The organism is Hamadaea sp. NPDC050747, from assembly GCF_040654195.1.
Lineage (GTDB): Bacteria > Actinomycetota > Actinomycetes > Mycobacteriales > Micromonosporaceae > Hamadaea.
This window is the reverse complement of record NZ_JBFAHM010000003.1, coordinates 241,772-298,780: the sequence shown is the minus strand read 5'-3', so window position 1 is coordinate 298,780 and position 57,009 is coordinate 241,772. Positions and strand designations below refer to the sequence as shown.

Below are 57,009 nucleotides of genomic sequence, written 5' to 3'. Positions count from 1 at the left end.
ATGGCCGTGCCGAAGAACGGGCAGAACCGGGTGCAGGTGTCGATCACCCCGCCCCAGGCGTGGCTGAACGTCACCGAACCGGCCAGCTGCGGGAAGGTCTCGAAGAAGTGCGCGGCCAACGTCTCGAACGTGGCGGTCCGGCGTTCCAGGGACACGGAGATGCGATTGCCGAAGTGGTAGATCGCGTCGTATCCGCCGAAGAGGATCCGGCCGTCCGGGGTGATCCGGTAGTAGTGGAACTGGTTCGCCAGGTCGCCCAGCCCCTGCCGGTTACGCCAGCCGATCGACTCCAGTTGCCCGGCGGTCAACGGCGCCGTCATCAGCGCGTAGTCGTAGACCGGAACCAGATACCGTCTTAACCGCCGGAGCAGCGGAAACGCGTTGGTCGCCAGAGCGGCGTGCTGTGCGCGTACCACTCCCAGCGGCGTGTAGACCGCGACGCCGGAGCCGGCACCGGGCGAGCCGTCGCGCGACAGCTTCACCGCCGGAGAGTCCTCATAGATCCGGACCCCGGCGGACAACGCGGCCGCGCGGAGACCCCAGGCCAGCTTGGCCGGGTCCACCATGGCCACCCGATCGCGATCCCACAACCCCGCGAGGTAGGTCGGCGAATGCACCTCGGCCTGCACCTCGTCCTGGTCCAGATAGGCCACGTCGTGGCCGTAGTCCAGGGCGTCCTCGGCCGCCGAGCGAAGCTCGGCCACCTGATAGGGCTCGACGGCCACGGAGAGTTCACCGGTGCGCTCCCAGTCGCACTCGATGCCGTACCGCCGAATCGTCTGCTCGATCTCGTCGAGGTTCTGCCGGCCCAGTCGCTCCAGCCGGGCCACCTCGGCCCCGAAGCGCTCGGCGCCGTTGGCCAGCCCGTGGGTCAGGCTCGCCGCGCAGAATCCACCGTTGCGGCCGGAGGCGGCGTCGCCGCAGAGTCCGGCCTCGACCAGCACCACGTCGCGGTGCGGGTCACGTTCCTTGGCCAGCAGGGCCGTCCACAGCCCGCTGTACCCACCGCCGATGACCACCAGGTCGGTGGTCTCCACCCCGCTCAGCGGCTCGCGGGCGACGGGCCGGTCCGGCCGGTCCGTCCAGTACGGCGTCGGTGCTGCGTCTCGCAGGGCCGACGCCCACAGATCTGATCCTTTGGCTCGCATGAGCCGATCACCTTCTCCTTCTCTCGCACACGCCCGCGCGTGTGGTTCTTGTACGTGCCGGTCGAGCCCCTCGATCGGCGTCTCCCGCAGTGCGGCTACCTGCGGGTCCGCGGTGGTTCCCCGTCCGGCGCGCCCTCGGGCGTTCGGCGGCGGGGCCGCGAAGTCATATATGGGTACGCCGAAAGCGGCGCACGAAATAGGTAAGCCAGTACCGCCGCACGGAACACGCGGCGGTACTGGCTGAGAAGAAGACTTAGGAAGTGGCGGCGCGACGCGACCGGCGGGCGTTGCGAAGCTGCCCGACGGCGACGATGACGAACGCGATCAGGAACATGCCCGTCGCGATCGCGTTGACCTGCGGCGGAATGCCGCGCTGGTTGGCGCCCCAGACGAACAGCGGGAAGGTGCGTACGCCGCCGCTGTTGAACGTGGTGATGATGTAGTCGTCGAACGAGAGCGAGAAGCTCAGCAGGGCGGCGCTGACGATGCCCGGCATGACCAGTGGCAGCGTGACCCGGCGGAAGGTGGCGAACGGCGTGGCATAGAGGTCCATCGCCGCCTCCTGAAGCCGGGGGTCGAGCCCCGCCAGCCGCGCCTTCACCGTCACCACCACGAACGAGATACAGAACATCACATGTGCGATCACGATGGTAGCGAATCCGAGGTCGACCTGCGCGGAGACGAACAGGGTCAGCAGTGACGAGCCCATCACGATCTCGGGCGTCGCCATCGGCAGGAAGATCAGCACGTTCATCGCCGACCGGCCGAAGAACCGGTGCCGGACCAGGGCGAACGCGATGAGCGTACCGAGGATCGTGGCGATCACGGTGGCGATGAACCCGACCCGGAGGCTGACCCAGAGCGAGCCGCACATGTCGTCGGCGCCACTACAGATGTTCGCCCAGTTGTTCAGGGTCCAGTTCACCCCGGAGTCGTCGAGCAGGTACGTCGTCTTGTTGGATTCGGGCTGATTGAAGGAGAGCAGCGCGATGACGGCGATCGGCAACGCCATGTACGCCAGGACGACCAGCCCGACGCCCATGATCCAGTGGTCGGCGACCCATCTCCGGAAGCGGCGCATCTAGACCACCTCGTCGGTGCCGGAGATCGCGACGTAGATCGCGACCAGGATCAGAATGCCCGCCATCAGGGTGAACGACAGGGCCGCCGCGACCGGGATGTCGCCGACCCTCAGGTACTGCGACTGGATGACGTTGCCGATCATCGTGGTCGCCGGGCTGCCCAGCAGCTCGGCGTTGATGTAGTCGCCGGTAGCCGGGATGAACGTCATCAGCGTCCCGCCGACGACCCCCGGCATCGACAGCGGCAGGGTCACCCGGAAGAAGGACTTGATCGGGTGGGCGTACAGGTCGCCGGCCGCTTCGAGGAGCCGGGGATCCAGCTTGCCGAGAGAGGCGTACAGGGGCAGGACCATGAACGGCAGGAAGTTGTAGGTCAGCCCGGCGATGACCGCGAACGGGGTCGCCAGCAGCCGATCGTCCGGGCCGAAGAACGGCGTCGTCCGCAGCACGTCCATCACCCAGCCGTGATCGGACAGGATCGTCTTCCAGGCGAGCGTACGCACGAGGAAGCTGGTGAAGAACGGGGCGATGACGCCGACGAGCATCAGGTTCCGCCAGCGGCCCGCCTTCAGCGCGATCGCGTACGCCAACGGGTAGCCGATGATCAGGCACAGGATCGTGGCGACCAGGGCGTACCCGAGCGACCGCAGGAACTGGTCGGAGTAGGTCGAGATGCCGTCGGTGAAGTTCTGCCACCGCCAGGTCAGCTCGTAGCCCTCTTCGAGGCTGCCGGCCGGATCCCACAGGGTCGACTGGGCCAACAGGGCCACCGGCAGGGCGAAGAAGAGGACCAGCCAGAGCCAGCCCGGGAACAGCTGAAGGTAAGGCACCCACGAGCGTCGCTTCGCGCCCGCGACCGGCTCCGGCGGCGGCTCGTAGACGTCGCCGCCCGCCGGCCCGCCCGACGGGGTGGTGATGACCGCGCTCACGCCGGCTCCACACCGGACTCGGCGCTGGATTCGGGCGCGAGCAGGAACGAGTGGGCGGGATGCCAGTGCACCGTCACCTCGGTGCCCGGATGCAGTGGGCCGCCGGTCCCCGAGTTGGGGGCGAAGACCGCCAGTTCGTCGCCCCACGGTGCGCGGACCAGGTACTGCGTCGACACTCCGACGTAGGAGGAGTCGGTGATGACCCCGGGCACGGCGTTGTGACCGTCGGGCGCTACTTCGGTGGTCACGTGCAGCTTCTCTGGGCGTACCCCTAGATGAGCGGGACCAGAGGTGACCCGCGACCGGGCCGCGGGCACCGCGAACCGCGAGCCGTACGCCTCCACCGCGACGTCGTCGCCCGACGGACCGTGCGCGTTCGCGGTGAGCAGGTTGGACTGCCCGAGGAAGTTCGCGACGAAGGTGCTGGCCGGGAATTCGTAGATCTCGGTCGGCGCGCCGAGCTGCTCGATCCGCCCGGCGTTCATCACGGCGACGGTGTCGGCCATCGTCATGGCCTCCTCCTGGTCGTGCGTGACGTGCACGAAGGTCAGGCCGACCTCGGTCTGGATCCGCTTCAGCTCGATCTGCATCTGGCGGCGGAGCTTGAGGTCGAGGGCGCCGAGCGGCTCGTCGAGCAGCAGCACCTGGGGGTGGTTCACGAGCGCGCGGGCCAGTGCGACCCGCTGCTGTTGCCCACCGGAGAGCTGAGCCGGGCGGCGGTGGCCGTAGTCGGCCAGCTGGACCAGCTCCAGCATCGCCCGGACGGCCGGCTTGATCTCGGCCCGCTTGACCTTGCGCTGCTGGAGGCCGAACGCCACGTTCTGCTCGACCGTCATGTGCGGGAAGAGGGCGTAGCTCTGGAAGACCGTGTTGACCGGCCGCTGATGCGGCCGCATGCGGGTGATGTCCTTACCGCCCAGGGTGATGGAGCCGGCGGTCGGCTCCTCCAGCCCGGCGACCATGCGCAGCGTCGTGGTCTTCCCGCAGCCCGAAGCGCCGAGCAGGGCGAAGAACGAGCCCTCCGGAATATGCAGGCCCAGGTCGTCGACCGCGACGAACGCGCCGAAGCGCTTCGTCACGCCGGCGAGAGTCAGGCCGCCGGTGGGCGCGACGCCGGTCGCGGCGGGCGAGGCCGCGACCGGGGTGGGGGCGACAGACATGGGACGTCAGGCCCCGATCACGGCGCGGAACTTGCGCTCGTAGTCCTTGCGGACGTCGTCGGCCAGCGTCATGAACGCGTGCGCCTTCGACAGCTCGGTGTCGGTCGGGAAGATGAAGCTGTCCTCGACCAGATCGGGGTCGATGTCCTTCATCGCCGCCTGGGCGCCGGCCACCGGGCAGATGTAGTTGACCCACGCGGCCAGCTCCGCGGCCACCTTGGGGTCGTAGTAGTAGTCGATGAGCGCCATCGCATTGGACGCGTGCGTCGAGGTGATCGGGATCAGCATGTTGTCCGACCAGTACATCTGCCCCTCCTCGGGGATGACGTACTTGACGTTCTCGTCGTCCGCGCCGGTCGCGATCACGTCGCCGGACCAGCCGATGCAGGCCCCGACGTCGCCCTTGGCCAGGTCGGTCAGGTAGTCGTTGCCCGCGACCCGGCGGATCTGGCCGGAGTCGACCGCCTTCTTCAGCTTGTCGATCGCCGCGTCGTAGTCGGCCGCGGTGAAGTTGGCGGGGTCCTTGCCGATCGACAGCAGGATCAGGCCCATCGTGTCGTTCAGCTCGGTCATGACCGAGACCTTGCCCTTGAGGTCGGCCCGGGTCAGCAGCTCGTCGATGCTCTTGACCGGCGTCTTGACGACCTTGGCGTTGTAGCCGATGCCGGTGAAGCCGGACTGCCACGGGGCGGCGTACACCATCTCCGGGTCGAACGCGCGGCCCTTGAGCGACGGGGCCAGGTTCTTCTGGAAGTTGGCCACCTTGGTCGGCTCGAACTTCGCGACCTGGTTGGCCTTGATCAGCTTCGCGGCCATCCAGTCGGTGAAGACCACCACGTCGGGCTCGATCGCCTGACACTCGGTGAGCTGCGTCCGGATCTTGCCGTAGAACTCGTCGTTGTCGTTGATGTCCTCGCGGTAGGTCACCTCGATGCCGGTCTTGGCCTTGAACGCGTCCAGCGTCGGGTGCTTGCTCGCGTTCTTCTCGTCGGTGTCCATGTACTCGACCCAGTTCGAGAAGATCAGTTTGCGCTCGGTGGCCGAGACGTCGGGCGTCGCGCAGACCTTGGCGGCGCTGCTCGTCGCGGCGGTCGGGTTCTTGCCCTTGGTGCCACAGGCGGCCAACGCGCCGCCGGTCAGGGCCAGGGCGCCGCCGGCGGCCACGCCGCGGAGCAGACCGCGTCGCGTCGGCATGGCGTCGAGCAGCGCTTTCGCCTCCGGGGACAGAGGCTTACGGGAAGACGAGCGCATCTGAGGGTCCTTGTCTTCAGGCGGGGGCTGGTACCGGTTGGGGGCTTGGTCGGGCCGCGTGTCAACGCGGGCGGGGCTAACGAAATATAGTGCTCTGCCACGGCTTGGCGGCAACCCCGGTGACCTCCAGCATCACGTGCTTGACCTGCGTGTACTCCTCGAAGGCGTACGCCGACATGTCTTTGCCGAAGCCGGAGCGCCGGAAGCCGCCGTGCGGCATCTCGCTGATGATCGGAATGTGGTCGTTGACCCACACGCAGCCGGCTCGCAGCTCCCGGGAGCCGCGCAGCGCGCGGTGCACGTCGCGGGTCCAGACGCTCGCCGCCAGGCCGTACGGGGTGTCGTTGGCCAAGGCGAGCGCCTCGTCGTCGGTGTCGAACGGCAGGACCGTGAGAACCGGCCCGAAGACCTCGTCCTGCACGATCTCGCTGTCCTGAGCCGCCCCCACGATCAGAGTCGGCTGGTAGTACGCACCCTTCGCCAGGTTCTCCGTCGTGGGCGCGCCGCCGCCGGTCACGGCTTTCGCCCCGCTCTCCAGGGCACGTTCCACGAACCCGGCGACCCGGTCACGCTGGGCGAAGGAGACCAAGGGGCCGAGATCGGTCGCCGGATCGGTCGGGTCGCCCAGGCGTACGCCGGCCATCAGCTCGGCGACCCGGTCCACGAATGCCCCGAAGAGCGGCCGGGCCACGTACGCCCGAGTCGCCGCCGTGCAGTCCTGACCGGTGTTGATCAGCGACGCGGCGACGGCCCCACGGGCGGCTGCCTCCAGGTCGGCGTCGCCGAAGACGACGAACGGCGCCTTGCCCCCGAGTTCGAGGTGTACGCGTTTGACCGCGCCGGCTGCGGCCGCCCCGACTCGGCGGCCGACCGCCGTCGACCCGGTGAAGCTGACCATGTCGATGTCGGGATGCTCGACCAGGGCGGTTCCCGCGACCGGGCCGCGCCCGGCCACGACGTTCACGACACCGGCCGGAATCCCCGCGTCCACTGCCGCCTGCTCGAACAGGAGGCTCGTGAGCGGGGTGATCTCGGCGGGCTTGAGGACGATCGTGTTGCCCGCCGCGATGGCCGGCAGGATCTTCCAAGCCGCCATCTGCAGCGGATAGTTCCACGGCGCGATCGAGCCGACGACACCGATCGGCTCCCGGCGGATCAGGCTGGTGTGGTCGGCGGAGTACTCCGCGGCCGCCTTGCCCTCCAGGTGCCGGGCGGCCCCGGCGAAGAACGCGGTGTTGTCGATCGTGCCGGGGACGTCGAACTCGGTGGCGAGCCGGATGGGCTTGCCCGTCTGGCTCACCTCGACCTGGGCGAACTCGTCGGCCCGGTCGGTGAGGACCCCGGCCAGCCGGGTCAACGCCGCCGACCGCTCGGCCGGAGTGGTGCGCGACCATTCGGCGTACGCCGCGCGGGCCGCGGCCACCGCCGCGTCCACCTCGGCCGGTCCGGCGGGTTCGTACTCCGTGACGACGGAACCGTCGGCCGGATTGACGACCTGAAAGCCCATGGACCGCCTCCCAGCAGCGCCGACGGTATCGTGTGCGCCTGATACTGGCATGACGTGGCGCAGTTCACAAGTGATTCCGTTGCAGTTATCGACTTAGACAACGGATTACGCGAGAATTGCGGTTCAAGATTGCGGTTTCGTTACGGCGACCGCCGGACGTGACACGGACGACGCGATCCGCGACACGGTTCCGACGCATCACAGGAGGATCGATGGCGGCACGGCAGCACCTCGACAACGCCCAGCACGCGCTGCTCGACGACGTCGCCAAACAGATCATCGCCCAGCTCCAGGAGGACGGCCGCCGCCCGTACGCGACGATCGGTCGTGCGATCGGGCTGTCGGAGGCCGCCGTCCGCCAGCGGGTCCAGCGCCTCATCGACGCGGGCGTCATGCAGATCGTCGCCGTCACCGATCCGCTGCAACTCGGGCTCGGCCGCCAGGCGATGGTCGGGGTGAAGACGAGCGGCAACCTCGAGTCGATCGCCGATCAGATCGCCGCCATCGACGAGGTGGACTACGTGGTGATCACGGGCGGCTCGTTCGACATCCTGCTGGAGGTCGTGGCCGGCAGCGACGACCACCTGCTGCAGATCATGCAGCAGGTACGCGCGGTCGACGGGGTCAACAGCGCCGAGATCTTCGTCTACCTCAAGCTGCGCAAGCAGACCTACTCCTGGGGCGCGTGAGTTCTCCCTGCAGATCAGGGTTGCCCCAGGCTTCCCGGGCCGCCGGAAGCGTGCATAACCGTGATCTGCATCCGAAAAACGACGGAGCGGTTGCGGATTTCGTCGTGATAGCGAGATATCACGACGGTTCTGGTTGCCAACTGCTCCTTACCTGTGCGATAACCGTGGCATGGGAAACCCGACTGACCATCTCTGGATGCACTTCACCCGGATGGGCGCGTACGCCGAAACCGACGTGCCGACCATCGTCCGCGGCGACGGCTGCTACGTCTGGGACGCGAACGGCAAGCGCTACCTCGACGGGCTGGCGGGACTGTTCGTCGTCAACGCCGGACACGGCCGGCAGGAGCTCGCCGACGCCGCGGCCAAGCAGGCGAGCGAGCTGGCCTACTTCCCGCTGTGGTCGTACGCGCATCCCAAGGCGGTCGAGCTCGCCGACCGGATCGCCGGCCTGACGCCGGGCGACCTGAACCGCGTCTTCTTCACCACCGGCGGTTCCGAGGCGGTGGAGAGCGCCTGGAAACTGGCCCGGGCGTACTTCAAGCGCGTCGGCGAACCGCTCCGGCACAAGGTGGTCAGCCGCTACGTCGCGTACCACGGCACCTCCATGGGCGCGTTGAGCATCACCGGCGTACCGCCGTTCAAGGTGGACTTCGAGCCGCTGGTGCCCGGTGGCGTCAAGGTGCCCAACGCCAACTTCTACCGCGCCCCCGAGTTCTGTAAGGACGACGAGGCGGCGTTCGGCGTGTGGGCCGCCGACGAGATCGAGCGCGCGATCCTGCGCGAGGGCCCGGAGACGGTCTGCGCCGTGTTCCTGGAGCCGGTGCAGAACGCGGGCGGCTGTCTGCCCCCGCCGGCCGGCTACTTCCAGCGCGTACGCGAAATCTGCGACCGCTACGGCGTGCTGCTCGTCTCCGACGAGGTCATCTGCGCCTGGGGTCGGCTGGGCACCTACTTCGGCGCCGAGCGGTACGGCTACCAGCCCGACATCATCACCACCGCGAAGGGCCTGACGTCGGGGTACTCCCCGCTCGGCGCGATGATCGCGACGGACCGGCTGATCGAGCCGTTCCTGGGCGAAAAGCAGATGTTCGCCCACGGCATCACCTTCGGCGGGCACCCGGTCAGCTGCGCGGTCGCCCTGGCGAACCTCGACATCTTCGAGCGCGAGGACCTGGTCGGCCACGTCGCGAAGACCAGCGACGCGTTCCGGGCCACCCTGAACAAGCTGCACGACCTGCCCATCGTGGGCGACGTGCGGGGCGACGGCTTCTTCTTCGGCATCGAGCTGGTCAAGGACAAGGCGACCCGGGAGACGTTCACCGACGCGGAGTCCGAGCGCATCCTGCGCGGATTCCTGTCCCACGCGCTGTTCGACGCCGGGCTCTACTGCCGCGCCGACGACCGCGGCGACCCGGTCGTCCAGCTGTCCCCGCCGCTGATCGCCGAGCAGCAGCAGTTCGACGAGATGGAGCAGATCCTGCGCCAGGTGCTGACCGAGGCCTGGACCCTGCTGTGATCGGGTCCTACTGGGAGGCGACGGGCGGTCCGGTCACGGACCGCCCGTTCCTTTCCGGCGACCTGGAGGTCGACGTCGCCATCGTCGGGGCCGGCTACACCGGGCTCTGGACCGCGTACTACCTCAGTCTCGCCGCGCCTTCCCTGAGGATCGCGGTGGTCGAGGCGGAGCACGTCGGCTTCGGGGCGAGCGGACGCAACGGCGGCTGGTGCTCGGCCTTACTGCCGATGTCCGCGCCGACCATGCAGGCCGCGATGGAGGCGACCGTCGACGAAGTGGGCCGGGTCGCCGCAGCCGAAGGCATCGACTGCGACTTCGCCAAAGGCGGCACGATCGTCTTCGCGCGTACCGCGGTGCAGGCGCGGCGCGCGGCCGGCGACGATTGGCTCGACGCCCGGGAAGCGCGAGCCCGATGTGACGCGGCCGGACTGCTGGGAGCCACCTACACGCCGCACTGCGCCGCCATCCACCCGTTGCGCCTCGTCCGTGGGCTCGCAGCCGCCGTGGAGCGACGCGGGGTCACGATCTACGAGCACACCCCGGCGATCCAGATCCACGCGGATCGAGTGCTCACGACGCACGGCACGGTCCGTGCGCATTCAGTGGTACGCGCGACGGAGGCGTACACCTCACGGCTACCGGGGCACCGTCGCACGGTCGCGCCGGTGTACTCGCTGATGGTGGCGACCCCGGTCCTGCCGGCCTACGTCTGGGACACGATCGGCCTGCGCGAGCGGGAGACGTTCTCCGAACATCGGCACCTCGTCATCTACGGCCAGCGCACGGCCGACGACCGGCTCGTCTTCGGCGGACGCGGCGCGCCTTACCACTACGGCTCGGCGATCCGGCCGTCGTTCGACCGGGACGACCGCGTCTTCGCCATGCTCCGGCAGACACTGGGCGAACTCTTCCCCGTCCTCGGCGACGTGCCGATCGAGTACGCCTGGGGCGGCCCGCTCGGCATCGCCCGCGACTGGCACGCCTCCGTCGGCGTCACCGAAGGCGTCTACCACGCCGGTGGCTACGTCGGCGACGGCGTCGCGTTGTCCAACCTCGCCGGGCGTACGCTCACCGCCCTCCTCACAGGCGCGACCTCGCCTTTGCTGGAGCTGCCCTGGGTCGGGCACCGATCGCGGCGCTGGGAACCGGAGCCGCTGCGCTGGCTCGGCGTGAACGCCGGACTGCGCTTGATGAGCGCCGCCGACGCCGAAGAAACCCGAACGGGACAGCCGTCGCGGCGGGCCGCCCTCTTCACCCGCCTAGCCCCCCACTGACCCCTACGCGGCCCTCCCGCCCTCTGCTCTCGCCCGGGGTGGAGCGAGGGGGTTATTGGATGTCGTCGGGGCTCATGCCGAGGAGGTTCGCGACCTGTTCGACGACGACGTCGCGGACCAGTTCGGCGAGGTCGTCCCGGTCTCCCGCACGGAATTCCAGCGGCCGCCGGTAGACGACGATCCGGGGCGGTACGCCGTGCCGCCCGGGCCGGCCGGGCAACAGCCGGGCCAGTGGCACCGAGCCGTCCTCCAGCACGTCGGAGTCGTAGACGTTGAGGTCGGGCGGCACGTCCTCGACGGCGAACTCGACGCCGGCCAGCTCTTTGGCATATCGGCGTTCGAGACCTTCGACGGTGTCGAGGACCAGGTCGTCGAAGACTTCCGCCTTGGTCCGGGACATCGGCACGCTGGCCGGAACGAGCCGGCCCCGCAGGCCACGGCCGTGCCGATCGCGTCGCGCCCGCGAGCGGCGGGCACGGGGATGGCGGGGATCGGTCACGCAGCTACCCTAGCTTGACCGGTCGGCCGACCGAGAGCGAGTTCACCCACAGCGTTCTCCGCGTGTCGGGGCTATGACGGAGTGCGAGAAGCGCTAACGTCAGCGGCCGTGAGGTCACCGCGACGCTGTTCTCGCAACGGATGCCCCAGGCAGGCAGTTGCGACGCTGACCTATGTCTATTCGGACTCTACGGCAGTTGTCGGTCCTCTCGCCATAAATCCGGAACCGCACACATACGACCTCTGTGAGACGCACGCGCGCAACTTGACGGCGCCCCGCGGCTGGCAGCTCGTCCGGCACGACGGTGAGTTCGAGACCCCGCCCCCGACGACGGATGACCTGGTCGCCCTGGCCGAGGCGGTACGCGAGGCGGCCCGCCCGGCACCGCGGATCGCCGAGGACGGCACCCCCCTGCCGCCGACGCCGGGCCGGCGCGGCCACCTCCGGGCCGTGCCACCACCTACCTGAAAGGCCGCCACATGAAGCCCGTCGGGAAGCCGCCCACCTGAAGCCCGTCGGCAACCCGCCACATGAAGCCGTGAAGCCGCGAAGCCGCCCGCCGGAACGCCGCCACGTGCGGACCGACGAGGACCGGCTGGAACGCGACCGGGCGCCCACCATCACGGCGGACGCCCGGTCGGACGAGAATCAAGCGGCGCGGCGCTTCAGCTTCCGACGCTCGCGTTCGGACAGTCCACCCCAGATGCCGAAACGCTCGTCGTGACCCAGCGCGTACTCCAGGCACTCCGACTTGACCTCACAGCGTGAGCAGATCCTCTTCGCCTCGCGCGTAGACCCGCCCTTCTCCGGGAAGAAAGCCTCCGGATCGGTCTGCGAGCACAGTGCACGCTCCTGCCACTCCGGCGCATTGCCGAGCAGATCGGCGACGACGGGACGGCCGTCCATCGCACCAGCCTCCTTCACCTGCGCCGGACCGGCCGGCGCATCCCCCCTCTTGCCCTGTTGCGGTGATCCACACGTACCACGAACATCAAGCCGCGGTCTGGTGGTCGCCCCAGAACAACCCCTGAGAATTACACGCAGCTCGCGTCGGCATCGTCAAGGAAAACGGTCCGTTCAGGGCCGTTCGTACCGGGGCATCCCGCCACTGCCCTATCGGTTCGCCGACCCGATTGGTTACGCCCTCTCGGCGTGTCGTACCAAGAAATTCTGATTCCGCAGCGCAAACTGGCGCACCTTACATTGGAGTCAACGAATAAGTGGTGTTCCGCTGACGCGCGGGACGCCCGGCTGCGGCCGCGATCGCGTGCAGTTGCTCGACCGTACGCGCGGACCCGTGCTCGGAGCCGGCCATCCGGGAGATGGTCTCCTCCATCAACGTGCCGCCCAAATCGTTGCAGCCGCCTCGAAGCATCGCCACGGTGCCCTCGTCGCCGAGCTTCACCCAGGAGCACTGGATGTTGGGTATCCGACCGTGCAACAGGATCCGCGCCATCGCGTGGACCGCCCGGTTCTCCCGCCAGGAGGCGCCCGCGCGGGCGATGCCGGCGAGGTAGATCGGGGCGTTGGTGTGGACGAACGGCAACGCCACGAACTCCGTGAAGCCGCCGGTGTCGTCCTGGATCCCGGCCAGCACCCGGAAATGGCCCAGCCAGTGTCCAGGGTGGTCGACGTGGCCGAACATCATCGTGGCCGAGCTGCGGATGCCCAGCCGATGTGCGGTGGAGACGACGTCGATCCAGGCCGCCGCGGGCAGCTTGCCCTTGGTCAGCACCCATCGGACCTCGTCGTCGAGGATTTCGGCGGCGGTGCCGGGAATGGTGTCGAGTCCGGCCTCCCGCAACCGGGACAGCCATTCGTGGACGGAAACACCCGCCTTGGCGGCGCCGGTGACGATCTCCATCGGGGAGAAGGCGTGGACATGGAGCCCCGGTACCCGTTCCTTGATCGAACGAATCAGGTTCGGGTAGATCTCGACCGGAAGTCTGGGGTCGATGCCACCTTGGAGACAGACTTCGGTCGCGCCGAGTCGCGCCGCCTCCTCCGCCCGTCCGGCCACCTCCCCCACGCTGAGCCGGTAGGCGTCGGCATCGCGTTCCCGTTGGGCGAACGCGCAGAACCGGCATCCGACGTAACAGACGTTGGAGAAGTTGATGTTCCGGTTGACCACATAGGTCACGTCGTCGCCGGCGGCTTCGCGTCGCCAGCCGTCCGCGATCGCCGCCAGCTCGTCGAGCGGCTCGCCGTCCGCGGCGAACAAAGCCAAGGCCTCGCTCTGATGCCGTGGATCCAGCAGGCTCGCCGGGTCGCTCGCGGCCCGCTTCAGTCCCGCCGCCATCTCGGGATACGCCGAAAGCAGCGGCACTGGCCGGACGTCGCTGCGCAGTAGCTCCCAGTCGCCGTACACGTCGTCGAAGTCGGACCGGCGGTCGCCGGTGCGGCCCTCGTCGTCGACGGCGGCGTACAGGTCGGTGCGTCCGGCCGAGAAGACCTCCTCGGGTTCCTGCCACGGCCGCCCGACCGGCCGGGCCTCCTCGCGGGCGAGCCCGGTCCCGGGATCGGCCAACGCGGCGACATGACCGTGCAGGCGCGGATCCAGCCACGGTTCGCCGGCCAACCCTCGTTGTGCGTACCCGGGGTAGATGGTCAGCCGCTCACGGAGCCGGAAGCCCGCCGCGGCCGTATGCCGCGCGAGCGTGTCGATGAGCGGCCACGGGCGTTCCGGGTTGACGTGGTCGGCGGTGACGGGCGAGACGCCGCCCCAGTCGTCGATCCCCGCACGCAGCAGCAACTCGAAGTCGCCGGCCCCTTCGACCAGGTTGGGCGGGGCCTGGATACGCGCCTTCGGGCCGCAGACCAGCCGCGTGACAGCGATCGTGGCGGCGAGGTCGAGCATCTCGGCGTCGGGCGCCGACCGCATGGCGGTGTCCGGCTTCGCCCGGAAGTTCTGGACGATGATCTCCTGGATGTGGCCGTACTCGCGGGCAACGCGGCGCATCGCGAAGATCGCGTCGACGCGCTCCGCGAGCGTCTCGCCGATCCCGATGAGGATGCCGGTGGTGAACGGCACGCCGACGCGGCCCGCGTCCTCCAGGACCCGCAGACGGACCGCCGGTTCCTTGTCGGGCGAACCGTAGTGGGGACTGCCGGGCTCGGACCACAACCGCGTCGCGGTCGTCTCCAGCATCATCCCCATGCTCGGCGCGACCGGCTTGAGCCGCTGAAGATCGGCCCAGCTCAGGACGCCCGGATTGAGATGCGGCAGCAGGCCGGTCTCCTCCAGCACCGCGATCGCCGACGCACGTACGTAGTCCAGTGTGGAGTCGTAGCCCCGCTCGTGCAGCCAGTCCCGCGCCGCCTCCCAGCGGTCCTCGGGGCGGTCGCCCAACGTGAACAGCGCTTCCTTGCAGCCCTGCTCGGCCCCTTTCCGGGCGATCTCCAGGACCTCGTCGCGCTCCAGGAACGGGCTCGGCACCCGATGCGGCACAGTGGCGAAGGTGCAGTAGTGGCAACGATCACGGCAGAGCCGGGTCAGCGGGATGAACACCTTCTTCGAGAACGTGACGACTCCCGGGCGGCCCGCCTCGGCCAGCCCGGCGTCGCGTACGCCGCCGGCCGCCGCCAGCAGCGCGTCGAGGTCCTCGCCCCGGGCGCTGAGCAGGACTTCGGCCTCCGTCGCGTCGAGCTGCCTCCCCTCACGCGCCCGATGGAGCGCGCGCCGGATGCCCGAGGATCCCCCTGAAGATTGCGCCACGAGGGGCAGCCTACTGCCGTTGGACACACGGCACCCCTGCTGGTCGTTACGCGGCTGTGAGAGAGGATGGCACCATGCGCATGACGGTGATCGCCGGTGGCATCGGCGGAGCCCGCTTCCTTCAGGGCGTGCGGGCGTACGCCCGGACGATCGGCGGCGAGGTGACCGCGATCGTCAACGTCGGCGACGACGTGACCCTGCACGGCCTGCGGATCTGTCCCGACCTCGACTCGGTGATGTACACCCTGGGCGGCGGGAACGACGCCGAACGCGGGTGGGGCCGGGCGAAGGAGACCTGGACCGTCAAGGAGGAGCTGGCGGCGTACGGGCTCGGCCCGGAGTGGTTCGGGCTCGGCGACCGGGACATCGCCACGCATCTGACCCGGAGCGTCATGCTCACGGCGGGCTACCCGTTGTCCCAGGTCACCGAGGCGCTCAACCGACGCTGGCAGCCGGGCGTACGGATGATCCCCGCGACCGACGACAAGGTCGAGACGCACGTCGTGATCTCCGCCGCCGACGCCGCCGACCAGGGGCTGGTGACCTCGGAGACGGCCACGGCCGCACTGGAGGGCGGCGAGTACGCCATGCACTTCCAGGAGTGGTGGGTCCGCTATCGGGCGGGAATCCCGGCGAAGAAGTTCGTCTTCGTGGGCTCGGAGCAGGCCGCGCCCGCGCCCGGCGTGGTCGACTCGCTGACCGACACCGACGTCGTCCTCATCGCGCCGTCCAACCCGGTGGTCTCGGTCGCACCCGTGCTCGCCATTCCCGGCGTACGCTCGGCGCTGCTGGCCAGCCGCGGTCCGGTCGTCGGCGTGTCGCCGATCATCGCCGGGGCGCCCGTCCGGGGCATGGCCGACAAGTGCCTGGCGGCGATCGGAGTCGACTGCACCGCGCAGGCGGTCGGGCAGGCGTACGGCGCCCGGGGCTCCGGCGGCATCCTCGACGCCTGGCTCGTCGACACGAGCGACGCCGGCATCGTCGTCCCGGGCGTGACGGTCCGGTCGACTCCACTGTGGATGACGGATGAGGACGCGACCGCCGCGATGGTTCGCGCCGCCCTGACAGCCGGAGGTGTCGTGTGACGCTCCCCGACGGCGGTTTCGCCGTTCTCCCGGTTCGCGGCATTCCCGAGGTACGCCCCGGCGACGACCTGGCCGAGCTGATCACGCAGGCCGCGCCGTGGCTGCAGGACAACGACGTGCTGGTCGTGACCAGCAAGATCGTCTCGAAGGCGGAGGGCGCGCTCGTCCCCGTCCCGACGGAAGGCCCGGATCGGGAAGCCGCCCGGGAGCAGGCGCTGCGGTCACAGACCGCCCGCGTCGTCGCCACCCGCGGACACACTCGGATCGTGCAGACCCACCACGGCTTCGTCATGGCGAGTGCCGGCATCGACGCTTCCAATGTGGAGCGATCGCAGCTCGTCCTGCTGCCCAAGGATCCGGACGCGTCGGCCCGGTCGCTCCGGACCGACCTGCTCGCCCGGGGGCTCGACGTCGCCGTGATCGTCTCCGACACGATGGGCCGGCCGTGGCGCAACGGTCTCACCGACGTCGCCCTCGGCTCGGCCGGCCTCGAGCCACTGCGTGACCACCGGGGCGAGACCGACCCACACGGCAACGAGCTGCACATCACTCAGATGGCCGTGGTGGACGAACTAGCGGCCGCGGCCGAACTGGTCAAGGGCAAGATCGACCAGGTGCCCGTCGCGGTGATCCGGGGCTACCTCAGCGCCACGGTGGCGGACGGTTCGCCGGTCGTGCCGACGCTGGTCCGGGACGCGGCCAACGACCTCTTCTCGCTCGGCACCGCCGAGGCGATCGAACTCGGCCGCACCAACCCCTCCCCCTGACCGCCACCTCCGTCAGCGCTGGATCAGGGTTCTCGGTCGAATCTTGGTCCAAGATTCGACCCGGATCCCTGATCCAGCGCGGACAAAACGGGCACGGGCGGAGCGGTGCACGGGCGGGGCGGGCACCGGCGGGGCGGGGCGGAGCGGGCGGGTCAGGCGGCGAGGAGGCTGCGGCCGAGCACGGTCGGCAGATGCCGGACGCGGTTGCCCTCGCGGACGCTCATCACGAGGCCCGAATCACGCAGAACGGTGAGGTGCTGGCTGGCCGAGGCGGGTGAGACGCCCAGCTTCTTGGCGACTTCGCCCGTCGTCGAACCGTGCACGATCGCCTCGAGCACGGCGGCTCGCGTACGCCCGATCAGCTCGCTCAGCGCCTTCGGCCGGCTGAGCTCGTCGGCCGTCCGATCGATCGGGTAGACGAGCACGGGCGGGAGGTCCTCGTCGACGAGGGTGATCGGGCGGCCGGGCGTCTTGAAGAACGCCGGGATCAGGGTCAGCCCGCGGCCGTTCAGGTGCAGCTCCCGGTCGCCCTGGTAGGACTCGATCTCGATGGCCTCACCGGTCCAGCGGGCGCCGGCGCTCAGCCCGGACAGGAGCCCGTCGACCCCCTCGTGGGCGAGGAGCCGCCGCCGCTGGACGAGGTCGGACTCGACCGCTGTGCGTACGCGGGGCCAGATGGGGTCGAGGGCGACCTCCCGATAGCGCACGAGCGACCGGCGCAGTCCGCCCATCCCGCCCGCCCGGACCAGGTCGGTCGCCGACGGCGACGGCCGGGCGTGCCGGGCCAGCAGGTCGAGGTCTCGGCGGACCACCCGTTGCGGCGTACGCAGCACGGCGTCCACGCCGGCGGAGAACCCGGTCCGGCCCTCGGCGGGGGTGAGGAAGTCGGGAAAGTATCCGATCGGCGGGTTCAGTTCGAGCAGCAGGTCGACGTCGGCCCGGACGGGTCCACCCATCACCAGACGGTCACCAACCGTCCGACGCCAGTCACCGAGCGTAATGTCCAGACGGCGTGACCGCAGCACGTGGATGCTCAGACTGAGCTCCCACAGCGGGTCCGGCGCCGAGGCCAGCCGCGTACGCGCGAGATCGGCGCCGGTGAAGTGGATCCGCAGCATGTTCCACCAGCCGGACGGGGGCGTTGCAGGACGACTCTACCCACCCGTTCGACCAGGGTGTTTCGGCCAGGGCTGAAAGACGGTGATCTGACAGGAACCCTTACGGCAGGATGTCGGGACGGCAAGGACACGGGCGAACGGTGATTCGGGGGAACACCGCTCGCCCGTGCACTTGCTCAACGCCTGGTCACAGCACCTCGGAGCCGCGCTCCTTGAGGGAGTCCACCAGCTTCTTGACGTCCTGCGCCCGGTCCCGCGGGCAGACCAGGACGGCGTCCGGGGTGTCGACGATGATCATGTCGCGGACACCCAGCGCGGCGACGATCCGGCCGGTGGTCGGGATGATCAGACTGTCGGCCACGTCGTGCAGGATCACGCCCTCCTTGACCGCCACGTCGTCGTCGGCGTCGCTGCGCTCCCCCAGGACCACGTTGCCGTCCCGGTCGCCGGGCAACATCTCGCACAAGGTGTCGAAGTCACCCACGTCGTGCCAGCCGAAGTCACCCGGCACCGTGCCGACCAGGCCCTGCGCCGCCGCGCCCTCCATCACCGCGTAATCCACCGAGATCTTCGGCAACTCCGGCCAGATCTCGGTGAGCGCCCGCTCCCGGTCGTCGGTGTCCCAGGCCGCGGCGATCTTCGTCAGGCCCGCGTGGAGCTGCGGCTGCTGCCGGCTCAACTCCGCCAGGAACACGTCGGTACGCCAGACGAACATGCCCGCGTTCCAGAAGTAGCGGCCGGAGGCGACGTACTCCTCGGCCACCTCCAGCGACGGCTTCTCCTTGAACTCGACGACCCGGCGAACCGGGCCCGAGACGACCTCACCGCAGTGCAGGTAGCCGTAGCCGGTCTCGGGATGGGTCGGCTGAATGCCGATCGTCATCAGGAGACCCTGCTCGGCCCCGGCCACTGCCTGCCGCACGACATCGGCGAAGACTGCCTCATCGCGTACGAGATGGTCGGCGGCGAAAGACCCCATCACCGCACCGGGCGCGCGGAGCTGGATGACCGCGGCGGCCAGCCCGATCGCCGCGCACGAGTCGCGCGGCGACGGTTCCACGAGGATGTTGGCTTCGGGCACCTCCGGGAGCTGACGGGCGACCGACGTGGCATGCGCGGCCCCCGTCACGACCAGGGTGTCCGCGGGCGGCGACAACGGCGCGAGCCGGGACACGGTCGCCTGCAGCAACGTGGCGGCCGTCCCGGTCAGCGGGTGCAGGAACTTGGGGTTCGCGGCCCTCGACAACGGCCACAACCGAGTTCCACTGCCCCCGGCGGGGATGACGGCATACAACATCGCGCCATTCTCCGTGGTCCGACCATCCGCCATGCGGCTACCTCCCGGGCAGTAATCTTCACCTCACGGCGGGCAGCGCCAAACGGCCACTCCCTCACCGGCACGTCCGCCGGGTCGCTTGCCAGGGCGCGACAAAACGCTCGGCGCGAGACGGCATTCGCGTCGTGGCCCAAATTTACGCGGTTTTGCCCTATCTCGCAGCTCGGGCCCAAGCGGCCAGGTGCGCCTCGGCGCTCGCCGCCCAGGTGAACTCCTTGGCCCGGGCGAGCCCGGCCTGCGCCAGGGTAACGCGGCGAGCCTCATCCTCCAGCAACGCGAGCAGATCCTTGGCGATCCGATCCGGATCCTCACCCGTGTACGCCACCGCGTCGCCGCCGACCTCGGGCAACGACAGCCGCGGCGTGGTCAGCACCGGCGTCCCGCAGGCCATCGCCTCCAGCACCGGCAGACCGAACCCCTCGCCATGACTCGGATACGCCGCCAGAAGCGCCCCGCCCAGGAAACCGGGCAGGTCGGCGTACCGGAGATAGCCGGGGCGCAGCAGCCGCAGGTGGGCCGGCACCTCGGCGACCGCCCGATCGATCTCGTCGTCGTGCCCGGAACCCCCGGCGATCACCAACGCGGGCGGGTTGGGCAGCTCCTTCACCGCCTGCACCCAGCCGCGGATCAGGTTCGGGACGTTCTTCCGCGGCTCCTTCGCGCCGAGGAAGGCGAGATAGTCGCCCACTCCCAACCCCAGCCGGGCGCGTACGCGGGCCTTCTCGGACTCCGACGGCGCGTGGAACGCCTCCGGATCGACGCCGTGGTATGCCACGTCGATGCGGGTGGGATCGGCGTCCAGCAGCCGGATGAGTTCGTCGCGGGTCGCCTTGCTCGGCACGATGACGCGGGCCGCCCGGCGCAACGAGGTCTTGATCGCACTGCGGAAGAAGGTCCGCTTGGCGGCGTCGTAATGCTCGGGCTCGGTGAAGAAGGTGGCATCGTGCACCGTCACCGTGACCGGGCAGGTCGCGCGCAACGGGCAGGTGTAGAACGGCGAATGCAGCACGTCGGCGCCCAGCTGCTGAGCCAGCAACGGCAGACCGGTCTGCTCCCAGGCCAGCCGGGCCGGCCGGTGGGCGACCGCCGCCGGAGCGCCGACGACGTCGGCGCGCGGCAACATCCGCTGGTAACGCTCCACGTCGGTGCGCTGGGCGACGACACTGATGCCTTCGGTGTCGACGAGGGCGCCGAGCAGACCGTCCAGATAGCGCCCAACCCCGCCCCGATCGGCTGGAACGCTGGTGGCGTCGACGAGCACGCGGGCCACTGTCACTCCTTCGCCGGCGGCGTCGTCAGTGATTGCCGGAGGAATCGCTGTGCTGGCAATCGCTGTGCGCCGCATCACAGATGTCGTCTCTACCTTACGCCCGGACGCCAACGCTTGCGGGTCCGCGACGCGACACCTGCTCAACCGCGTGAGTTAGCGTGACCATGTGTCGACCGTGTCCTCCGCCTTCCTGGCAGTCGTTTCCGCCGATCCGGCGCGTCCGTTGCTCACCTGGTACGACGACGCCACCGGCGAACGGACGGAATTGTCCGGGGCCACCCTCGCCAACTGGGTGTCCAAGACCGCCAATCTGCTGGTCGACGGCTGCGGCCTCGGCCCCGGCGCGAAAGCCGCGATCGACCTGCCGCCCCACTGGCAGACCGCGGCGCTCTACCTGAGCGTGTGGACAGCCGGCCTCTCGGTCTCCGCTGAACCGCCGCTGGACGTCGCCTTCGTCGGCCCCTCCTCCGCCGTTGCGGACGCACCAGACGTCTTCGCCGTCGGGCTGCACCCGTTCGCATTACCCGTACGCGACCTGGCTCCCGGCGTACAGGACTGGGTGTCGTCCGCCCGGGTCCACGGCGACCACTACAGCGGGCCACGCCCGGCCGACGGAGACCTTGCACTCGGCGCATTCACGCACGACTCACTCGTCTCATTCGCGTCCTCGCGGGCCGCCGCGCTCGGGCTGGCCGCCGGATCACGCGTCCTCCTGAGCGTCGACGACTACCCCGACGTGGTCGACTGGCTCGTCGCTCCCCTCGTCGCCGGGTGCACCCTCGTGCTCTCCGCCCACACGCCGCCGTCCACTCTGGAGGCGCGGGCTGGGGTCGAGCGCGCCACCCTCGTCCTTTCCGCGCGATCATGAACTATCCGTCATGATCGACCGGCGTGTCGTGTCCACGCGACCCTGATCGTTCCCCTGTCGCCCTGATCGACTTCGCCGACCGGACGGGCATGATCATGTGCCCGGCGTCTGCGATTCGCCGCCCGAATCAGAGATCATGTGCCGGTGGTATGCGGAATTCAGCCGTTTAGCGCATACCACCGGCACATGATCAACGAAACGGCTCGTCGAGAGCTGACCGGGGGCACTTGATCATGGGATGCTGCCGGTTGCCGTGCCCTGCCGCGGATCAGATCGGCTTGAGCGTGTCCGGATCGATCTTGACGGTCGGCTCCTCGCCCGGCTTCGCCGCCTCGGCGCTCGGCGTCCCCGGCTTGGGCGGCTCGGACCTGGGCGGCTCAGCTTTCGGCAGCTCGGGCTTCGGCAGCTCGGCCTTCGGCGTGTCGGGCTTCGGAGCGGGCTCGGTCGGCTCGTCCTGCTCCAGACGCGGGATGGAGATCTCCTGGTCGGCGGCCCGATCCCGGGTCGGCACCGGCGGTACAGGCGTTGTCTCCGGCGCGGGCGGCGCAGCTTCGGCCGGCATCGGCGACGCGGATGCGCTAGGCGCAGCGGGCGGAGTCGGCGCAGCGGCCCCAGGCGTGGACGCGGGCGCGGCGGGCGGAGTTGGCGCGGCGGCCCCAGGCGTGGGCGCGGCAGACGCGGGCGCAGTCGGCGGCGATGGTTGCGTCGCGGGCGGAACCGCCGGTCCGGAGGCGGGCGGGAGCACGACGGTCACCGGGGCGGGCGGCGTAGGTTGCGGAGCGGGCGGAGAGGGCGGAACCGGCGGTCCGGAGGCGGGCGGGAGCACGACGGTCGCCGCAGCGGGCGGCGTAGGCACCGCGACGGGGGCCGAGTATCGCGGGTAGTGCAGGGTCGGCGGCGCCACGTCGGGCAGCTGTTCGGTCACGGGCTCGGGCTGGGTGGCGTACCGGGTCGGGCCTGCATAGGCCGCCGGCGGCTGGGCCGGATATCCCGGGTACGCCACTTGAGCAGCCGGCCGGGTGTCGTAGCGACTCCACCGGCGTGGGCTGGCCAGCGTCGCCAGCAGCGGCACTGCCAACAGGACGCCCAGGCCGGAGCTGCCGACCACGTCGATGCCGAGGATCTCCACGCCGAGCAGGTTGAACCGCGCTCCGATGTCGTCGAGGACGCGGTGGTAGCTGACCGGGTCGACGAGCGGCCAGGCGGGCATCCCGAGGAAGAAGAATCCGGCCAGCGCCGGACCGATCGGGGACAGCCGCGCCATCACGAGGACGGCGTACACGCCGCCGCCGACCACGAGCGTGGCCAGGGCCAGCACGGTCGCCAGCGGCCGCTGGTCGACGCCGCGTTCGACGGCCTGCCCGAAGGCGCTCAGTCCCAGCCCGGTCAGCAGGTACACGATCGGCGCGAGGATCAGGGCGAGCAGGAACGAACCGAGATGACGCATGCTCGGGCCTCCAGGTCGAATATGGTCAGCGGATCGGCGGCGGCGCCCACGGTCCCGTCAGCGGCGCCGAACCGTGCGGCTCGGGTTGCGTCGGAGGCGCGGCCGGGGCGGCCGTCTGTGTGCCGTCCGCGGGGAACGGCCGCCAGGCCGCCACCGCGTCTATGCGTCCAGTGTCGACCACCGGTTCAACGGGTGGGGCGACCGGCGGGGGTTTCGGGCGGCCGCGCCACCGGCTCGGGCTCGCCGCCGCCAACAGCAGGGCGACCCCGCCCACGAAGAGAATCGGCGAGTAAGCGCCGATCCATGGCGAGACGATCACGCCGTCGGCCAGCCGGAAGCCGAGCGAGTCCAAGGGCACACCGATGCCGAAGCTGTAGGCCAGCAGCCGTGGGGTGACCAGCAGGAGCCCGGCGACGACGGGGCCGACGGGCGAGGTCTGCAAGCAGGCCAGCGCACCGAGCAGGAGCCCCATCCCGGCGTAGATGGCGGTCTGCGCCCCGGTCGTGTCGGCCCAGACGGCGGTGAAGTGGATCGAGGCCAGCTCGACCAGCACAGGGGCGACGATCAGCCCGGCGACGAGGCTCCAGACGTGACGCATGCGCGCAGGCTACTCGCGCGTTCACCCGCGGAACATCCCACATATGTCGGCCCCGGGCGATGTATGGCGGAGCCATCTCACCACCGTGCGGCTGGGTGGAAGGATGCGGCAAGATGGGCGGGCCAGGTCAACGATGACCTCGGGCGGGAGGAGTAGATCATGACCACGATCCTGTGGCGGCCGCCTGCGGACGTCCGGCAGACGTCCCGGATCGGCGACTACCTGCGGTGGCTGTCGGCCGAGCGCGGGCGGGAGTTCGGGGCGTACGCCGAGCTGTGGCAGTGGTCCGTCGACGATCTTCCCGGTTTCTGGCGGTCGATCTGGGACTACTTCGACGTCGTGGCCCACAGCGAACCGACCGATGTCCTGTCGGGCGGCTACACCACCGGCGCGCCCTTCGGCCCCGGTACGCCGTTCGGCCCGACCGGCACGTGGTTCCCCGGCGCGAGGCTGAACTACGCGGAGAACGTCCTGCGGATGCCGGGCGTGTCCGGCGACACCCCGATGGTGCTCGGCCACTCGCAGAGCCGGGAGCCTGTCGTGTTCACCGCCGACGAGCTGCGCGACCAGGTCCGCCGGGCCGCCGCCGGGCTACGCCGACTGGGTGTGCAGCCCGGTGACCGCGTGGCCGCGTACCTGCCGAATGTGCCGGAGGCGCTCGTGTTGCTGCTGGCGACCGCGAGCCTGGGGGCGATCTTCACCTCGTGCGCGCCGGAGTTCGGTACGCGGAGCGTGACCGATCGATGGACCCAGATCTCGCCGGTGGTGCTCGTGGCGGTGGACGGCTACCGCTACGGCGACAAGCTCGTGGACCGCCGGGCCGAGGTGGCCGGGATCCGTGCCGCCCTGCCCTCGGTACGCGCCACCGTCGCACTGGACTACACCGGGCGAGGCGATGGCGCGGGTCAGGGCTTGGACGCCGACCTGAGCTGGGCCGAGTTGATCGCCGACACCGACGAGCCGCTGACCTTCACGCCGGTCGCCTTCGATCAGCCGCTCTACATCCTCTACTCGTCGGGCACGACCGGGCTGCCGAAGCCCATCGTGCACGGGCACGGCGGCATCCTGCTGGAACACCTCAAGATGCTCGCGCTGCACCACGACCTGGGTCCGGGCGACCGGATGTTCTGGTTCAGCACGACCGGCTGGATGATGTGGAACTATCTCGTCTCCGCCCCGGCCGTCGGGTCGGCGATCGTGATGTTCGACGGCAATCCCGGCTGGCCCGACCTCGGCGCGCTCTGGCGGATGGCCGAACAGACGGGGATGACCTTCTTCGGTACGTCCGCGCCGTTCCTGCTGGCCTGCCGCAAGGCCGGATTGTCCCCGAAGGACGAGGCCGACCTGAGCCGGCTCAAGGGCCTCGGCTCGACCGGCGCACCGCTGCCGCCCGAGGGCTTCCGCTGGGTCTACTCCGACGTGTCGGAGACGCTCCAGCTGCAGTCGTTGTCCGGCGGCACCGACGTGTGCACCGGCTTCGTCGGCAGCACCCCGCTCAACCCCGTCTACGAGGGCGAGATCGCTGCTCGCTGCCTGGGTTCGCGGGTGGAGGCGTACGACCCGACGGGTAAGCCGGTGCTCGGTGAGCTGGGTGAACTCGTCATTTCGGCACCGATGCCGAGCATGCCGGTGGGCTTCTGGGGCGACGAGGACGGCAGCCGCTACCGGGAGGCGTACTTCGACGTGTTCCCCGGCGTCTGGCGGCACGGCGACTGGGTCACCATCACCGACCACGGCAGCTGCGTCATCACCGGGCGCTCCGACGCCACCCTCAACCGCGGCGGGGTCCGGCTCGGCACGGCCGAGTTCTACTCCGTGGTCGAGGCGCTGGACGAGGTCGTCGACTCGGTCGTCGTCCACCTGGAGGACACCGAGGGCGGCGCGGGTGAACTGCTGCTCTTCGTCGTGCTCTCCGACGGCTTGGAGCTCGACGACGCGCTGCGCGCGAAGATCGCGCGAGAGCTGCGTACCGCGCTCTCGCCCCGGCACATCCCGGACGCGATCTACCAGGTCACGGCCGCGCCGCGCACCCTATCCGGGAAGAAGCTCGAGGTCCCGGTCAAACGCATCCTGACTGGTACGCCGGTCGACCGCGCGGCGGCGAAGGGTGCGTTGGCCAACCCCGAGTCGCTGAGCGCGTTCGAGAAGCTGGCGCGGGAACGCCCCCACTCCTGATCACTGCAGACCCTCGACGCTGGATCAGGGTTCTGGGCCGAATCTTGATGCAAGATTCGACCGGGAACCCTGATCCAGCGCTCACAAGGGACGGCGCGCACCGGAGTTAGCGCATTTTCTGGAGGCCTTCGCTGAGGCGTCGGCGGCGTTCGCTGTTGGCGCCCAGCACCAGGGCGAGGATGCCGAGCGGGATCATGATCACCCAGGCGCTGAAGGCCAGCGTCAACGCGTGCAACGCCGTGATGATCGCGACGATCGTGCCGACCTCGATCGGGGCTCGTTCGCGTTTCATCGAGCCGTAGATCACCGTCGCGACCGCCGCGACGAGCAGGATGCCCTCCCGGACCGGGTCGGTCTTGACCAGGACCAGGACGAGGGTCGGCCCGAACGCCGCGACCAGCCCCGGCGTGAAGGCCGCCCGCGAGCCCAGGTCCGGCCGCCGCCGCAGCTCGATCGCGCCGACGAGCAGCACGACGAGGGCGAACGGCAACGTGTACGCCTCCGGCTGGGCGACCTGCGCGTTCTGGGCGAACAGCCACCACGCGGCGATGGCCGATCCCGCGCTGGCCCAGAAGTACGCCCGTCGCTGGTTCTCGGTGTGCGTCGGCCGCCCGGCGGCGATGCCGAGGACGGCGCTCCACGCCGCGAGCAGGACCCCGACGGTGACGGGCGACTCCAGGGCGAGCACGAGCGCGATGAGCGCGGCGAAGTGACCGGCCCATTCGACCGCGGCCGCCTCCGGCCGGGCCTCCCGCTTGGCGAACCGGGGCAGCAGCGCCGCGCCGATGATGAGGACCGCGCCGACGGCGAGTACGCCGAGCGCAGTCCAGAACCGCGTGAGCCCCAGATGCAGGCTGACCGACATCATGAACAGCTCGCCTGCGACGGCCGCGCCGAGCCAGCCGAGGATGCGGGCCAGCTGCGTCTTCCCACCGAGAGCGGCGGTGGCTCCGACGGCGACCGCGCCGCCGAAGGTGAAGATCGTCATCTCCGGCGTCGCCAACGCGCCCGCCAGGCCGGCGTTGCCCCCGATCAGTCCCATGAGGACGATCGCCACCCGCGCCGTACGCAGCGAGCGGTCGCTCTCCGCGTCGGTGGGCGGTTCGGTGAGCGCCACGCCCAGCATGCACACCGTGAACACGGTCAGCCCGGCGAGGACCGCCGAATTCCAGCTCAGGCGCAAGGCGTACGGAATGATCAAGAGAGCGAGCGCGAAGACCGGCGTGATCCGGGCGACGGCCCGGTTGGCCCCACCGCCGAAGCCGACCGCGGCCAGGCCGGCCGCCGCCGTGAGCAGCAGCGCGGTCAAGGCGGCGCTGGGGCCGGTCGCGGACGCCGCGGTGGCCGTCGCCTCCGGTACGCCTGCCCAGATATGGCCGACGGTCTGGAACGGTTTGGTGAGCGCGGCCACGAGGAGCGGCCAGAGGGCGACGACCGCGAGCAGCGCGGGCAACGCCGCCGCGGCGAACGCACCGGCCGCCGGATAGTCGGGCAGCCGCCAGCGGTCGCGCGCCTGGCTCCAGAGCCGCGACAGCGGGCGTTCCCGCGTGACGGTGGGCGCCCGCAGCAGCTCGGACAGGACGGCCAGCAGCACCGCCGTGGCGGCGAAGACGCCGGTGGGTCGGGGACCGGTGATCTCACCGATCGCGATGGCGGTCCCCGCGACGCTGACGCCGACGGTGACCCAGCCGAGGTAGCCCGCGATCACCTTCCGGGCGGCCCCGGCCAACGCCAGCCCGACCGAGACGGTGGCGAGCGAGGCGGTCAACACGATCTGCCGCGTGTCCGGTTGTCCTCCGTGGACCATGTACGCCAGCACCGCCACCGCCGCCGGGGCGGCCAGCAGGACGCCGACCGTGCCGATGCCGCCGACCGTGCCGAGATGCGACGTCCGGACGGTGCCGAGGGCGGTCGTCGCGTGCTGGTACGCCGACAACGCCAGCACCACCAGACTCACCAACGCCAGTACGCCCAACGCCGCCGCCGTCGTCCAGGGGCGTACGAGGGCTGCTCCGACGGCGTAGAACGCCAACGCGATGGCCACCGCGATGCGCGCGTAGCCGGCTCGGGGATCCTTCGCGACCGGCGCCGAGATGGCGTACGCGGCGGCGATGACCAGGCCCAGGACGACCGGGGACCACCACGGCCAGTGCAACGCGGCGGGGGTGCCGACGGTGGCCAGCCCGACGCAGACCGCCGCGGCGTCGTAGTTGCGCGGCCGGGGCATCCCGATCGCCGCCGCGCCCGCGAGCGCGAGGAGCGCGAGCGGCCCCTGCCAACCCAGGTCCGACTCGGCAACTGCGGTCGATGCGAGATCCCCACTCCACAGTCCACCTTCGACGGTGACCGCCTGGAGTCCGCCGATCAGCGCCGGATACCCCGCGATCAGCAGGACGACCAGGCCGGCCGCGCTGGCGCCGAGCACCGGTCCGCGCCGCCAGTCGGCCGGCATCGACCGGATGCCGGCCGCCGCCGCGAGCACCATCAACGCCGCCGCGACCAGCCAGCTGTCCGGCAGCACGAGGGAGACGCCCCGGGTGACCGCCGCGATCGCGCCCGCGACCACCATGGCGGCGGCGTAGTCGGCCCCGTCGTACATCCGGTCGGCCCGGATCCCGGAGTCGATGGAGGAACTCAGGATCAGGAGCACCGCGGCGACGAGGAGCAGCGTGGCGACCAGGGTGTCGGCGAACCCCGCGCCCTTGGCCCCGAACGTCGCCAGCGTGATGACGAGTGCGCCGAGACCGCTGCCGATCGCGACCGGCAGCCCGATCTCGCGGTGGGCCACCTGACGGATCGCCACATAGCCGAGGGTGCCGCTGGCGGTCAGCGCCGCCGCGATCAGCGGCACCGACGGCAGCACACCCGGCGCGAGGCTGACGATGGTGGCCGCGACGGCGGACGGCGCGGCGAAGGCGGCGGCTCCGGCGCAGGTGTCACCGATGATCTGGGTGACCGGCCGGCGTGGCACGGCACGCCCGGCCCGAGCCTCCGGGCTGGGCAGGATCCGCTGTGCCAACGCGAGGATCACGCCCGCGGCGGTGATGGCGGCGAGCACACCGGCGGTCGCGCCCGGACCGGTCAGGGAGGCCACGATGGCCACCACTCCGACCACCGCCGCCGCGATCGCGTGCGCCCGCGCCGATCGCGGAGTCGTCGCCCCGAGTCCGCCGCCGGGAATCGCCCGCTGCGGCTCGGGCGCGCCGAACCACTGATCGGCGAGCTTGCCCGAGCGGGGCGACAGGAATCGGGCGAACGCGCTCTGCGGCCGTTGCTCCGCCGGAGCCGGCGCCTCCTCCTCACTCTCGACATCGGACTGTTCCGGCCGATCGGGCCGCGACGACACCTGCACCGAACCGACGCCGATGCCGACCGCCGCGATGCCGACCGCCACCGCAGTCAGCACCCACAGCGTCGCCGACGGCGTGAGCAGCAACGACGCGGGCGCGGCCAGTCCGGCGAGGGCCGCGCCGCCCACCGCGACCTCCCGGCGGAACGACGGCGGCAACGCCAGTCCGGCCGCGACGGCGGCCAACGCGACCGTGCCGACCAGCGACGCACCCGCGCCCGAACCGGCGCTGTGCAGAATCGCCTGGTACTCCTCTGGCGTACGGCCGTTCCAGATCGGCAGGCCCGCGCGGATCGGGCCGAGCGCCGCGCGTACCGCCTGGCCCAGGACGAACGCGCCGACGGCGGCGACGGCCACTGTGGACGCGATCTGGGGTCCGCGCCGGGCCGACGCCGGAATCACCCGGATGGCGAGCCCGGTCACCACCAACGCACCCGCCAGCACGAGCAGCGTCTGCCCCGGCGCGGCCAACGACGCGACCCGTCCGGCCACGACGATCCAGGCCAGGGTCAGCGCACCGGCGGCCAGATCCGGCAACGGCTTGGTCCGCACCATCAGCGCGCCGAGGAGGCCGACCGCGCAGGAGAGCAGGAGCGTCGCGCCACCCCGGGCGGCGGAGGGCGCGTCGGTCGCCTGCCAGGTCGCGACAAGTCCATAAGAGACACCGGCCAGCACGGCCACGCCGTGCAGGCCCCACGCCAGCTCGCGCAGCCAGAAGCTCGACCACGCGCCTTCCAGCACCTGTGGGTGGCGGATCGGGTGCTCACCGCCGATCTGGAGCGGCTCGCGGTGCGACAGCTCGACCGCGCGCGCGACCACCGCGTTGCCCAAGGCCAGCACGGCGAAGATCAGGGCCAGCCCGGCCGGGCCTTTGATCCAGTCGTACGCCAAAAGCGGCAACACGGGCTGGAAGAACAGCACCACGCCGTACCGAGCCGAACTGAGCAGTGTGACGCGATGGATCACGAGAGAGATGAGCGCGGTGACGGCGAACACCGCCCCGGCGATCTGCGACCACGACGCCGACGAGGTCGCGATCGGCGGCAACTGGGCCAGCAGGTATCCGTCCACCGGCAGGAGCAGCAGCCCGACCGTGGTCAGCGTCTCCGCCGTCGACACGAGGCGTACGCGGATGAGCATGAACGCCGAGACGAGCATGGCGACCGTGACGAGGCTGAGGACGAGCAGACCACCCCCGGCGCGCAGCCCGCTGGCGAAGGCGGCGTAGACGACGGCCGCCACGCCGATCATCAGTCCACCGAGGATCAGCAGGACGTTCTGCACCGTACGCGGAGAGGTCTCCGGCGGCGGAGTCTGCAACGGGGCGACCCGCTGCCGGGGAGCGCCCGGCGGTCGGCCGCCGGTGGCGGCGGCCGGGCGCGAAGCAGCCGGGCCGGGTGGGCGGTTGGGCGTACCACCGGGTGGGCGACCAGGTGCGGCCTTCTGGGTCGGTGGGGTCGTCGGAGGTGGAGTCGGCGCGGTGGTCGGCTCCTCGGCCTTTCGCCCGAACCGCCGCTGCCGCGGCGCCTGCGCTTTGGCCTGCTGCTTCTGTACGGCGTGGGAGAGCAGGTTGCGCTGGTGCATCGCGGCCTGGAGTTGCTGGCTCAGCTTCTTGCGCTGGGAGACCAGCCCCATGTCCTGCGTGTTGAGGTCGGCGATCGCCTTGTTGACCCGGGCGAGTTCGGCCTCCAGCACCTCGGGGGTGTTGCCGCAGTGGGGGCAGCGCTGGAGAGGATCCCGCAGCCTGCCACACATCGAGCATGGGGACTGTTCCAAGGGAACACCTCCGAAGCGGTCATGCCGGTTGAAGCCAGCATGCCCGGTCGCAGCGAGGGCTGTACAGTCCCTTTTAGCCATGAATGCGACAGAGCCGCCCCACAATCTGGGGGGCGACTCTGCGCTGAGTGATCAAACTGTTACCGGTGACGCACCGTTCAGCCGACGGCCGGGCGGCCGAGGCCCCGGTAGGTCCAGCCGGCCGCCGTCCACACGGCGGCGTCCAGGCAGTTCTTGCCATCGATGATCTTGCGCTGACCGGCCAGCTCGCCGAGCGACACCGGGTCGGCGTTGCGGAACTCCGCCCAGTCGGTGAGTACGCACACCAGCTCGGCCTCGGTGACCGCCTCGCCCAGCGACTTCTCGTACGCCAGCTCGGGGTGCACCTTGCGGGCGTTCTCCGTGCCCTGCGGGTCGTAGACGCGCACGTCGGCCCCGGCCTCGGCGAGCATCCCGGCGACGGCCAGGGCCGGCGAGTCCCGGACGTCGTCGGTGTTGGACTTGAAGGTCGCGCCCAGCACCGCGATCCGCGCGCCGGAGAGGTCCGGACCGGCCGGGCCGGGACGACGCTCGAGCAGCTCGGCCGCGAGCTGGACGACCTTGGCCCGGCGACGGAGGTTGATCAGGTCGACCTCGTGCAGGAACCGCAGCGCCTCGCCCGCACCCAGCTCCTGAGCACGCGCCTGGAACGCCCGGATGTCCTTGGGCAGGCAGCCGCCGCCGAAGCCGACGCCGGACTGGAGGAACCGGTTGCCGATCCGGGGGTCGAAGCCGAGCGCGCGAGCCAGGTGCGTGACGTCGCCCCCGGCCACCTCGCAGACCTCGGCCATGGCGTTGATGAACGAGATCTTGGTGGCGAGGAAGGCGTTCGCCGCGACCTTGACCAGCTCGGCGGTCGCGAAGTCGGTCGCCACCACGGGGACCTCGCGGTCCTCGGTGGAGGCCAGGTCGAAGACGCCCTTGTGGGCGGCGTGCAGCATCGCGGTCGCCCACTCGGTCTTGGCGGCCCACACGACGCGGTTCGGCCGCATGACGTCGTCGGCGGCGTAGCCCTCCTGCAGGAACTCCGGGCTCCACGCGACCTCGATGCCCAGCGACGGGTCGGCGTGCTTCTCGACAAGACGCTCGACCCACTCGGCGGTGCCGACCGGGACGGTGGACTTGCCGACGATCAGGGCCTTGCGGGTCAGGTTCTGGGCCAGCGGCACCACGGCGGATTCGACGTAGCGCAGATCCGCGCCCATGCCGTCGAGCCGCTGGGGAGTGCCGACGCAGATGAAGTGGACGTCGCCGAAGTCGGCCGCCTCCTGATAGGAGGTGGTGAAGCGCAGGCGGCCGGCGGCCAGGTTGCGCTTCAGCAGCTCGTCGAGTCCGGGCTCGTGGAACGGCATCTCGCCGCGCGACAGATCCTCGACCCGCTTGGGGTCGACGTCGACGGCCAGCACCTCGTAGCCGAGTTCGGCGTAGCAGATCGCGTAAGTGGCGCCGAGGTAGCCGACGCCGATGAAGGTCAACCGGGGCCGGGCGGCACCCGAGGGCGGGGTGACTGTGACCGTCGGCACATACGTGCCCTGCACTGGGTTCGTCACGCCTTCATTCTCCCGTCTCCAACATCACACTGCATCGCTAGACGTCGCCAGGAACGCCGAAAGTTGCCGTTTTCAGGCCGTTGCGAGCGTACGCCCGCCCCGACGCCCGAGGAAGCCTACGGGACGGGCGGGTTCGCCGGAAACCTGAGTCCTCGTTTAGGCTAGTTCCGTCCAAGCTACCCGCGGGTAACACCGACAAACCCCGCTCAGCGCTGGATCAGGGTTCCGGGTCGAATCTTGGCTCAAGATTCGACCGAGAACCGTGATCCGATGCCGATCACCTCACGGAGGCATCGTGTCTTTCGATCTCTACCAGCTCTCCGAGGAGCACGTCGCCATCCGCGAGGCCGTGCGCGACCTCTGCGCGGACAAGGTCGCCCCGCACGCGGCGGCCGCCGACGAGACCGGCGAGTTCCCGCAGGCCAGCTACGACGCGCTGCGCGCCGCCGACTTCCACGCCCCGCACATCCCGGCCGAGTACGGCGGCGCCGGAGCCGACGCACTCGCCACCGCGATCGTGATCGAGGAGGTCGCACGCGCCTGCGCCGCCAGCTCCCTGATCCCGGCGGTGAACAAGCTCGGCAGCCTGCCGGTGATGCTGGCCGGCTCGGACGAGCTGAAGCAGCAGTACCTGCCCGCGGTCGCCCGAGGCGACGCGATGTTCTCCTACTGCCTCTCCGAGCCGGAGGCGGGCAGCGACGCGGCCGGCATGACGACCCGGGCCGAACGCGACGGCGACCACTGGGTACTCAACGGGGTCAAGCGCTGGATCACCAACGCGGGCGTCTCGGAGTACTACACCGTCTTCGCCAAGACCTCGGCCGACAGCGGAACGCGAGGCATCTCCGCGTTCGTGGTCGAGAAGGCCGACGCCGGAGTCAGCTTCGGCGCGCCCGAGCGCAAACTCGGCATCAAGGGCTCCCCCACGCGCGAGGTTTACCTCGACAACGTCCGCATCCCGCTCGGCCGGATCATCGGCGCGGAGGGCACCGGCTTCGCCACCGCCATGCGTACGCTCGACCACACCCGCGTCACCATCGCGGCCCAGGCCATCGGCATCGCCCAGGGCGCGCTGGACGCCGCCCTCGCGTACGCCCAGGAGCGCAAGCAGTTCGGCAAGCCGATCGCCGACTTCCAGGGACTCCAGTTCCTGCTGGCCGACATGGGCATGAAGCTCACCGCCGCCCGGGAGCTGACGTACGCCGCCGCCGCGCGCTCCGAGCGCAACGCGCCCGACCTCACCTACTACGGCGCGGCCGCCAAATGCTTCGCCTCCGACGCCGCCATGGAGATCACCACCAACGCGGTCCAGGTCCTCGGCGGGTACGGCTACACCAAGGACTTCCCGGTCGAGCGCATGATGCGGGACGCCAAGATCACCCAGATCTACGAGGGCACCAACCAGGTGCAGCGGATCGTGATGGCCCGCCAGCTCCTCAAGGGCGTCCTCTGAGCGGGTGCTCGGCGAGTGGCTCGCCGAGCACCCCTTCTCACGCCGGAGTCCCACGCTGATCAGCTGCAGGCGGCGCCGTTCAACGAGAAGCCCGTCGGGCTCGCACTGTTGCCGGAATGCGTCGCCTGGAAGCCGATGGTGGTCGACCCGCCCGGTGGTATGGAGCCGTTGTAGTTGACGTTCGTCGCCGTCACCGCCCCGCTGCTCGGCGAGTAGGTGGCGCTCCAGCCGGACGTGATCGTCTGTCCTGAGGCGAGGGTGAACTTCAGGTTCCAGCCGTTGATCGCGGCCGTTCCGGTGTTCGCGATCGTGATGTTGTCGGTCAGGCCGTTGTTCCAGGCGTTGACCGACTGCGTCACCTTGCAGGCGCCGGTGCCGCCGCCCGAGGTGGGCGACGTGCTCGGCCGGGGCGAAGTCGCACTCGGGCTCGGCGAGGTGGGGCCGCTGCCTTCGCTGACCGTGATGCTGGAACTGCCGCTGCTCTGGTATCCCTCGGTCGCCATGATCTGGTAGTCGTGGCTGCCGAGGTTCAGGCCGAGGCTCGCCCAGGCGTTGAAGTGGTTGGCGGTGGCGATGGTGCCGCTGCTGCGGTGCGACTGCCGGACGCTCCAGTACTGGTAGAACGTCGCGGTGCCGATGATCGACGGCTGGTTGACCCGCTGAGTGCGGTAGATGTCGTAGGTGCTGCCGTCGGTGGTGACCGAGCCCAGCCGGGTGGCGCCCGTGCTCGGGTTGTAGCTGCCGAAGTTCTCGACGATGTAGTACTCGATGAGCGGGTTGGTGGTCCAGCCGTAGAGCGCCAGATAGCCGTTGCCGTTCGGGCTGAACGAGCCCGAGTAGTTCACGGTGTGGCTCGAGCCGGGCTTCCAGCCCTTGCCGACCACCATGTTGTTCATGTTGCTCCATTGGACGCTGTAGCTACCGCCCGCGCCCAGCGTCATCGTGACGTTGCCGTTGTCCTTCCAGTACGAGAAGAAGTAGCCGTTGTGCGTACCGGTGGTGTTGGAGGTGACCGTCCGGTCTGCCTCGGCGTGGGCGACGCCGGCCAGCAGCATCGAGGCGGCGGCCAGGGCGATCGCGCCGGCCGACGCGATGAGCAGCTTGACGCGATTTCGTCGGTGGAGCTCCCGGGGGGAGGGGATGTCGTTCACTGCGTACGTCCCTTTCGCGAGGGGGTGGCTGGGCGGCCACCCGTCGAAGCTCGTCGATGGTGAATTTTGGGACGCCCGCCTTCGCGTTGTCAACGATTTCCGGAAGTCTTTCGGAAGTAGACATGATTCCTGACGACCGAAATTGCGAGAGCCGCCCGGACACCGAGGTGACCGGGCGGCTGCGGATCTCCGAAACTTCCGGAGCGATCTAGACCCACTGGACGAGCTGGATGATCACCCCGTTCGGGTCGGCGACCTGGAAGAAGCGCTCACCCCAGGGCTCGGTCTGCAGCGGGGTCACGACGGTCACCCCTTCGGCCTGGACTCGGGCGTACTCGGTGTCGATGTCGTCGACCACGAGCGCCACGAGCACCCCGTGGACGTCACCCTTCATGGTCTCCGGCTGGAAGGTCTCCAGCCCGGTACGCAGGTAGATCAGGTTGAAGCCGGTGTCCGGGCGGGACAGGGAGACGAAGCCGTCGGCCGCCATCTCCTCGGCGAACCCGAAGTGGTCCTGGGCGAACTTGGCCGACGCGACCGGGTCGGCGACGTTCAGGGAAAGGGCTGCGGCGGTCACTCGCATGGGAACTCCTATTCTGTACGGCGTACGTTATACAGCGTACGACAATTGTGGGTGAGAAGATATTCCCCGTGGCGGGAACTGATCGCAGCAGCGCTGGGGACCCCGCGCGTACCCTCTCGTTGTTGTGGCGGGAGGCACGCGAACCGGCGACCGGGCAACGGGGGCCGCGACCCGCGCAGAGCGTCGACAAGATCGTCGAGGCGGCGATCACGCTGGCCGACGCGGAGGGCCTGGATGTGGTCTCGATGCGGCGGGTCGCCCAGGCGCTGGCGGTCGCGCCGATGTCGCTCTACACCTATGTGCCCGGCAAGGCCGAGCTGATCGACCTCATGCTCGACACCGCGTACGCGCGGATGCCGCGCCGGGAGCCGGCCGGGCCGGACTGGCGCGACCGGGTGGCCGCGGTGGCCGACGACAATCGGGATTTGTTCGAGCGGCATCCGTGGCTCGCGGCGGTGTCCACGAACCGGCCGACGCTCGGCCCGGGCGCGATCGCGAAGTACGACTACGAGCTGCGGGCGCTCGACGGACTGGGCCTGGACGACGTCGAGCTGGACGCCGCGCTGACCTTCGTCCTCGGCTTCGTGCAGACGTGCGCACGGGCCGCCGCCGACGTCCGGACCGCGCGGCAGGAATCGGCGATGAACGACGAACAGTGGTGGGCCGCCAATCAGCCGCTGCTGGCGAAGATGTTCGACGCCGACCGGTTTCCGCTGGCCTCACGCGTCGGCGCGGCCGCCGGGGCCGCCCACGGGAGCGCTTACGACCCCGCTCATGCGTACGCCTTCGGGCTGGCCCGGGTGCTCGACGGGCTCGCCGTCCTCATCGAACAGCGCCCGGGCACTTAGGGTGTGCCCATGGCGATCGCCCGCTTCAAGAAAGTCACCATGGAATGCCGGGATCCGGAACGGGTCGGGGCGTTCTGGGCTGATGTGCTCGGCCGCACCTGGAAGGCGTACGACGCCGACTCGGGTGGCGTCTTCGGGCCGACTCCACGGCACACCCTCTGGCTCACGCGTACGCCGGAGCCCAAAACCGTCAAGAACCGAGTCCACCTCGACGTCTACGCCGTGAGCGTGGCCGGGCTGGAGGTGCTGGGCGCCACGGTCGTGCTGCCCGCGGGCGACGGCCGGACGTGGACGATGATGGCCGACCCCGAGGGCAACGAGTTCTGCGCCTTCCTTCGGGACGAACTGCCCGAGGATCGGCTGCCGGGGCTGGTGGCGGACGCCGCCGACCCCCGCGCGGCCGCCCAGTGGTGGGCCGATCTCTACGGCGTCCCGGCCAAGCACAGCGACGAGGGCTGGTCCTCCGTGGAGCAGGTGCCGGACATGCCGATGCGGAGCATCGCCTTCAATCCGGTGCCGGAGCCGAAGAGCGTGCCCAACCGGATGCGCTGGGAGATCTCCGTCCCGGCCTACGCCGACCTGGAGGCGGCCGGAGCCCGGCCGGTCGGGCCTGGCGTCTATGCCGATCCGGAGGGCAACGAGTTCGGGGTCGTCCTGCGCCGTTCGTAATTATTCCGGCATTTAGGACAGTACGCTCGGAGCCGTGGCGGGACGGCACCAACGCGATTCGTGGCCCCAGTGGCGCTGGGTGCGGTGGCTGGCCGACCGGGGCGTGTCGACCCGGTCCGTGGCCCTGGTCATCGGCGTCCTGCTGCTGCAGGCCGGGTTCATCGCGAGCTACCTCGCCGCGTTCCACGAGCCCGAGCCCCACGAAGTCGCCGTGGTGACGACGAACGACCAGGTCGCGCAGCAGCTCAACGGGCTGTCCGGCGATCCGCTCAAGGCGACCGTGGTGGCCGACCGGGCGGCGGCCGTGCAGAAGATCGACGACCAGGACGCGTACGGGGCCTATGTGGTCGGCCCGCAGAACGACGAGCTGATCGTCGCCTCGGCGGCCGGCGTCGCCGTGACGACCACGTTGGAGGAGATCTTCGGGCAGCTCGCTCGGCAGACCGGCCGGAAGTTCACGGTCACCGACGTGAAACCGCTGCCCAGCGGTGATCCACGGGGCCTGTCCGGGTTCTACCTCGTGGTCGGCTGGACGGTCGGCGGCTATCTGGTCGCCTCGGCGCTCAGCGTCAGCCTCGGCGCCCGGCCCTCGACGCGGCAACGGGCGGTCGTCCGGCTCGGCGCGCTGGCGGCGTACGCCCTGGTCTCGGGCATCGTCGGCGCGTGGATCAGCTACGCGATCGTCGGCGGGATGCCGCACCACTACGTCGGGCTGGCCGCCCTGGGCGCGCTGCTCGTCTTCGGGGTGGGCGCGGCGACCATGGCGTTGCAGGTGGTCTCCGGCATCGTCGGCATCGGGCTGGCGGTGCTGCTGTTCGTCATCCTCGGCAACCCCAGCGCCGGTGGCGCCTACGCCTGGCCGCTGCTGCCCGGCTTCTGGCGGGCCATCGGCCCCTGGCTGCCCCCGGGAGCCGGGCTGGCGGCGTTCCGGTCCATCGTGTACTTCGGCAACTCGAAGCTGCTCATGCCGCTGCTCGTGCTCGCGGCGTACGCGGTCGTCGGAGCGGTCGCGACGCTGCTGCTCGCCGGGCGGCGGCCGCACCTCGCCACCGAGATCGACGAGTTCGGGGCGGCTTAGACGGTGGCAGCCTCTGCAGCCTGACCGGCTGAACCGCTGGATCAGGGTTCTCGGTCGAATCACCGTCCATGATTCGGCCGAGAACCCTGATCCAGCGCCCATCAGCGAGCGGTGAGCGCGCGAGCGAGCCAGCGCCCATCAGCGAGCGGTGAGCGCGCGAGCGAGCCAGCCAGCGGCGAGCGCCAGCGGGCGAGCGAGGCGAGCGGGGCGGAAGCCTCAGCGGCTCGGCGGCGGACCCCACGGCGACGCGGTCGTGTCCGTCGTGGCGCCGGCTGGGCTCACCGGCGTGAACGAGCTGGTGGACTCGGTCGTGGTGGCGGTGGTGTCGAAGGTCGTGGCCGCTGGGACCGGAGTCGCGGTCCAGTCGGTCGTCGTCGTGGTGGTGGCCACGTCGGCCGTCGCTGTGCCCGGCCAGACGCGCCAGCGTCCGCCGCTGAACACCGCGATCAGCAGTACGCCGCCGAGCACCGGGATGATCCCCGACTTCAGCGGAGTGATCGTCATGACGTCGTGACCGAGGACGTCCTTCTGAACGCGGTCGAACACGTCGGCGCCGGTCTTCGGCGCGAAGATCAGCAGCGCGGAGCTGCCCAGGTACAGCAGGGCGACGAGCAGGGGTCCCACCGGGGAGACCCGGAGGGAGGCGATCAGGCCCACGATGAGGCCCGCGCCGACCAGAACGCCCGCGCCGAGCAGCACCTTCGAGGAATATCCCGTCGGGGCGCCCGCCGTGTAGACCTCGCCCATGACAGTCTGGCCGAAGGCCACGACCGCCCACGCGAGCGGAGCGATGACAACTCCGGCGATCAGACTCCATAAATGACGCATGTGAGGCACCCTATAGATTTCCGGCCGCCCCGCAACCCAGCCAATCCCCAGGCTCTAGCCTGAGCAGCGTGAACGACACCGCCTCCGGCCGGCCGACGGCATACTCCCAGATCACGTTGAGCCGCATCATGACCGCCCTGGACGTGAACCTCTACGGCACCGTCCACGGCGGCGTCATCATGAAGTTCGTCGACGACGCCGCCGGTGCGGCCGCCGCCCGGCACTGTGGCTTCAACGCGGTCACTGTCGCGATCGACGAGATCGAGCTGCTGGTGCCCGTGCGGGTGGGCGACCTCGTCCACGCCAAGGCCCAGGTCAACTGGAGCGGCACCACGTCGCTGGAGATCGGCGTGACGGTGCTCGCGGAACGCTGGAACGAGGCCGGTCGGACCCCGGAACGGGTCGCGACGGCGTACCTGGTCTTCGTGGGGGTCGACGGCGACGGCAAGCCTCGCCCGGTGCCGCCGGTGCTGCCCGAGAGCGACACCGACCGGCGGCGTTTCCAGGAGGCCATCATCCGCCGGGAACACCGGCTGGCCCGGCGCCGCGCGATCGCGCAGCACCGCGCTCCGCGCCTCGACTAGCTCCGCACCCGGTCCTGCAACGCCGCGTCCTTCTGCTCCACCACCTCGATCAGGCCCTGCTGGTACGCCTCGATGCGGCGCTGCAGGGTCTGATCGCTCGCGGCGAGAACGCGTACGGCGAGCAGGCCGGCGTTGCGGCCGCCGCCGATGGAGACGGTGGCGACCGGAATGCCGGCCGGCATCTGCACGATCGACATGAGCGAGTCCATGCCGTCCAGGTGCTTCAACGGCACCGGTACGCCGATCACCGGCAACGGCGTCACCGAGGCGACCATGCCGGGCAGCGCGGCGGCCCCGCCCGCGCCCGCGATGATGACCTGAATACCGCGACCGGCCGCCGCCTGCCCGTACTCGATCATCTTGACCGGCGTGCGGTGCGCCGAGACGACGTGCGCCTCGTAGGTCACGCCGAACTCGTCGAGCGCCTCGGCCGCGGGCTGCATCGTCGGCCAGTCCGAGTCGCTGCCCATGATGATCCCGACCTGAACGGTCACGACATCTCCTCCCCATAGGTCAGCCAGTGGGCGGCGCGCGCGGCGCGAGCCCGGGTCCGCGCCAGGTCGTCACCGAGCGCGGTCACATGCCCGATCTTGCGACCGGGCCGGACCTGCTTGCCGTAGAGGTGCACCTTGACCCCCGGCTCGGCGGCGAACAGGTGGTGCAGGCGCTCGTCGATCGGCATGCCGCCGTCGGGTCCGCCCAGCACGTTCGCCATCACGACGACCGGGGCGGCGGCCGAGGTGTCGCCCATCGGGTAGTCCAGGACAGCCCGCAGATGCTGCTCGAACTGGCTGGTCCGAGCGCCCTCGATGGTCCAGTGGCCGGAGTTGTGCGGGCGCATCGCCAGCTCGTTGACGCTGAACCGGCCGTCGGCGTCGACGAACAACTCGACGGCGAGCATGCCGACGACGTTCAGCTCGGTCGCGATCCGGATGCCGAGCTGCTGGATCTCGGCGGCCTGGTCGGCGCTCAGACCGGGGGCGGGCGCGAGGACCTCGACACAGATGCCGTCCTGCTGCACCGTCTCCACCACCGGGTACGCCGCCACCTGCCCGAACGGCGACCGCGCGACCTGGACGGCGAGTTCCCGGTCGAGGGTCACCTTCTCCTCGACGATCAGCTCCACGCCCTGGGCGAGCAGTTCCGCCGCCGGCTCCGGACCGGCGAGCACCCACACGCCCTTGCCGTCGTAACCGCCGGTCGCGGCCTTGCCGATGATCGGCCAGCCGACCTCGTCGCCGAACTCGCGGACGTCGGAGATCCGGCTCACCGGCCGCCAGCGCGGCATCGGCGCGCCCAGCTCGGTCAGCCGTTCCCGCATCAGGCGCTTGTTCTGGGCGTACTGGAGCGCGTCCGCGGACGGGTAGACGGCCACGCCGTCGGCGGCCAGCGCCCGGATGTGCTCGCCCGGGACGTGCTCATGGTCGAAGGTGACCACGTCGCAGCCCTTGGCGAAGTCCCGCAAGGCGGACAGGTCGAGGTGTGAGCCGACCTGCACGTCCGCCGCGACCAGGGCGGCGCCGTCGTCGGGCGAGGTGGCCAGTACGCGTAACGACTGGCCGAGGGCGATCGCCGACTGGTGGGTCATGCGGGCGAGCTGTCCGCCGCCGATCATGCCGACCACCGGCAGTCCAGTCCGGGTGTCCATCGCGGGCAAGCCTACCGACCTGCCCGAACGAGGCTCACCTCGGATGGCGCTGGATCAGGGTTCTGGGTCGAATCTTGGGTCAAGATTCGACCGGGAACCGTGATCCGGCGCTCAATACCAGCGCCCCGCGACACGAGGGGGTCAGCGGCGCGAGCGGCGCGAAGCCTTGCGGGCGGGCGTACGCGCAGCCCGCAAGGGCTGAGCGAAGGCGAGCACGACCGGCGTACGCCGATCCCCGAAGGGGTCGCCGGCGCCGAGTGCGCTGACGAGGTCGGGCGTACCCGGTCCGGCGAAGCCCCACAGTCCGGTCGGCCCGACCACGGCGCATCCAGCGAGCTGGGCGTACTCGGCTTCGGTGAGCACTTTGGCGAGCGTGTCGAGCACCTCTTGGGCGACGGCGTCCCCGTCTCGGGGCGGCCCGGCGACGCCGATCCTGGCGGCCCCGACCGCCGCGTCCCGGGGTGGGCGGACGGCTCGCATCGCATCGGTGACGAACCGGCCGGCCAGCGTACGCAGTCGCAGTCGCCCGCACAGCGCGGCCAGAACCGCCCGGCGTCCCGACCCGTACGCCACGGCCGACTGCGCCAGCCATGGCGGCTCGCCGGTGAGGGCCGATACGCAGCGGGCGGCGAACCCTGGAGTGATCTCCCACACCGGGCGCACCCGCCCTTGGGTCACGGCGACCGCCTTCGCCGAGACCAACACGTACCAGGGTTCGGTGGTGCCCGACGCGGTCTCGGCGACGTACCAGGCGAGTTTTTCGGGAAGCGGATCGCCGGGTTGCATGATCTCCGTCTCGACCGGCGTACGCCGCCACGTCCGCCCGCCCGCGACGACGTCGTCCGGCGGGGATTCGGGCGCCGCCGCCGGTGCGTGCCGGGCCAGCCAGGCCGCGAGGACGTGTCGCCGGAAGAGCGCCTCGGCCGGAGCCGGATCGCCGCTCAGCAGCGTGCCGAGCTGTGTCACCGCCGCCGACGAGGGCGCTCCGTGCAGCACGGAGGCGGCGAGCTCCGGCCCGACTCGGCGCAGGACGTCCGCAGTGGACGGAATCGGGGTGACGGGCGGCGTGGGCACCGCCAGCTCGGACCAGTCCGCGTCGGCCGCCGTGTCACAGCGGGGAAAGCGCAGCTCGACGCCGTACCGGCTGCTCACCCGGTCGGCCAGCCGGGCCAGATGCGGACCGGGCGCGGCGGCGTCGAGCAACGTGTCGATCTCCCCGGCCACTCGCCGCGCCGTGGCCCAGATGAGGTAACTCTCCAGGTCCGGCAGGGGTTCACCGACGTCGGCGACATACTCCGACAGGTCCGCCACGGCGGGAATCTCGCTGACGACCGAAGCACCGGCGGACACGGTCGCGCCATAGACGGCCGCCGAAACCGGCCCCGGCGTCAGGCGTACACCTAGGCGACCCGGAGTGACCGCCCACCGCAGCGCCATCCGCACGGAGATCGGCCGCGGTCGAAGCGTGGCCGCGGGCGTGTGGTCGGTGACCTCGATGTCGAGCGCGAGGGTCTGGCCGGGAAGCACGCGCCGGAGCGCGGAGTAGAAGGTCCGCTCGCTCGCGTCGCACGCGCCGCTGTCCAGAAACTCGGCCACGACCTGCGGGTCGGGCGCCGCGGGCAGCCCGGCCGCGAGCAGGGCCTCGGGCTCCGAGGCCACCAGGATGCCGGTCGCGGTCTGTGCATAGTAGAGCGGCGGTCCGTCACCGTTGCGCGCCAGCACGAGGCCGTGGCGCTTCGGATCTCGCAAGATCAGCGCGTAGGGGTCCGGGCCGCCGAGCAGCCCGCTCGGGCCTTTCTGGCGATACGCCGAGAGCAGCGCGCTGAGTTCGGCGACCCCGTCGACGACCGCGACGTATCCGTCGAGTTCATGGACGATGGGCAGGGCCGCCCGGACGATCAAAGTCGTCGACCCGGCGCGGTGCCGGGCGACGTCGGAGCCGCGGGCGGCGAGCGCGTCGGCGACCGCGTCGGCCGCGCTCGGGGGACAGGAGATCAGTGCGGCTAGGCCGGCCATGTGCCGATGCTAACCGGCTATTCCGACATAGCCGGATAAGTGACCCCTATGCGGTGAGCACTGTCGACAAGCCGACAGGGTCGGTGACCGGCCGATCGCACACGAACCCGCGGCACACGTACGCGGCCGGCCGCCCCTCGATCAGGGGACGCCCCTCGAGCAGCGGCACCCCGGGCCGATCGGGTTCGCCGACGACGAGGACCGCCCCGCCGGGTGCGTTCCTGATCGCCGTCCGGGTGAGATCGGCGGCCTGAGCCGGATCCGGAGTAGCGATCGCGATCTCGACCGGCCCGCTGACCAGCGCCTCCGCCGCGGCCGCGCTGTATCCGGCGAACCGGGGGTGCTGGGCGATCACCTCGGCGACCTGGCCGAGGATCGCCGCCGCCCGCTCCCGATACGACGGCTCCCCCGCCACCGCGTGGTACGCCAGCAGCGCACTCGCCAGCGCGGAAGCCCCACTCGGCGTGGCGTTGTCCGTGGGGTCGGCCGGCCGCATGACCAGCTGCTGCGCGTCCACCGCCGTGTCGAACACCCGGCCGTCCTCGACGAACTTGGCGAGCGCGAGATCGACGAGCGCCCCGGATCGCTCCAGCCAGATCGCCGCCCCGGTGAGCTGGTGGATCAGGCCGAACGCCTCGGCCACGCAGCCATAGTCCTCAAGTACGCCGGCCGGCTCGCCGACGATGCCGTCGAGGGACACCCGCCGGAGCCTCCCGTCGACGATGTGGCGCTCGGCCAGCAGCGTCGCCGCCCGTTCCGCGCGTTCGGCGGCGTCACCGGGGTCTTCACCCATCGCCTCGGCGACCCGGGCGTACTCCCCCAGCGCCGTGATCGTCAGCGCGTTCCAGGCGGCCACGACCTTGCCGTCGATCGCGGGCTGCGGCCGGTCCTGGCGTGCTCGGAAAAGCTTCGCCCTGACCTGGCGCGCTCGGTCCTGTATGGCGGGATCGGCGTCGTCGATGTCGCGGGCCAGCGTGAGAACGGTGGTCCCGTGCTCGAAGTTGCCCGACGCGGTCACCCCGAAGAGATCGGCGGCGAACCGGCCGTCCTCGTCGCCGAGCACCTCGGCCAGCTGCGCGGGAGTCCACACGTAGGTCAAGCCCTCGACGCCTTCGGTGTCCGCGTCGTACGCCGACCGGAACCCGCCCTCCGGCGTGGAGAAGTCCCGGACGAGGCACTCGTAGGTCTCCCGGGCGACCCGGGCGGCCAGCGCGTCACCGGTCAACCGCCACAGATCGGTGTAGACGCGCAGGAGAAGCGCATTGTCGTAGAGCATCTCCTCGAAGTGCGGCACCACCCAATGGCCGTCCACGGCATACCGGTGGAAACCGCCGCCGACCTGGTCGTAGATCCCGCCCCGGGCCATCGCCTCGGCGGTGTGCCGCACGACCTCCAGCACTGCTTGATCCTGCGTACGCCGGAAATGGCGCAGGAGAAAGAGCATGGCCAGATGCGGCGGAAACTTCGGGCCACCCGCCCCGAACCCCCCGTACGCCACGTCATGCGCCGCCACGAGCCGCTGGGCGGCCTGTCCGAGCAGGTCGGCCGTGATCGGCGTACCGCCCGCCGTCTCCGGGTGCCGTGGCGCGATGGCCTCGACCACGGCCGCACCCTGCCGCAGCACCGCCTCACGCTGATCGCGCCACGCCTCGCCGACCGCGTCGAGCAGCCGATCGAAGTTGTCCCGCGGAAAGTAGGTGCCGCAGAGGAACGGCTCACCGTCCGGCGTCGCGAACACGGTCATCGGCCAACCGCCCTGGCCGGTCATCGCCTGCGTGGCGGCCATGTAGACCGCGTCCACGTCGGGGTGCTCCTCCCGGTCCACCTTGATCGCCACGAAGTTCGCGTTGATCTTCGCGCCGATCACCGGATCCTCGAAGGATTCGTGCGCCATCACATGACACCAATGGCAGCTCGAATACCCAACTGAGATCAGCAGGGGTACATCTCGCCGCTTGGCGTCTGCAATAGCCTCGTCACCCCACGACCACCAGTCAACAGGGTTGCCGGCGTGCTGACGGAGGTAGGGCGAAGTAGCAAGAGCAAGCCGGTTCACACATCCACCTTTTCATGCCGCCGTTGGCCTGGCCACGTCCGGGCAGCGCCATCTGCACGGTACCGACGAATACTGACGTTCTAGTATGTTGCACGTGACAAGCTCGGCCAGATCAATGATGCACTTTACGTGGGAACCAGCTCAGAGCTCACAGGGGCGACCATGAAGGAGATTTCGGGCCTACCCGAGTTTTGGGAAGAATTCTGTTCGCTGGGGCAGGAAGTCGACTACTTTGTCACCGCCCGGTTATTCGACGGGACGCCCGCCGCGTGGCCTCACGAACTCAGCTACATCCGTTGGCGGCATCTGGTTGCGACCGAGCTTGGTGTGGACCCGATGGCGGTCCAGCTAGTCGGGAGCGCCCGATTGGGTTATTCCCTCAACCCCAGAAAGAACTTTAAGAAGTTCCATGAAAATTCAGACCTGGACATTGCGGTGATCTCGCCAGAACTTTTCGACCAAGCATGGCGCGAACTCCGAGAGATAATCGAGGACGAACTGTTCGCCCAGAAAAAGAACTACCTTCGTAAGCTGGTTTTCGAGGAGTGTATCGCCCTCGACGTCGTGTTGCCTAGGTTGTCCTTCGGCGAGCAGTGGTCGCGCGCGAGAGACGTCTTTGTCCAGGACCTCGGGGAGGGCTTCTTAAACTGCGAGGTTAATTATCGGCTGTACCGCAACCATAAGTCCCTTAGAAACTATCAGATAAAAAGTGTAAACATCGCGCGAGACCGCGCGATCGAGGAGGGTGTATACCATGGCTGATCACGGGCTTAAGTTCGAGATCGAGTCGAAAACCGTTGCGGAATTTCGATCCCTGGATAAGTCCGGCGAGTTGATCCTTCAACCCGAATATCAGCGCAAAGCTGTTTGGCCTGAACGCGCCAAGGTTTCCTTGATGGAGACAATCCTTCTCGGTTATCCGATTCCTGAGATCTACCTCGCGTACGAAACCTCGCCGGAAGGCGAGCAAAAGGCTTCTGTTGTTGACGGTCAGCAACGCCTTACCTCCCTACTTGGGTTTCTAAACAATCTTTTCCCGCTGGATGGATTGGAGGATGAAAAGCTGAGGGAAAAGTTCGAAGGAAAGTACTTCAAAGAGCTGCCCGACGATGTACGCCAAGAATTTTTTCAGTATCGCTTCCCAATTCGGCGTCTGTCCAACCTCGCCGACGAGTTCGTACGCGCCGTCTTCGCCCGCGTCAACAGGGTCAACATGGTGCTCACGGATCAAGAACTCCGAAATGCCCTGTTACCGGGCCCGTTCAACGACTTCCTCAAAGACTGTGTCGCTCACCCAATGAGCGACGTGTCCGGAGTCTTCAGCGGCGAACGACGCAAACGAGGCGGCGACCTCGAATTTTACGCAGAGGTCTTCGGCACCTGTATCTTCGGACTGTCCAACAAGAAGACCGAACTCGACGAACGCTACGACAAGATCTCGGCAGATTTCGAAGACTATCAGGAGCGCTCAGAAGAGTTCTTGGAGTTGCTGACATTCCTTAGTGAAAATGTCAAATGGGGCGGCCGAACCAGGTGGTCGAACATTGTCGACATGTTCACCCTTCTGCATGTCTGCTGGGGACTGCACGACAAGCTCAAAAATGCCGACTTGGCAAGGAAGGCACAGATTCGCGACCTTCTAGACCTGTTTCAGCGCGCAGTGTCTTCCAGGAAACGCAATGGCGAGAATGGATCGAGTGAACTCTCTGCACCACTTGCCACAATGCTCAGTATGACACTCGAGGAAGTCGACAAAGCTATCGACGGATACATGTCGGGTATCCGGAACTCGTCTGACCTCGGATCACGCCGAGTTCGCGCCCAACAGCTGACACTCGTACTTTCGAAGAAGCTGGAGAGCTAAAGGACTATTCCCCTCTTAGCACCTGCTAGCAGTTTATCTGGGAGCCTGCCACTCCTCCCTACTTCTGGCCTCCGCGGTCTATCTGAACCTCAGGCTCTCCTTGCTGTACAGAAGGACTACTTCAAGGCCCTGGCCCAAGCGGGGGACTACTGCTTGTCCACGTTCAATGGCACCAGTGGCACGCGGCGTAGCCGACCGAGATCAGCACCGGGACGTCGCGTTCCCGGGCCTCGGCGATCGCCGCTTCGGACCAGGCCACCAGTCCACCGGGTTGGAGGCGTGCTGGCGCAGGTAGGGCGGCGCCGCCAAGGCAAGAGCTTCCTGCTCTCGGCCCGGGCGGCAGCGGTCAGGAAAGCTCGGTTCGCCTGGTGCTCTGCGGGTCGGCGATGTCGGTAATGGGCGGGCTGCTGTCTGGCCAGTCCCCGTTGCGCGGGCGAGCGGGCCTGGAGCTGGTCATTCAGCCGTTTCGCTATCGCCAAGCGGCCGCCTTCTGGGGCCTCGACGATCCTCGCCTGGCGCTCCTGGTGCACTGGGTCCTGGGCGGCACTCCGGCCTATCGCTACGAGTTCACCCAGGGGGACGCCCCAGAAAGCCTTGCGGACTTCGATTCCTGGTCATCCGGACGGCACTGAACCCCCAAACTCCGCTCTTCAGGGAGGCTCGCTACCTCCTTGCGGAGGAGGCCGACATCCGCGATCCCGCGCTCTACCACTCGGTGCTGGCCGCCATCGCCACCGGCAACACCACGAACGGCGGCATCGCCAGTTACATCGGCCGCACGTCCGACCAGATAACCCACCCGCTCAACGTCCTTGAGGACTGTGCGCTGATCCGCCGGGAACCTGATCTCTTTCGCCCTGGTTGCTCGCGCTACCACATCGTTGAACCGCTGATCACGTTCTACGAGGCGATCATGCGCAAGCGCTGGTCCGAGCTGGAGATCCATCGCGCCGAAGCGGTGTGGGCTTCGACGCGCCAGACGTTTCTCACCCAGGTCGTCGGGCCGCATTTCGAGACACTCTGTCGGGACTACGCGTTCGACAGCGGAGCCGAACTCTTCGGCGACTTCCCCGCAGAGGTGGGATCGGGCGTCGTAAACGACCCGGCGAACCGGACGCAAATCGAGGTCGGCGTGGCGGTACTGGCCGTGCAGGACTCAAGCAGTCCTCGGCGAATCCTTTCGCTCGGTGAGGCGAAATGGGGCGAGGTCATCGGCAGTCATCACCTCGAACGGCTGGCGCGGGCTCGCGAGTTGCTGGCACTCAAGGGCTATCCCACGGATGACACGATTTTGGCGTGTTACGGAGGTGCCGGCTTTACCGCTGAGGTGACGGCCATCGCCGCGAAGGACCCGCGCGTACTGCTCGTGGATCTTCAGGAGCTGTATCGGCCGCTGCCCGAGTAGACGCTTCAGTTCTCTCGAAAGAAGTCCGGGTGGCGTTGTCGGATCGGGACGGGTGCGTTCGTGGTACGGGTGAGAGGCCGCTCAGCGGGAGCGCCGCCACGAAGGGGAAGCCACGATCATGAAGCTGACGGTCACGACGCACATCACCGTCGACGGTGTGGTGCAGGGTAACGGCGGACGGAGTGAGAACCGCAGCGGCGGTTTCGAGCGGGGCGGCTGGGCCCGGCCATACTTCCACCCGGAGTCCGCCGAGCACATCAACCAGATCTACGCGAGCGCCGACACGTTCCTGTTCGGCCGGCGGACTTACGACTTGTTCGCCGGATATTGGGGACTCCAGGCGCCGGGCAGTGGCCCGATCGCCGATTCGTTGAACACGCGACCCAAGTATGTCGTGTCGAATACGCTCACCGATCCGGGCTGGGCAGGCACTACCGTGCTGTCCGGCGGCTCGGACGAGGTCGCGGCGGCCGTTCGGGAGCTGGCCGCCAAGCCCGGCGGCGACCTGCAGGTCCACGGCAGTGGCACGCTGACCCGCTGGCTGCTCGAGAATCATCTCGTCGACCAGCTGAACCTCTTCGTCTTCCCAGTGATCCTCGGCCAGGGCCGGCGGCTGTTCGCCGAGTCCGGCCCCGACCTCGCGCTCGACCTGGCCGAGTCCCGAGCCTTCCCGAACGGCGTCATGCTGCAGGTGTACCGCTCCGCCGGTCTGCCCCAGTACGCCGACTGAACCCGACACCGCCGACACCACGAGAGGCATTCGAGATGCACTACCTGTTCTCCGTCATCCACGACGCGGCCGACCTCGCCACCGACGAGGAGATGGCGGCCATCGACGTGTTCAACGACCGGCTCAAGACCGAGGGCCACTGGGTCTTCGCCGGGGGCCTCGCCGCGCCGAGCACGGCGACCGTCATCGACAACCGCGGCGGGGCGGCGTTGTTCACTGACGGCCCCTACGTCGAGACCAAGGAGTACCTCGCGGGCTTCTGGGTCGTCGAGGCGGCCGACCTCGACGTCGCGGTCAAGCTCGCCGGCGACGGTTCGCTGGCCTGCAACCGGAAGGTCGAGGTCCGGCCGTTCGCGGGCGTCGACCTCCAGCCGCTTCCGGGCAAGTGACCATGGCCGACGTCCGGGCGGCGATCACCCGTGCCCACCAGGAGGAGTGGGGCCGGGTGGTCGCCACTCTGACCCGGCGGTTCGGCGACCTCGACATCGCCGAGGAGGCGGCGGCGGAGGCGTACGCGACCGCCGTCGAGCGGTGGCCCGGGGACGGCGTACCGCCGAATCCGGGCGCCTGGCTCACCACGACCGCCCATCGCAAGGCCATCGACCGGATCCGCCGCGAGAACAAACGCGACGACAAGCACCGGGAGGCTCAGATGCTGACCGACGACGATCCGCCCGAGCCGGTCGGCCCCATCGAGGACGATCGGCTCCGGCTGATCTTCACCTGCTGTCACCCGGCGCTCGCGCTGGAGACCCGGGTGGCGCTGACGCTCCGCATGCTGGGCGGCCTGACGGTGCCCCAGATCGCCCGCGCCTTCCTGGTCCAGGAGAGCGCCATGGAGCAGCGGATCACGCGGGCGAAGGCCAAGATCAAGGCGGCCCGCATCCCCTACCGCGTACCGTCCAGTGAGGATCTCCCGGCCCGGGTGACCGGCGTGCTCGCCGTCCTCTTCCTCGTCTTCAACGAGGGCTACCTGGCGACCGGCGCCGACACCGATCCGGTTCGCCACGACCTCACCGCCGAGGCGATCCGGCTCACCCGCGTCATCCGGGCCCTCCTGCCCGCCGATGGCGAAGTGGCCGGGCTGCTCGCGCTGATGCTCCTCACCGAGGCCCGCCGGGCCGCCCGGATCTCGGCGAACGGTGAACTGGTCAGCCTCGGCGAACAGGACCGCGGCGCGTGGGACACCGGCCTGATCGCCGAAGGCCACCAGCTGGTACGCGAACGGCTGGCCACTCGGGTGGCCCCCGGGCGCTACCAGCTCCTCGCCGCGATCAACGCGGTGCACACCTCCGCCCGCGAGGTACGCGACACCGACTGGTCGCAGATCGTCGCCCTCTACGACCTGCTCGTACGCATAGACCCGTCGCCCATCGTGGCGCTCAACCGAGCCGTCGCCGTCGCCGAACTGGACGGCCCGGAAGTGGCCTTGGCGACCGTCGACCGTCTCGGGGACCGGCTGAGCGGCTATCACGCGTACCACGCGGCCCGGGCCGATCTGCTTCGGCGGCTCGGTCGCAGCCAGGAGTCCCGGGCGGCGTACGACCGAGCCATCGAGCTGGCCGGCAACACCGCCGAGACCGCGTATCTGGCGCGCCGCCGCGACCAGCTCGCCTGATGTAAAGAATTCTTGACACGGTGTCAAGATCGCTTTACATTGATGTGTATGCCATTCGAAGAGAAACGCGCCTGGATCATGGGTGTCGTCAGCACCGTCGCCTATGCGGTGTACGTGGCGGTCGTCCTCGGCCGCTCGGCCGGCTCGCCCCTCACCAAGGTCCCGTACGCGGGGCTCATGATCGCCACCATCGGGGCGGCGATCGTCACGACCATCCTGGTCAGCATCGTGGCGGGGATCCTCTCCGCGCATACGCGGAACCGGGTCGACGAGCGGGACCGTGAGATCGGCTTCCTCGGCGACCGCATCGGCCAGTCCTTCATCGTCGTCGGCGGCGTCGCAGGGATGCTGCTGGCCCTGTGGGAGGCCGACTACTTCTGGATTGCCAACGTCATCTATCTGGGGTTCTTCCTCTCGGCGGCGGTCGGCTCGGCCGCCAAGATCATCGCGTACCACAAGGCATTCCAGGCATGGTGAAGCCGACCAGAGTGACCAATTCGATCCGCGCGCTGCGGTTCGCGCACGGTGAGATGACGCAGGCGGACCTGGCCGACCGGATCGGCGTGACCCGCCAGACCGTCATCGCCATCGAGCAGGGGCGGTACTCGCCGTCGCTGGAGATGGCCTTCCAGATCGCGCGGGTCTTCGGGGTCCCGCTCGACGCGGTCTTCCACTACCCCGACGGCTCCGAGGAGGAGTGATGAAGGCGATCGTCCGCGAACGGTACGGATCGGCCGAGGTGCTCGAGCTGCGCGACGTGGCGCGGCCGGAGATCGGCGACAAGCAGGTCCTGGTCCGCGTCGAGGCGGCCGGGGTGGATCGCGGCGCGTGGCACATGATGACCGGGGAGCCGCGCGTGATGCGGCTGGTCACCGGCCTTCGAAAACCCAGGTCGTCCGCGCTGGGCATGGATCTCGCGGGGGAGATCGTGGCGGTCGGCGCACGGGTCACGGAGTTCGCGGTCGGCGACCAGGTCTTCGGCACCGGCACCGGCGCCTTCGCCGAGTACGCCACGGCCAAGCCTGGCAAGCTGGCTCGGCGCCCAGCCGGGGTGACCGCGGTCCAAGCCGCGGCCGTCCCCGTCTCCGGAGCGACCGGGCTGCTGGCGGTGCGTACGGCGAAAGTCCAGAAGGGACAGTCGGTGCTCGTCATCGGGGCCGGTGGCGGCGTCGGCGCGTACGCCGTCCAGCTGGCCCGCCTCGCGGGAGCGCGGGTGACCGCGGTCTGCAGCGGCGGCAAGGCGGATCTCGTCCGCTCCCTGGGCGCTGAGGCCGTCATCGACTACACCCGTACGCCACTGACCGGGCGCTATGACGCCATCGTCGACATCGCGGGAAACCGGCCGTTGCCGCTTCTACGGAGTCTGCTGACGCCGGCCGGGACGCTGGTGCTCGTCGGTGCGGAGAACGGTGGCGCCATCTTCGGCGGTCTGGGCCGCAACTTCCACGCGAAAGCGCTCGACCCGTGGGTGAAGCACCGGCTCAAGGCGCCCCTCTCGATCACCGCCACGAGCGACCTCGAGCACCTCGCGACCCTGCTGGTCACAGGCGACCTGGTCGCGCCGGTCGACCGGACCTATCCCCTCGCCGAGGCGGCCGACGCCATTCGGTCGCTGGAGGCGGGAAGGGTTGCGGGGAAGCTCGCCCTGGAGCTATAGTGGAATGGAACGTTCCGCTCCGCTAATTCGGAAACAACGGAGGCACCGATGACCACCTGGACCCTGCTCGACGACGCTCACCAGGCTCTGCGTACCGCGATCGCCGGGGTCGGCCCGGACGGCTGGCAGCTGCCGACCCCGTGCGACCAGTGGACGGTCACCCAGGTCCTCCAGCACGCCGCGGGCGACCAGCTCGGGTACGCCGGGACGCTCGGGGTCGGCACCGGACCGGCGTACAACCCGTTCGCCCCCTCCGGGCAGCTCGACGAAGACCCGGCCGCCTTCACCGAGCAGGCACTGACCGCCTCGGCGGCGGCGTTCGCCACGGTCGAAGCCGGAGCGCAGGACGTCCCGAAGCCGCTCCCGCTGCCCCCCATGTCGGCCGAGGAGGTCGTCGCGGCGGCCGCCCTCGACGCGGCGGTGCACGCCTGGGACATCGCGGTCGCCACCGGGCAGCCGTCGCCGCTCACGCCGGAGATGTCGCAAGCTCTCCTCCCGATCGCCCACGCGACCGCCGATCCGCTGCGCGGTTTCGCGTACGCCGACGCCCTGGCTGGCGAGGCGGCCGACGACGCGACCGCCCAGCTGCTGCGCCACCTCGGTCGCGACCCGCAGTGGAAGCCGTAACCACCTATTACCGGTTTTCACCACCGGATCAGGGTTCTCGGTCGAATCACCCGCCAAGATTCGACCGAGAACCCTGATCCGCCGCGAAAGCAACAGCGGGAGCAACAGCGGGCAGCGCTAGAAGGAGCGCAGGACGCGGGCCAGCATGTCCAGTGCCGCGGGGTAGGCCCCCTCACGCGGCGTGCCGTAGCCCACGACGAGTCCCTGCGGATGCGTACCGGGTTCGTGCCAATGCGTACCGAGTGCGCCCAGCGCCAGTCCCCGGGCTGCGGCGGCGTCCAGAACCTGACGTTCGGACAGCCCTGGCCGCAAGCGCAGCACGACGTGCAGTCCGGCGGCGATGCCCCCGAGATCTGTGCCGGGGAGCCGGTCGACGAGCTGGTCACGACGTCGGCGGTAGCGCAGCCGGCAGGCCCGGATGTGCCGGTCGTAGGCGTGTTCGGCGATGAGGTCGGCCAGCGCCAGTTGCCCGACGACTTCGGTGTGCACATCGGTCAGCCGCTTGATCCGGACGACCGGCTCCACCAGGTACGCCGGCAGCACCATCCAGGCCAGCCGGAGCGCCGGGCTCAGAGTCTTGGCGGCCGTTCCGATGTAGACGACGTGATCCGGGGCGGTGCCTTGCAAGGCGCCGACGGGTTGCCGGTCGTACCGGAACTCCCCGTCGTAGTCGTCCTCGATGAGGAGCCGATCACCGGACCGCGCCCACTCCACCGCCGTACGCCGTCGCTCCGGGTGCAGCGTGACGCCCATCGGGTACTGGTGCGCCGGGGTCAGCACGACGGCGTCGGCTCCGGCGACCGGCAGCACCGCACCCAAGGGGTCCACCGGGACGGGCACGACCGAGGCGCCGGCCTGGCGTACGACCTCTCGATGGAAGTCGAGCCCGGGGTCCTCCAGACCGATCGTCCGTCCCTTATAGACGGTTGCGAGCAACGCCAGCGCCTGGACGTAGCCGGACGTCACCACGATGCGGTCCGGGCTGGCGAGGACGCCGCGCGCCCGGCCCAGGTAGTCGGCGAGGACGCTGCGGAGCACCAGGCTGCCCCGGGGATCGCCGTAGTCGAAGGCGCTCACCGGCGCTCGGGACAGCGCCCGGCGTACGGCCCGGGTCCAGGCCCCGACCGGGAAGGTGGAGACGTCCGGGCTGCCCGGGCGCAGGTCGTATCGGGGCGTCGAGACGATCTCCGGAACCGCCGTCGGCACCGAGATCGGCGGTAGCCGGGCCACTTCGGTGAAGGACCCTTGCCGAGCGGTGAGATAGCCCTCCGCCACGAGTTGGTCGTACGCCGCGCTCACCGTTCCCCGGGCCAGTCCCAGCTCGCCGGCGAGCGTACGCGTGGCGGGCAGCCGAGTCTGCGGCGCGAGGCGGCCGGAGCGGATCGCGTCGCGCAGCGCCTCCTCCAGCGCCGTCCGGCGGCTGGTCGAGGCGGCCAGCTCGAGATGCAGGTCGACGCCGAAATTGGCCCAGTCAATCGCCACGGTATTGGACCTTAGCGCAGAGCCAATCGGTCCGTACCGTCAACGGCATGAAGATTCGTCTCGCAGTCGACACCCTGGCCCCGCACATCAACAAGGCGATGAACGCGCTCGACGCCGCCGCCCGCAAGACCCAGCTGGAAGCACCGCTCTTGGAGCTGGTCCGGCTGCGCGCCTCGCAGCTCAACGGCTGCGAATACTGCGTGGACCAGCACAGCGCCGACGCGGTCAAGGGCGGCGAGGACCCCCGCCGGCTGTTCGCCATCACCGTGTGGCGCGACACCCCGTTCTTCTCCGACCGCGAGCGGGCCGCGCTCGAACTGACCGAGGCGGCGACCCGGCTCACCGAGGGTCCGGTGACCGACGAGGTCTTCGCCCGCGCCGCCGAGCAGTTCACCGAGGTCGAGCTGGCCGAGCTCATCTGGGCGATCACGGTGATCAACGCCTGGAACCGGCTCGGCGCGACCGCGCACCCGTGGTCACTGTCGTGACTCCCCCGTCTTCCTGGGCTCCCGGCGCCGGCGAGTGGTCCGGCGCCGGGCCCGACCTCGTCACGGGGGCTGCGACGCTGCGGGCACTGCACCGCCCGGGTGATCCCGTCGTGCTACCGAACGTCTGGGACGTCCCGTCGGCCCGGGCGGTCGAGGCGGCCGGCTTCCCGGCCGTGGCCACCAGCAGCGCCGCGCTCGCGGAGACGCTCGGCCATGCGGACGGGGAGACCGCGCCGGTCGGCGAGATCCTCGACGCGATCGCGCGAATCGTCCGGGCGGTGGGCGTACCGGTGACGGCTGACGTGGAGCGCGGCTTCCGGCTCCCCCCGGCCGAGCTGGTCGAACGCCTCGCTGCCGCGGGCGCCGCGGGCTGCAATCTGGAGGACTCGGATCCGGCCACGGGCACCATGGTGGATCCGGCTCGGCAGGCCGACTTCCTGGCCGCGGTGCGCGAGGCGGCGCGGTCCGCGGGGGTCGATCTCGTGGTCAACGCCAGGATCGACGCCTTCTTCCGATCAAGTGGTACGCACAACGCCCTGGCCGACGCGGTGGACCGAGCCCGCCGATACTTCGCGGCCGGCGCAGACTGCGTCTACCCGATCCTGCTGGACGATCCGGCGACGATCAGCGCCTTCGTGGCGGAGGTCGGTGGCCCGGTCAACATCCTCGGCCGCCTCGACGGCCCACCGAGCGTCGACGAGCTGGCCGCCTTCGGGGTGGCCCGGATCAGCTTCGGTGCTCGCGTACACGCCGCGGTGCGGCGACAGCACGCGGATCTGCTGGCGCGGCTCAGCTCACGGCGGCGATAGCGTCGGCCGGCGGCTCGGGGAGGCTGCGCAGCGCGGCGGTGATCTCCTCGCTGGGCATCGGCCGGAAGAAGTGGAAGCCCTGAGCGGCGGTGCACCCCAGGTCGGTGAGCACCCGGCGCTGCTCGTGGGTCTCCACGCCTTCCGCGACGACCCGCAGCCCGAGCTGCCGTCCCAGGTCGACGGTGGTCCGCACGATCGCGGCGGCCTGCGGCGAGTCGCCCATGGCCCGGACGAAGCTGCGGTCCACCTTGACCTCGTCGACGGCGATGCGGGTGAGGAAGGTCAGCGAGGAGTAACCGGTGCCGAAGTCGTCGACGGACAGCTGTACGCCCAGCTGCCGAAGGTCGCTGAGCACCTCGTCGATCACCCGGAGATCGCTCATGACGACCGTCTCGGTGATCTCCAGGACGAGCCGGGCGGGCGGGATGCGGTGCTTTCGCAGCAGCACCGCGATGTCGGCCGGCAACTCGGAGTCGAGCAGGTTGCGAGCGGAGAGGTTGACCGAGACCGGCACGTCGATGCCCTCGGCCCGCCACAGCGCCGCCGCCGTCAACGCCTTGTCCACGATGTATCGGGTGAACGGTGCGAGCAGCTCACTGGCCTCGACCGCGCGAACGAAGTCCTTCGGGTGCAGCCGGCCGCGACGGGGATGCTCCCACCGGGCGAGCGCCTCCACACCGGTGGGCGCCCCGGTCGACAGGTCGATCGCGGGCTGCAGCGCGACCAGCAGCTGGTCGTCGAGGTCGAGCGCGGTGCGCATCTCCGCGACGAGAGCTAGCCGATCCGTGCTCGCGCCGTCGTGCGACGGGTCGTATGCCACGACCGAGGACTGCCCGTCCTTGGCCTGGTAGAGCGCCACATCCGCCCGGCGCAGCAGCTCCGGCATGTCGACTCGCCCGGCCGCCGCCACGACGACGCCGACCGACGTCTCGGCCGAGACGGTCACTCCGGCGATCTCCGTCGGCTCCGCGAGCGCGGCGGCGAGCCGCCGGGCCCGGCGCAGCGCCTGCCGCTCGGCCTGCCGCAGGGCTTGTTCGGTGCCGTCTTCGGGCAGGTCGAACAGGAGAAGGCCGAACTCGTCGCCGCCGAGCCGGGCCAAAAGCTCCACATCGGACACAAGATCGCCGAGCCGCCCGGCCGCGATCTGCAGTAGCTGGTCACCGGCGACGTGGCCGAGAGTGTTGTTGACTTCCTTGAAGTTGTCGACGTCCAGCATCAGCAGGGCGACCGCGGCCGACCGGTCGAGACCGCGTAGCGTCTCGTC

General features: G+C 69.8%; 50 protein-coding genes and 2 pseudogenes (2 of these 52 only partly in view). 26 read left to right on the top strand and 26 right to left on the bottom strand.

Annotated elements, in window-relative coordinates:
• The 6 genes from AB0H43_RS07780 to AB0H43_RS07755 form a co-directional block, all read right to left on the bottom strand.
• Positions 1–1,148: the 5' portion of an FAD-dependent oxidoreductase gene (locus tag AB0H43_RS07780; RefSeq protein ID WP_359998125.1), read on the bottom strand. The gene continues 280 nt to the left of window position 1, outside the view; the window shows 1,148 of its 1,428 coding nt (coding positions 1–1,148); it begins with the start codon at positions 1,146–1,148; its stop codon lies off the left edge, out of view.
• Between the two features lie 253 nt (positions 1,149–1,401).
• Positions 1,402–2,229 carry an ABC transporter permease gene (locus AB0H43_RS07775; RefSeq protein ID WP_359998123.1) on the bottom strand — a complete coding sequence of 276 codons (828 nt, stop codon included), beginning with the start codon at positions 2,227–2,229 and terminating at the stop codon, positions 1,402–1,404.
• Positions 2,230–3,159 (bottom strand): ABC transporter permease, encoded by a 930-nt coding sequence (locus tag AB0H43_RS07770; RefSeq protein ID WP_359998120.1) that lies wholly within the window; start codon positions 3,157–3,159, stop codon positions 2,230–2,232.
• Complete coding sequence (locus AB0H43_RS07765; RefSeq protein WP_359998118.1) at positions 3,156–4,319, bottom strand: ABC transporter ATP-binding protein; 1,164 nt, start codon at positions 4,317–4,319, stop codon at positions 3,156–3,158. The genes AB0H43_RS07770 and AB0H43_RS07765 overlap by 4 nt, the downstream gene beginning before the upstream one ends.
• 6 nt (positions 4,320–4,325) lie before the next feature.
• Complete coding sequence (locus AB0H43_RS07760; RefSeq protein ID WP_359998115.1) at positions 4,326–5,570, bottom strand: spermidine/putrescine ABC transporter substrate-binding protein; 1,245 nt, start codon at positions 5,568–5,570, stop codon at positions 4,326–4,328.
• A gap of 76 nt (positions 5,571–5,646) precedes the next feature.
• Entirely contained in the window at positions 5,647–7,077 is a 1,431-nt protein-coding gene (locus AB0H43_RS07755; RefSeq protein ID WP_359998112.1) for a gamma-aminobutyraldehyde dehydrogenase, read from the bottom strand.
• Positions 7,078–7,289: 212 nt separating this feature from the next.
• Between AB0H43_RS07755 and AB0H43_RS07750 the strand changes: the two genes are divergently transcribed.
• The 3 genes from AB0H43_RS07750 to AB0H43_RS07740 all read left to right on the top strand — a co-directional run bounded on the left by AB0H43_RS07750 (position 7,290) and on the right by AB0H43_RS07740 (position 10,559).
• Entirely contained in the window at positions 7,290–7,766 is a 477-nt protein-coding gene (locus AB0H43_RS07750; protein WP_359998109.1) for an Lrp/AsnC family transcriptional regulator, read from the top strand.
• 169 nt (positions 7,767–7,935) lie between these two features.
• Positions 7,936–9,285 (top strand): aspartate aminotransferase family protein, encoded by a 1,350-nt coding sequence (locus AB0H43_RS07745; protein ID WP_359998106.1) that lies wholly within the window; start codon positions 7,936–7,938, stop codon positions 9,283–9,285.
• Positions 9,282–10,559 carry an FAD-dependent oxidoreductase gene (locus AB0H43_RS07740; RefSeq protein WP_359998103.1) on the top strand — a complete coding sequence of 426 codons (1,278 nt, stop codon included), beginning with the start codon at positions 9,282–9,284 and terminating at the stop codon, positions 10,557–10,559. The genes AB0H43_RS07745 and AB0H43_RS07740 overlap by 4 nt, the downstream gene beginning before the upstream one ends.
• 52 nt (positions 10,560–10,611) lie before the next feature.
• Here AB0H43_RS07740 and AB0H43_RS07735 read toward each other — a convergent pair whose 3' ends face one another.
• Positions 10,612–10,959, bottom strand: a complete 348-nt coding sequence (locus tag AB0H43_RS07735) for a metallopeptidase family protein (RefSeq protein ID WP_359998610.1) — start codon at positions 10,957–10,959, stop codon at positions 10,612–10,614.
• 207 nt (positions 10,960–11,166) lie between these two features.
• Between AB0H43_RS07735 and AB0H43_RS07730 the strand changes: the two genes are divergently transcribed.
• Positions 11,167–11,526: a DUF3499 domain-containing protein gene (locus AB0H43_RS07730; RefSeq protein ID WP_359998101.1), complete on the top strand. Its 360-nt coding sequence runs from the start codon at positions 11,167–11,169 to the stop codon at positions 11,524–11,526.
• A gap of 180 nt (positions 11,527–11,706) precedes the next feature.
• Here the strand turns inward: AB0H43_RS07730 and AB0H43_RS07725 are convergent, their stop codons facing one another.
• The gene (locus AB0H43_RS07725) at positions 11,707–11,964 is read right to left on the bottom strand and encodes a WhiB family transcriptional regulator (protein ID WP_253760159.1); all 258 of its coding nucleotides are present in this window, start codon (positions 11,962–11,964) and stop codon (positions 11,707–11,709) included.
• Positions 11,965–12,256: 292 nt separating this feature from the next.
• Entirely contained in the window at positions 12,257–14,782 is a 2,526-nt protein-coding gene (locus tag AB0H43_RS07720) for a bifunctional FO biosynthesis protein CofGH (RefSeq protein ID WP_359998608.1), read from the bottom strand.
• A gap of 65 nt (positions 14,783–14,847) precedes the next feature.
• On the opposite strand from AB0H43_RS07720, the gene cofD reads away from it, so the two are divergent.
• Positions 14,848–15,858 carry a 2-phospho-L-lactate transferase gene (gene cofD, locus AB0H43_RS07715; RefSeq protein ID WP_359998098.1) on the top strand — a complete coding sequence of 337 codons (1,011 nt, stop codon included), beginning with the start codon at positions 14,848–14,850 and terminating at the stop codon, positions 15,856–15,858.
• Positions 15,855–16,604, top strand: a pseudogene (locus AB0H43_RS07710) (coenzyme F420-0:L-glutamate ligase); the annotation flags it as partial. The gene cofD and the pseudogene AB0H43_RS07710, both read left to right, overlap by 4 nt.
• A 173-nt stretch (positions 16,605–16,777) precedes the next feature.
• Here the strand turns inward: AB0H43_RS07710 and AB0H43_RS07705 are convergent.
• The 3 genes from AB0H43_RS07705 to AB0H43_RS07695 form a co-directional block, all read right to left on the bottom strand.
• Entirely contained in the window at positions 16,778–17,743 is a 966-nt protein-coding gene (locus AB0H43_RS07705) for a DUF5937 family protein (RefSeq protein ID WP_359998095.1), read from the bottom strand.
• A gap of 187 nt (positions 17,744–17,930) precedes the next feature.
• On the bottom strand, positions 17,931–19,040 hold the full coding sequence (locus AB0H43_RS07700) for a mannose-1-phosphate guanylyltransferase (RefSeq protein ID WP_359998093.1): 1,110 nt from the start codon (positions 19,038–19,040) through the stop codon (positions 17,931–17,933).
• A gap of 190 nt (positions 19,041–19,230) precedes the next feature.
• The gene (locus AB0H43_RS07695) at positions 19,231–20,340 is read right to left on the bottom strand and encodes a glycosyltransferase family 1 protein (protein WP_359998606.1); all 1,110 of its coding nucleotides are present in this window, start codon (positions 20,338–20,340) and stop codon (positions 19,231–19,233) included.
• A gap of 175 nt (positions 20,341–20,515) precedes the next feature.
• Between AB0H43_RS07695 and AB0H43_RS07690 the strand changes: the two genes are divergently transcribed.
• Positions 20,516–21,217, top strand: coding sequence for a TIGR03089 family protein (locus AB0H43_RS07690; protein WP_359998091.1), 702 nt, complete (start codon positions 20,516–20,518; stop codon positions 21,215–21,217).
• Positions 21,218–21,485: 268 nt separating this feature from the next.
• Here AB0H43_RS07690 and AB0H43_RS07685 read toward each other — a convergent pair whose 3' ends face one another.
• Both AB0H43_RS07685 and AB0H43_RS07680 read right to left on the bottom strand, forming a co-directional pair.
• The gene (locus AB0H43_RS07685; RefSeq protein ID WP_359998089.1) at positions 21,486–22,664 is read right to left on the bottom strand and encodes a hypothetical protein; all 1,179 of its coding nucleotides are present in this window, start codon (positions 22,662–22,664) and stop codon (positions 21,486–21,488) included.
• Between the two features lie 25 nt (positions 22,665–22,689).
• The gene (locus AB0H43_RS07680; RefSeq protein ID WP_359998086.1) at positions 22,690–23,262 is read right to left on the bottom strand and encodes a hypothetical protein; all 573 of its coding nucleotides are present in this window, start codon (positions 23,260–23,262) and stop codon (positions 22,690–22,692) included.
• Positions 23,263–23,421: 159 nt separating this feature from the next.
• Between AB0H43_RS07680 and AB0H43_RS07675 the strand changes: the two genes are divergently transcribed.
• On the top strand, positions 23,422–25,437 hold the full coding sequence (locus AB0H43_RS07675; RefSeq protein ID WP_359998083.1) for an acetoacetate--CoA ligase: 2,016 nt from the start codon (positions 23,422–23,424) through the stop codon (positions 25,435–25,437).
• Positions 25,438–25,543: 106 nt separating this feature from the next.
• Here the strand turns inward: AB0H43_RS07675 and AB0H43_RS07670 are convergent, their stop codons facing one another.
• On the bottom strand, positions 25,544–30,562 hold the full coding sequence (locus AB0H43_RS07670; RefSeq protein WP_359998080.1) for a permease: 5,019 nt from the start codon (positions 30,560–30,562) through the stop codon (positions 25,544–25,546).
• A 158-nt stretch (positions 30,563–30,720) separates the two neighbouring features.
• Positions 30,721–32,076, bottom strand: coding sequence for a UDP-glucose/GDP-mannose dehydrogenase family protein (locus AB0H43_RS07665; RefSeq protein ID WP_359998604.1), 1,356 nt, complete (start codon positions 32,074–32,076; stop codon positions 30,721–30,723).
• A 367-nt stretch (positions 32,077–32,443) separates the two neighbouring features.
• Here AB0H43_RS07665 and AB0H43_RS07660 point away from each other — a divergent pair, with 367 nt between their 5' ends.
• Positions 32,444–33,604, top strand: a complete 1,161-nt coding sequence (locus tag AB0H43_RS07660) for an acyl-CoA dehydrogenase family protein (RefSeq protein ID WP_359998602.1) — start codon at positions 32,444–32,446, stop codon at positions 33,602–33,604.
• 59 nt (positions 33,605–33,663) lie between these two features.
• Here the strand turns inward: AB0H43_RS07660 and AB0H43_RS07655 are convergent, their stop codons facing one another.
• Complete coding sequence (locus AB0H43_RS07655; RefSeq protein ID WP_359998600.1) at positions 33,664–34,659, bottom strand: glycoside hydrolase family 11 protein; 996 nt, start codon at positions 34,657–34,659, stop codon at positions 33,664–33,666.
• 304 nt (positions 34,660–34,963) lie between these two features.
• Positions 34,964–35,338: a VOC family protein gene (locus AB0H43_RS07650; protein ID WP_359998077.1), complete on the bottom strand. Its 375-nt coding sequence runs from the start codon at positions 35,336–35,338 to the stop codon at positions 34,964–34,966.
• A gap of 68 nt (positions 35,339–35,406) precedes the next feature.
• On the opposite strand from AB0H43_RS07650, the gene AB0H43_RS07645 reads away from it, so the two are divergent.
• Genes AB0H43_RS07645 through AB0H43_RS07635 form a run of 3 tightly spaced genes read left to right on the top strand, consistent with a single transcriptional unit; the run spans position 35,407 to position 37,933 of the window.
• Positions 35,407–36,186, top strand: coding sequence for a TetR/AcrR family transcriptional regulator (locus AB0H43_RS07645; RefSeq protein ID WP_359998075.1), 780 nt, complete (start codon positions 35,407–35,409; stop codon positions 36,184–36,186).
• A 9-nt stretch (positions 36,187–36,195) separates the two neighbouring features.
• Entirely contained in the window at positions 36,196–36,855 is a 660-nt protein-coding gene (locus AB0H43_RS07640) for a VOC family protein (RefSeq protein ID WP_359998072.1), read from the top strand.
• Positions 36,856–36,889: 34 nt separating this feature from the next.
• On the top strand, positions 36,890–37,933 hold the full coding sequence (locus AB0H43_RS07635; protein ID WP_359998069.1) for a hypothetical protein: 1,044 nt from the start codon (positions 36,890–36,892) through the stop codon (positions 37,931–37,933).
• Positions 37,934–38,149: 216 nt separating this feature from the next.
• On the opposite strand, the gene AB0H43_RS07630 is transcribed toward AB0H43_RS07635, so the two are convergent.
• Complete coding sequence (locus AB0H43_RS07630; protein ID WP_359998066.1) at positions 38,150–38,761, bottom strand: hypothetical protein; 612 nt, start codon at positions 38,759–38,761, stop codon at positions 38,150–38,152.
• Positions 38,762–38,889: 128 nt separating this feature from the next.
• Between AB0H43_RS07630 and AB0H43_RS07625 the strand changes: the two genes are divergently transcribed.
• Complete coding sequence (locus AB0H43_RS07625) at positions 38,890–39,345, top strand: hotdog domain-containing protein (protein ID WP_359998598.1); 456 nt, start codon at positions 38,890–38,892, stop codon at positions 39,343–39,345.
• Here AB0H43_RS07625 and purE read toward each other — a convergent pair.
• The 4 genes from purE to AB0H43_RS07605 all read right to left on the bottom strand — a co-directional run bounded on the left by purE (position 39,342) and on the right by AB0H43_RS07605 (position 45,065).
• Complete coding sequence (gene purE, locus AB0H43_RS07620; protein WP_359998063.1) at positions 39,342–39,839, bottom strand: 5-(carboxyamino)imidazole ribonucleotide mutase; 498 nt, start codon at positions 39,837–39,839, stop codon at positions 39,342–39,344. The genes AB0H43_RS07625 and purE overlap by 4 nt on opposite strands.
• On the bottom strand, positions 39,836–40,993 hold the full coding sequence (locus AB0H43_RS07615) for a 5-(carboxyamino)imidazole ribonucleotide synthase (protein ID WP_359998060.1): 1,158 nt from the start codon (positions 40,991–40,993) through the stop codon (positions 39,836–39,838). Before AB0H43_RS07615 ends, purE begins: the two co-directional genes overlap by 4 nt.
• 141 nt (positions 40,994–41,134) lie before the next feature.
• On the bottom strand, positions 41,135–43,009 hold the full coding sequence (locus tag AB0H43_RS07610) for a hypothetical protein (RefSeq protein WP_359998057.1): 1,875 nt from the start codon (positions 43,007–43,009) through the stop codon (positions 41,135–41,137).
• Positions 43,010–43,055: 46 nt separating this feature from the next.
• Positions 43,056–45,065 carry a thioredoxin domain-containing protein gene (locus tag AB0H43_RS07605; protein ID WP_359998054.1) on the bottom strand — a complete coding sequence of 670 codons (2,010 nt, stop codon included), beginning with the start codon at positions 45,063–45,065 and terminating at the stop codon, positions 43,056–43,058.
• A gap of 162 nt (positions 45,066–45,227) precedes the next feature.
• Between AB0H43_RS07605 and AB0H43_RS07600 the strand changes: the two genes are divergently transcribed.
• Positions 45,228–45,827 (top strand): hypothetical protein, encoded by a 600-nt coding sequence (locus AB0H43_RS07600; RefSeq protein ID WP_359998051.1) that lies wholly within the window; start codon positions 45,228–45,230, stop codon positions 45,825–45,827.
• Entirely contained in the window at positions 45,820–46,929 is a 1,110-nt protein-coding gene (locus tag AB0H43_RS07595; protein WP_359998048.1) for a DUF262 domain-containing protein, read from the top strand. The genes AB0H43_RS07600 and AB0H43_RS07595 overlap by 8 nt, the downstream gene beginning before the upstream one ends.
• A 166-nt stretch (positions 46,930–47,095) precedes the next feature.
• Here the strand turns inward: AB0H43_RS07595 and AB0H43_RS07590 are convergent.
• Positions 47,096–47,238 (bottom strand): annotated as a pseudogene (locus tag AB0H43_RS07590) (DUF255 domain-containing protein); the annotation flags it as partial.
• Positions 47,239–47,324: 86 nt separating this feature from the next.
• Between AB0H43_RS07590 and AB0H43_RS07585 the strand changes: the two are divergent.
• From AB0H43_RS07585 to AB0H43_RS07545, 9 genes are all read left to right on the top strand, one after another.
• Positions 47,325–47,561, top strand: a complete 237-nt coding sequence (locus tag AB0H43_RS07585) for a hypothetical protein (protein ID WP_359998045.1) — start codon at positions 47,325–47,327, stop codon at positions 47,559–47,561.
• Between the two features lie 83 nt (positions 47,562–47,644).
• Positions 47,645–48,334, top strand: coding sequence for a hypothetical protein (locus AB0H43_RS07580; RefSeq protein WP_359998042.1), 690 nt, complete (start codon positions 47,645–47,647; stop codon positions 48,332–48,334).
• A 118-nt stretch (positions 48,335–48,452) separates the two neighbouring features.
• A complete protein-coding gene (locus AB0H43_RS07575; protein WP_359998039.1) occupies positions 48,453–49,064 on the top strand; it encodes a dihydrofolate reductase family protein in 612 nt (203 codons plus the stop codon).
• A gap of 35 nt (positions 49,065–49,099) precedes the next feature.
• The gene (locus tag AB0H43_RS07570; protein ID WP_359998036.1) at positions 49,100–49,453 is read left to right on the top strand and encodes a YciI family protein; all 354 of its coding nucleotides are present in this window, start codon (positions 49,100–49,102) and stop codon (positions 49,451–49,453) included.
• Between the two features lie 2 nt (positions 49,454–49,455).
• Positions 49,456–50,682 carry an RNA polymerase sigma factor gene (locus AB0H43_RS07565; protein WP_359998033.1) on the top strand — a complete coding sequence of 409 codons (1,227 nt, stop codon included), beginning with the start codon at positions 49,456–49,458 and terminating at the stop codon, positions 50,680–50,682.
• A gap of 48 nt (positions 50,683–50,730) precedes the next feature.
• Positions 50,731–51,159: a hypothetical protein gene (locus tag AB0H43_RS07560; protein ID WP_359998030.1), complete on the top strand. Its 429-nt coding sequence runs from the start codon at positions 50,731–50,733 to the stop codon at positions 51,157–51,159.
• Complete coding sequence (locus AB0H43_RS07555; RefSeq protein WP_359998027.1) at positions 51,153–51,383, top strand: helix-turn-helix transcriptional regulator; 231 nt, start codon at positions 51,153–51,155, stop codon at positions 51,381–51,383. Before AB0H43_RS07560 ends, AB0H43_RS07555 begins: the two co-directional genes overlap by 7 nt.
• Positions 51,383–52,339: an NAD(P)-dependent alcohol dehydrogenase gene (locus tag AB0H43_RS07550; protein ID WP_359998024.1), complete on the top strand. Its 957-nt coding sequence runs from the start codon at positions 51,383–51,385 to the stop codon at positions 52,337–52,339. The genes AB0H43_RS07555 and AB0H43_RS07550 overlap by 1 nt, the downstream gene beginning before the upstream one ends.
• Before the next feature lie 48 nt (positions 52,340–52,387).
• Positions 52,388–52,966 carry a TIGR03086 family metal-binding protein gene (locus AB0H43_RS07545; protein ID WP_359998022.1) on the top strand — a complete coding sequence of 193 codons (579 nt, stop codon included), beginning with the start codon at positions 52,388–52,390 and terminating at the stop codon, positions 52,964–52,966.
• A 117-nt stretch (positions 52,967–53,083) separates the two neighbouring features.
• Here the strand turns inward: AB0H43_RS07545 and AB0H43_RS07540 are convergent, their stop codons facing one another.
• Positions 53,084–54,448 carry a PLP-dependent aminotransferase family protein gene (locus AB0H43_RS07540; protein ID WP_359998019.1) on the bottom strand — a complete coding sequence of 455 codons (1,365 nt, stop codon included), beginning with the start codon at positions 54,446–54,448 and terminating at the stop codon, positions 53,084–53,086.
• A gap of 47 nt (positions 54,449–54,495) precedes the next feature.
• Here AB0H43_RS07540 and AB0H43_RS07535 point away from each other — a divergent pair, with 47 nt between their 5' ends.
• Together AB0H43_RS07535 and AB0H43_RS07530 are read left to right on the top strand one after the other, a co-directional pair.
• Positions 54,496–54,936: a carboxymuconolactone decarboxylase family protein gene (locus AB0H43_RS07535; protein WP_359998016.1), complete on the top strand. Its 441-nt coding sequence runs from the start codon at positions 54,496–54,498 to the stop codon at positions 54,934–54,936.
• Positions 54,933–55,745: an isocitrate lyase/phosphoenolpyruvate mutase family protein gene (locus AB0H43_RS07530; protein WP_359998013.1), complete on the top strand. Its 813-nt coding sequence runs from the start codon at positions 54,933–54,935 to the stop codon at positions 55,743–55,745. Before AB0H43_RS07535 ends, AB0H43_RS07530 begins: the two co-directional genes overlap by 4 nt.
• Here the strand turns inward: AB0H43_RS07530 and AB0H43_RS07525 are convergent.
• Positions 55,726–57,009, bottom strand: partial view of a bifunctional diguanylate cyclase/phosphodiesterase gene (locus tag AB0H43_RS07525; RefSeq protein ID WP_359998010.1) — the 3' portion only. It continues 1,254 nt past the right edge of the window; only the last 1,284 of its 2,538 coding nucleotides appear in the window; the start codon falls outside the window, past its right edge — the gene reads right to left on this strand; it ends in the stop codon at positions 55,726–55,728. The genes AB0H43_RS07530 and AB0H43_RS07525 overlap by 20 nt on opposite strands.

Coding starts and splice junctions, on each gene's coding strand:
- AB0H43_RS07700 (WP_359998093.1), bottom strand. CDS start 19,040: ATGTTGTATGCCGTCATCCCCGCCGGGGGCAGTGGAACTCGGTTGTGG.
- AB0H43_RS07775 (WP_359998123.1), bottom strand. CDS start 2,229: ATGCGCCGCTTCCGGAGATGGGTCGCCGACCACTGGATCATGGGCGTC.
- AB0H43_RS07725 (WP_253760159.1), bottom strand. CDS start 11,964: ATGGACGGCCGTCCCGTCGTCGCCGATCTGCTCGGCAATGCGCCGGAG.
- AB0H43_RS07765 (WP_359998118.1), bottom strand. CDS start 4,319: ATGTCTGTCGCCCCCACCCCGGTCGCGGCCTCGCCCGCCGCGACCGGC.
- AB0H43_RS07755 (WP_359998112.1), bottom strand. CDS start 7,077: ATGGGCTTTCAGGTCGTCAATCCGGCCGACGGTTCCGTCGTCACGGAG.
- AB0H43_RS07640 (WP_359998072.1), top strand. CDS start 36,196: ATGGCGATCGCCCGCTTCAAGAAAGTCACCATGGAATGCCGGGATCCG.
- AB0H43_RS07600 (WP_359998051.1), top strand. CDS start 45,228: ATGAAGGAGATTTCGGGCCTACCCGAGTTTTGGGAAGAATTCTGTTCG.
- AB0H43_RS07680 (WP_359998086.1), bottom strand. CDS start 23,262: ATGCGTCACGTCTGGAGCCTCGTCGCCGGGCTGATCGTCGCCCCTGTG.
- AB0H43_RS07675 (WP_359998083.1), top strand. CDS start 23,422: ATGACCACGATCCTGTGGCGGCCGCCTGCGGACGTCCGGCAGACGTCC.
- AB0H43_RS07750 (WP_359998109.1), top strand. CDS start 7,290: ATGGCGGCACGGCAGCACCTCGACAACGCCCAGCACGCGCTGCTCGAC.
- AB0H43_RS07560 (WP_359998030.1), top strand. CDS start 50,731: ATGCCATTCGAAGAGAAACGCGCCTGGATCATGGGTGTCGTCAGCACC.
- AB0H43_RS07555 (WP_359998027.1), top strand. CDS start 51,153: ATGGTGAAGCCGACCAGAGTGACCAATTCGATCCGCGCGCTGCGGTTC.
- AB0H43_RS07615 (WP_359998060.1), bottom strand. CDS start 40,993: ATGGACACCCGGACTGGACTGCCGGTGGTCGGCATGATCGGCGGCGGA.
- AB0H43_RS07685 (WP_359998089.1), bottom strand. CDS start 22,664: ATGCGTCATCTCGGTTCGTTCCTGCTCGCCCTGATCCTCGCGCCGATC.
- cofD (WP_359998098.1), top strand. CDS start 14,848: ATGCGCATGACGGTGATCGCCGGTGGCATCGGCGGAGCCCGCTTCCTT.
- AB0H43_RS07570 (WP_359998036.1), top strand. CDS start 49,100: ATGCACTACCTGTTCTCCGTCATCCACGACGCGGCCGACCTCGCCACC.
- AB0H43_RS07565 (WP_359998033.1), top strand. CDS start 49,456: ATGGCCGACGTCCGGGCGGCGATCACCCGTGCCCACCAGGAGGAGTGG.
- AB0H43_RS07595 (WP_359998048.1), top strand. CDS start 45,820: ATGGCTGATCACGGGCTTAAGTTCGAGATCGAGTCGAAAACCGTTGCG.
- AB0H43_RS07705 (WP_359998095.1), bottom strand. CDS start 17,743: ATGCTGCGGATCCACTTCACCGGCGCCGATCTCGCGCGTACGCGGCTG.
- AB0H43_RS07625 (WP_359998598.1), top strand. CDS start 38,890: ATGACCGCCCTGGACGTGAACCTCTACGGCACCGTCCACGGCGGCGTC.
- AB0H43_RS07760 (WP_359998115.1), bottom strand. CDS start 5,570: ATGCGCTCGTCTTCCCGTAAGCCTCTGTCCCCGGAGGCGAAAGCGCTG.
- AB0H43_RS07735 (WP_359998610.1), bottom strand. CDS start 10,959: ATGTCCCGGACCAAGGCGGAAGTCTTCGACGACCTGGTCCTCGACACC.
- AB0H43_RS07610 (WP_359998057.1), bottom strand. CDS start 43,009: ATGGCCGGCCTAGCCGCACTGATCTCCTGTCCCCCGAGCGCGGCCGAC.
- AB0H43_RS07585 (WP_359998045.1), top strand. CDS start 47,325: ATGGGCGGGCTGCTGTCTGGCCAGTCCCCGTTGCGCGGGCGAGCGGGC.
- AB0H43_RS07550 (WP_359998024.1), top strand. CDS start 51,383: ATGAAGGCGATCGTCCGCGAACGGTACGGATCGGCCGAGGTGCTCGAG.
- AB0H43_RS07650 (WP_359998077.1), bottom strand. CDS start 35,338: ATGCGAGTGACCGCCGCAGCCCTTTCCCTGAACGTCGCCGACCCGGTC.
- AB0H43_RS07630 (WP_359998066.1), bottom strand. CDS start 38,761: ATGCGTCATTTATGGAGTCTGATCGCCGGAGTTGTCATCGCTCCGCTC.
- AB0H43_RS07745 (WP_359998106.1), top strand. CDS start 7,936: ATGGGAAACCCGACTGACCATCTCTGGATGCACTTCACCCGGATGGGC.
- AB0H43_RS07545 (WP_359998022.1), top strand. CDS start 52,388: ATGACCACCTGGACCCTGCTCGACGACGCTCACCAGGCTCTGCGTACC.
- AB0H43_RS07655 (WP_359998600.1), bottom strand. CDS start 34,659: ATGCTGCTGGCCGGCGTCGCCCACGCCGAGGCAGACCGGACGGTCACC.
- AB0H43_RS07575 (WP_359998039.1), top strand. CDS start 48,453: ATGAAGCTGACGGTCACGACGCACATCACCGTCGACGGTGTGGTGCAG.
- AB0H43_RS07535 (WP_359998016.1), top strand. CDS start 54,496: ATGAAGATTCGTCTCGCAGTCGACACCCTGGCCCCGCACATCAACAAG.